The organism is Brevibacterium sp. LAARM2_SD2 (assembly GCF_057364785.1).
The window spans coordinates 1-57671 of record NZ_JBNFOM010000021.1 but is presented as its reverse complement, the minus strand read 5'-3'; the positions used below and the strand labels follow the sequence as shown (position 1 = coordinate 57671).

At 69.8% G+C, this 57671-nt stretch carries 48 protein-coding genes, 1 tRNA gene and 3 pseudogenes (1 of these 52 running past the window's edge); 39 read left to right on the top strand and 13 right to left on the bottom strand.

Translation table 11 applies throughout. The features are described from left to right. From murJ to AC2W7K_RS13350, 19 genes and pseudogenes are all read left to right on the top strand, one after another. Positions 1-1459: the 3' portion of a murein biosynthesis integral membrane protein MurJ gene (gene murJ / locus AC2W7K_RS13440; protein WP_198499039.1), read on the top strand. Its footprint begins 284 nt before the window's first position; only the last 1459 of its 1743 coding nucleotides appear in the window; its start codon lies off the left edge, out of view; the stop codon is at positions 1457-1459. Next, entirely contained in the window at positions 1456-2610 is a 1155-nt protein-coding gene (locus AC2W7K_RS13435; RefSeq protein ID WP_198499038.1) for a glycosyltransferase family 4 protein, read from the top strand. Before murJ ends, AC2W7K_RS13435 begins: the two co-directional genes overlap by 4 nt. 19 nt (positions 2611-2629) lie before the next feature. Next, a complete protein-coding gene (locus tag AC2W7K_RS13430) occupies positions 2630-3778 on the top strand; it encodes a group 1 glycosyl transferase (protein WP_198499037.1) in 1149 nt (382 codons plus the stop codon). After that, positions 3775-5454, top strand: coding sequence for a CTP synthase (pyrG, locus tag AC2W7K_RS13425; protein ID WP_198499036.1), 1680 nt, complete (start codon positions 3775-3777; stop codon positions 5452-5454). The genes AC2W7K_RS13430 and pyrG overlap by 4 nt, the downstream gene beginning before the upstream one ends. Before the next feature lie 12 nt (positions 5455-5466). After that, positions 5467-6183: an NUDIX domain-containing protein gene (locus AC2W7K_RS13420; RefSeq protein WP_198499035.1), complete on the top strand. Its 717-nt coding sequence runs from the start codon at positions 5467-5469 to the stop codon at positions 6181-6183. Between the two features lie 6 nt (positions 6184-6189). Beyond that, complete coding sequence (xerD, locus tag AC2W7K_RS13415; RefSeq protein WP_198499034.1) at positions 6190-7137, top strand: site-specific tyrosine recombinase XerD; 948 nt, start codon at positions 6190-6192, stop codon at positions 7135-7137. Between the two features lie 40 nt (positions 7138-7177). Further along, entirely contained in the window at positions 7178-8035 is an 858-nt protein-coding gene (locus AC2W7K_RS13410; RefSeq protein WP_198499033.1) for a ParA family protein, read from the top strand. Positions 8036-8118: 83 nt separating this feature from the next. Further along, positions 8119-8991 (top strand): segregation and condensation protein A, encoded by an 873-nt coding sequence (locus tag AC2W7K_RS13405; protein WP_232623626.1) that lies wholly within the window; start codon positions 8119-8121, stop codon positions 8989-8991. Further along, entirely contained in the window at positions 8988-9599 is a 612-nt protein-coding gene (scpB, locus tag AC2W7K_RS13400; protein ID WP_198499032.1) for an SMC-Scp complex subunit ScpB, read from the top strand. Before AC2W7K_RS13405 ends, scpB begins: the two co-directional genes overlap by 4 nt. A 9-nt stretch (positions 9600-9608) precedes the next feature. Beyond that, positions 9609-10456, top strand: a pseudogene (locus AC2W7K_RS13395) (pseudouridine synthase). Further along, entirely contained in the window at positions 10453-11550 is a 1098-nt protein-coding gene (locus tag AC2W7K_RS13390; protein WP_198499030.1) for a prephenate dehydrogenase, read from the top strand. The pseudogene AC2W7K_RS13395 and the gene AC2W7K_RS13390 overlap by 4 nt, the downstream one beginning before the upstream one ends. Beyond that, positions 11547-12206: a (d)CMP kinase gene (cmk, locus tag AC2W7K_RS13385; RefSeq protein WP_198499029.1), complete on the top strand. Its 660-nt coding sequence runs from the start codon at positions 11547-11549 to the stop codon at positions 12204-12206. The genes AC2W7K_RS13390 and cmk overlap by 4 nt, the downstream gene beginning before the upstream one ends. After that, positions 12203-13713, top strand: a pseudogene (gene der / locus AC2W7K_RS13380) (ribosome biogenesis GTPase Der). The gene cmk and the pseudogene der overlap by 4 nt, the downstream one beginning before the upstream one ends. Then, on the top strand, positions 13714-14919 hold the full coding sequence (locus AC2W7K_RS13375; RefSeq protein WP_486006278.1) for an AI-2E family transporter: 1206 nt from the start codon (positions 13714-13716) through the stop codon (positions 14917-14919). 279 nt (positions 14920-15198) lie between these two features. Further along, positions 15199-15825 (top strand): L-threonylcarbamoyladenylate synthase, encoded by a 627-nt coding sequence (locus tag AC2W7K_RS13370; RefSeq protein ID WP_198499026.1) that lies wholly within the window; start codon positions 15199-15201, stop codon positions 15823-15825. 590 nt (positions 15826-16415) lie between these two features. Continuing rightward, positions 16416-17159, top strand: coding sequence for an SDR family oxidoreductase (locus AC2W7K_RS13365; protein WP_198499025.1), 744 nt, complete (start codon positions 16416-16418; stop codon positions 17157-17159). Positions 17160-17249: 90 nt separating this feature from the next. Next, complete coding sequence (locus AC2W7K_RS13360; protein WP_137826483.1) at positions 17250-18449, top strand: acetyl-CoA C-acyltransferase; 1200 nt, start codon at positions 17250-17252, stop codon at positions 18447-18449. A 50-nt stretch (positions 18450-18499) separates the two neighbouring features. Next, a complete protein-coding gene (locus tag AC2W7K_RS13355) occupies positions 18500-19816 on the top strand; it encodes an MATE family efflux transporter (RefSeq protein WP_198499024.1) in 1317 nt (438 codons plus the stop codon). Beyond that, positions 19813-20517: a GNAT family N-acetyltransferase gene (locus tag AC2W7K_RS13350; protein ID WP_198499023.1), complete on the top strand. Its 705-nt coding sequence runs from the start codon at positions 19813-19815 to the stop codon at positions 20515-20517. The genes AC2W7K_RS13355 and AC2W7K_RS13350 overlap by 4 nt, the downstream gene beginning before the upstream one ends. Here AC2W7K_RS13350 and AC2W7K_RS13345 read toward each other — a convergent pair. Beyond that, entirely contained in the window at positions 20488-21858 is a 1371-nt protein-coding gene (locus tag AC2W7K_RS13345; RefSeq protein ID WP_232623624.1) for a M1 family metallopeptidase, read from the bottom strand. The two genes, AC2W7K_RS13350 and AC2W7K_RS13345, sit on opposite strands and share 30 nt — an antisense overlap. Next, entirely contained in the window at positions 21806-25741 is a 3936-nt protein-coding gene (locus AC2W7K_RS13340; RefSeq protein ID WP_198499022.1) for a Pls/PosA family non-ribosomal peptide synthetase, read from the bottom strand. The genes AC2W7K_RS13345 and AC2W7K_RS13340 overlap by 53 nt, the downstream gene beginning before the upstream one ends. Before the next feature lie 199 nt (positions 25742-25940). On the opposite strand from AC2W7K_RS13340, the gene AC2W7K_RS13335 reads away from it, so the two are divergent. Both AC2W7K_RS13335 and AC2W7K_RS13330 read left to right on the top strand, forming a co-directional pair. After that, a complete protein-coding gene (locus tag AC2W7K_RS13335) occupies positions 25941-27155 on the top strand; it encodes a metal-dependent hydrolase family protein (RefSeq protein WP_198499021.1) in 1215 nt (404 codons plus the stop codon). Between the two features lie 119 nt (positions 27156-27274). Then, positions 27275-27958, top strand: a complete 684-nt coding sequence (locus tag AC2W7K_RS13330) for a DedA family protein (protein WP_198499020.1) — start codon at positions 27275-27277, stop codon at positions 27956-27958. Positions 27959-28040: 82 nt separating this feature from the next. On the opposite strand, the gene AC2W7K_RS13325 is transcribed toward AC2W7K_RS13330, so the two are convergent. Continuing rightward, positions 28041-29462 carry a sugar porter family MFS transporter gene (locus AC2W7K_RS13325; RefSeq protein WP_198500992.1) on the bottom strand — a complete coding sequence of 474 codons (1422 nt, stop codon included), beginning with the start codon at positions 29460-29462 and terminating at the stop codon, positions 28041-28043. Between the two features lie 337 nt (positions 29463-29799). Between AC2W7K_RS13325 and AC2W7K_RS13320 the strand changes: the two genes are divergently transcribed. Continuing rightward, on the top strand, positions 29800-31002 hold the full coding sequence (locus tag AC2W7K_RS13320) for an MFS transporter (RefSeq protein ID WP_198499019.1): 1203 nt from the start codon (positions 29800-29802) through the stop codon (positions 31000-31002). Positions 31003-31184: 182 nt separating this feature from the next. Here the strand turns inward: AC2W7K_RS13320 and AC2W7K_RS13315 are convergent. Next, a tRNA-Pro gene (locus AC2W7K_RS13315) sits at positions 31185-31258 on the bottom strand. Positions 31259-31490: 232 nt separating this feature from the next. Between AC2W7K_RS13315 and gcvH the strand changes: the two genes are divergently transcribed. From gcvH to AC2W7K_RS13295, 4 genes are read left to right on the top strand one after another with little or no spacing between them, the layout of a single operon-like run. Continuing rightward, positions 31491-31895: a glycine cleavage system protein GcvH gene (gene gcvH, locus AC2W7K_RS13310; protein ID WP_198499018.1), complete on the top strand. Its 405-nt coding sequence runs from the start codon at positions 31491-31493 to the stop codon at positions 31893-31895. Beyond that, positions 31895-32737 carry an FHA domain-containing protein gene (locus AC2W7K_RS13305; RefSeq protein WP_332839526.1) on the top strand — a complete coding sequence of 281 codons (843 nt, stop codon included), beginning with the start codon at positions 31895-31897 and terminating at the stop codon, positions 32735-32737. Before gcvH ends, AC2W7K_RS13305 begins: the two co-directional genes overlap by 1 nt. 40 nt (positions 32738-32777) lie before the next feature. Next, the gene (locus AC2W7K_RS13300) at positions 32778-33230 is read left to right on the top strand and encodes a bifunctional nuclease family protein (protein ID WP_232623623.1); all 453 of its coding nucleotides are present in this window, start codon (positions 32778-32780) and stop codon (positions 33228-33230) included. 13 nt (positions 33231-33243) lie between these two features. After that, positions 33244-34638: a class II 3-deoxy-7-phosphoheptulonate synthase gene (locus AC2W7K_RS13295; protein WP_198499016.1), complete on the top strand. Its 1395-nt coding sequence runs from the start codon at positions 33244-33246 to the stop codon at positions 34636-34638. 153 nt (positions 34639-34791) lie between these two features. On the opposite strand, the gene AC2W7K_RS13290 is transcribed toward AC2W7K_RS13295, so the two are convergent. Both AC2W7K_RS13290 and AC2W7K_RS13285 read right to left on the bottom strand, forming a co-directional pair. Next, on the bottom strand, positions 34792-37011 hold the full coding sequence (locus AC2W7K_RS13290) for a protein kinase domain-containing protein (protein WP_198499015.1): 2220 nt from the start codon (positions 37009-37011) through the stop codon (positions 34792-34794). After that, the gene (locus tag AC2W7K_RS13285) at positions 37008-38054 is read right to left on the bottom strand and encodes a lytic transglycosylase (RefSeq protein WP_486006277.1); all 1047 of its coding nucleotides are present in this window, start codon (positions 38052-38054) and stop codon (positions 37008-37010) included. Before AC2W7K_RS13285 ends, AC2W7K_RS13290 begins: the two co-directional genes overlap by 4 nt. A 197-nt stretch (positions 38055-38251) precedes the next feature. Here AC2W7K_RS13285 and AC2W7K_RS13280 point away from each other — a divergent pair, with 197 nt between their 5' ends. After that, entirely contained in the window at positions 38252-38602 is a 351-nt protein-coding gene (locus AC2W7K_RS13280; RefSeq protein ID WP_137826473.1) for an Rv2175c family DNA-binding protein, read from the top strand. Between the two features lie 5 nt (positions 38603-38607). On the opposite strand, the gene AC2W7K_RS13275 is transcribed toward AC2W7K_RS13280, so the two are convergent. The 3 genes from AC2W7K_RS13275 to AC2W7K_RS13265 are packed head-to-tail and all read right to left on the bottom strand — an operon-like array spanning position 38608 to position 40300. Continuing rightward, a complete protein-coding gene (locus tag AC2W7K_RS13275) occupies positions 38608-39228 on the bottom strand; it encodes a polyprenyl synthetase family protein (protein ID WP_486006276.1) in 621 nt (206 codons plus the stop codon). Continuing rightward, complete coding sequence (locus AC2W7K_RS13270; RefSeq protein WP_486006275.1) at positions 39192-39785, bottom strand: polyprenyl synthetase family protein; 594 nt, start codon at positions 39783-39785, stop codon at positions 39192-39194. Before AC2W7K_RS13270 ends, AC2W7K_RS13275 begins: the two co-directional genes overlap by 37 nt. Next, positions 39782-40300 (bottom strand): hypothetical protein, encoded by a 519-nt coding sequence (locus AC2W7K_RS13265; protein ID WP_232623621.1) that lies wholly within the window; start codon positions 40298-40300, stop codon positions 39782-39784. Before AC2W7K_RS13265 ends, AC2W7K_RS13270 begins: the two co-directional genes overlap by 4 nt. Before the next feature lie 58 nt (positions 40301-40358). Here AC2W7K_RS13265 and dinB point away from each other — a divergent pair, with 58 nt between their 5' ends. Continuing rightward, positions 40359-41594 carry a DNA polymerase IV gene (dinB, locus tag AC2W7K_RS13260; RefSeq protein WP_198499013.1) on the top strand — a complete coding sequence of 412 codons (1236 nt, stop codon included), beginning with the start codon at positions 40359-40361 and terminating at the stop codon, positions 41592-41594. A 295-nt stretch (positions 41595-41889) separates the two neighbouring features. Continuing rightward, on the top strand, positions 41890-42303 hold the full coding sequence (locus AC2W7K_RS13255) for a DUF3040 domain-containing protein (protein ID WP_198499012.1): 414 nt from the start codon (positions 41890-41892) through the stop codon (positions 42301-42303). An 816-nt stretch (positions 42304-43119) separates the two neighbouring features. Here the strand turns inward: AC2W7K_RS13255 and AC2W7K_RS13250 are convergent. From AC2W7K_RS13250 to AC2W7K_RS13235, 4 genes are read right to left on the bottom strand one after another with little or no spacing between them, the layout of a single operon-like run. Next, the gene (locus AC2W7K_RS13250) at positions 43120-45648 is read right to left on the bottom strand and encodes a transglutaminase TgpA family protein (RefSeq protein ID WP_486006274.1); all 2529 of its coding nucleotides are present in this window, start codon (positions 45646-45648) and stop codon (positions 43120-43122) included. Between the two features lie 40 nt (positions 45649-45688). Continuing rightward, positions 45689-45988, bottom strand: a complete 300-nt coding sequence (locus AC2W7K_RS13245; protein ID WP_486006273.1) for a hypothetical protein — start codon at positions 45986-45988, stop codon at positions 45689-45691. Then, on the bottom strand, positions 45985-46836 hold the full coding sequence (locus AC2W7K_RS13240) for a DUF58 domain-containing protein (protein ID WP_486006272.1): 852 nt from the start codon (positions 46834-46836) through the stop codon (positions 45985-45987). Before AC2W7K_RS13240 ends, AC2W7K_RS13245 begins: the two co-directional genes overlap by 4 nt. A 4-nt stretch (positions 46837-46840) precedes the next feature. After that, positions 46841-47830 (bottom strand): AAA family ATPase, encoded by a 990-nt coding sequence (locus tag AC2W7K_RS13235; RefSeq protein WP_198499010.1) that lies wholly within the window; start codon positions 47828-47830, stop codon positions 46841-46843. 397 nt (positions 47831-48227) lie between these two features. Between AC2W7K_RS13235 and mraZ the strand changes: the two genes are divergently transcribed. The 10 genes and pseudogenes from mraZ to murD all read left to right on the top strand — a co-directional run. Next, positions 48228-48659 (top strand): division/cell wall cluster transcriptional repressor MraZ, encoded by a 432-nt coding sequence (gene mraZ / locus AC2W7K_RS13230; RefSeq protein ID WP_040342214.1) that lies wholly within the window; start codon positions 48228-48230, stop codon positions 48657-48659. A gap of 205 nt (positions 48660-48864) precedes the next feature. Further along, positions 48865-49827 (top strand): 16S rRNA (cytosine(1402)-N(4))-methyltransferase RsmH, encoded by a 963-nt coding sequence (gene rsmH / locus AC2W7K_RS13225; protein ID WP_198499009.1) that lies wholly within the window; start codon positions 48865-48867, stop codon positions 49825-49827. Further along, the gene (gene ftsL / locus AC2W7K_RS13220) at positions 49824-50366 is read left to right on the top strand and encodes a cell division protein FtsL (protein ID WP_232623619.1); all 543 of its coding nucleotides are present in this window, start codon (positions 49824-49826) and stop codon (positions 50364-50366) included. The genes rsmH and ftsL overlap by 4 nt, the downstream gene beginning before the upstream one ends. Before the next feature lie 62 nt (positions 50367-50428). After that, positions 50429-51010: pseudogene (locus AC2W7K_RS13215) on the top strand (penicillin-binding protein 2); the annotation flags it as partial. Positions 51011-51138: 128 nt separating this feature from the next. Then, positions 51139-52194 (top strand): peptidoglycan D,D-transpeptidase FtsI family protein, encoded by a 1056-nt coding sequence (locus AC2W7K_RS13210; protein ID WP_486006271.1) that lies wholly within the window; start codon positions 51139-51141, stop codon positions 52192-52194. Further along, positions 52194-53519 (top strand): Mur ligase family protein, encoded by a 1326-nt coding sequence (locus AC2W7K_RS13205; protein ID WP_486006270.1) that lies wholly within the window; start codon positions 52194-52196, stop codon positions 53517-53519. The genes AC2W7K_RS13210 and AC2W7K_RS13205 overlap by 1 nt, the downstream gene beginning before the upstream one ends. After that, positions 53516-53731, top strand: coding sequence for a hypothetical protein (locus AC2W7K_RS13200; protein ID WP_486006269.1), 216 nt, complete (start codon positions 53516-53518; stop codon positions 53729-53731). Before AC2W7K_RS13205 ends, AC2W7K_RS13200 begins: the two co-directional genes overlap by 4 nt. Before the next feature lies 1 nt (position 53732). Then, the gene (locus tag AC2W7K_RS13195; protein WP_198499006.1) at positions 53733-55199 is read left to right on the top strand and encodes a UDP-N-acetylmuramoyl-tripeptide--D-alanyl-D-alanine ligase; all 1467 of its coding nucleotides are present in this window, start codon (positions 53733-53735) and stop codon (positions 55197-55199) included. Beyond that, positions 55196-56287: a phospho-N-acetylmuramoyl-pentapeptide-transferase gene (gene mraY, locus AC2W7K_RS13190; RefSeq protein ID WP_198499005.1), complete on the top strand. Its 1092-nt coding sequence runs from the start codon at positions 55196-55198 to the stop codon at positions 56285-56287. Before AC2W7K_RS13195 ends, mraY begins: the two co-directional genes overlap by 4 nt. Beyond that, positions 56277-57671 (top strand): UDP-N-acetylmuramoyl-L-alanine--D-glutamate ligase (gene murD, locus AC2W7K_RS13185; RefSeq protein ID WP_486006268.1); only part of this gene is annotated, 1395 nt, incomplete at its 3' end. The genes mraY and murD, both read left to right, overlap by 11 nt.

Genomic DNA, 57671 nt, shown 5'->3' with positions numbered 1-57671 from the left:
GGCGGTGAGCGTGACGCTGCCGCTGACGCTCCTCGTCGCCGTCTTCGCCCAGCCGATCGCCGCCGTGCTCATCCCGCCCGGCGACCACGGCGCCGGCACCCAGCAGACGGCGACGGCGGTCCTCCTCCTCATGTTCGCCCCGCAGCTCGTCCTCTACGGCATCGGCGCCGTCCTCACCGGCGTCCTCCAGGCGCACCGGAAGTTCCTCTGGCCCGCGTTCGCCCCGCTGCTCTCCAGCCTCGTCGTCATCGGCTCCTACATCACCTACGCCGGTGTCGGCGGCACGGACGCGACGTGGCAGACCCACATCGGATGGCTCGGCTGGGGAACGACGGCCGGCGTCGCCGCCCTCGCGCTGCCCCTGGCCCTGCCGATGCGCTCGACGGGTCTGCGGATCCGCCCGACGTGGACGTTCCCGCCCGGTGTCGCCCGGCGCGCCCTGCGCCTGGCCGGCGCCGGGATGGCGGCCCTGCTCGCCCAGCAGGGGGCCGTGCTCGTCACGATGCTCCTGTCCAACCGCTCCGGCGGCACCGGCACGTTCGTCCTCTTCAACTACATCAACGCCGTCTACCTCCTGCCCTACGCGGTCCTCGCGATCCCCGTCGTCACGGTGATGTTCCCGACGATCTCGACGTGGGTGGGCCGCGCCGGCGACCCCGCGGCGACCGCGGGCGACCGGGAGGCCGCCCGGACCCGGCTGCACTCGCTCACGGCGACCACCTCGGCGGTCATCATCACCATCGGACTGCTCGGCACCGTCATCCTCATGAGCGCGGCCGGACCGCTCGAGTACTTCTTCACCGCAATCGACGCCGTCGGCGGCGAGGACTCCGCCCCGTTCTCCGCGATGAGCGCGGCGATCGTCGTCATGGCCCTCGCCGTGCCCGGCTGGTCGTTCATCGCGTGGGGCTCGCGGATCTTCTACGCCCTCGAACGCTCCCGCCACGCCGCCGTGGCGACGACGATCGGCTGGGTCCTCGTCATCGTCGGCATGATCGCCGCGATCGCCGTGACGAACGCGCAGGGCAACCCGGACCGCACCCTCGTCGCGATCTGCCTCGGCTACGTCCTCGGCATGACCGCCGCCGCCGTGTCCCTGCTCATCTCGATCCGCCGCGTCCTCGGCCCCGGCGGACTCACCGGGGTGCTGCGCCGCAGCGTCCTCTCCCTCGTCGCGGCCGGCATCGCGTCGGTCATCGGCACGCTCGCCGCCCGCTGGCTCGCCGGGCTCCTCGGCACCACGGCAGCCCCCTCGGTCGTCGTCGGCATCCTCGCCGCCCTCATCGGGTGCCTCGTCTTCGGACTCATCGTCCTCCTCGACCGCAGCTACCTCGCCGAGGTGCGCGGCCTGCTCGCCTCCCGCCGCTCCACCGCGCCCACGCCGCCGGTGACCGGTCCGCCCGCAGGCACCGACCACGTCCCCGGCGCCTCACCGACCCCGAACGAGGAGAACCCATGAGGATCGTCTACGTCATCGGCACCTCGACCGGAGGAGTCGGCACCCACGTGCGGGCCCTGGCCCGCGACGTCGCCGCGGCCGGTCACGAGGTCGGCGTCGTCGGCCCCGCCGCCACCGACGAGCAGTTCGGGTTCTCCGCGCTGCCCGGGGTGCGCTTCGCCGCCCTCGACGTCGGCACCGGGGTCGGCCCCCGCGACACCGGGCTCGTCACCGCGCTGCGAAGGATCCTCCGCCGCTTCGGCCCCGACGTCGTCCACGCGCACGGCTTCCGCGCCGGCCTCCTCGCCCTTCTCGCGACCCGCCTGCTGCGCCCCCGCCCGCGCTTCATCGTCAGCCTCCACAACCAGGCGGCGGGCACGGGACTGCGCGGCCGCATCGAGACCGGGATTGAGCGGCTGCTCGCCCGCGGCGCCGACGTCACGCTGGCCGCGAGTACCGACCTCGTCATCCGCGCCCACGACCTCGGTGCCCGCGACGCCCGGTTCGCGCCCGCCGCCGCACCGCCGGTGCGCGAGGTCAGCACCGCCGAGGCGACCGCGACCCGTGAGGCGCTCGCCGCCGAGTACGGGTTCCCCGCCGACGCCGCCATCGTCCTCGCCGTCGGCCGCGTCGCCCCGCAGAAGAACTACGCCATGCTCGTCCGCGCGCTCGCCCGCCTCGGGAAGCACTCGGGTGACCTCGTCGTCCTCGTCGCCGGTGCCGCCGATGAGACCGTGCTCGCCGAGATCCGCGCACAGTACGCGACCGCGGCGACCGCCTCGGCGCTGCCCGCCCTCCATTTCCTCGGACCCCGCGACGACATCGCCGAACTCATCGCCGCCGCCGACATCTCCGTCCTCACGAGCCGCTGGGAGGCCCGCGCACTCGTCCTCCAGGAGGCTCTGCTCTCCGGGCAGGCGATCATCGCGACCGCCACCGGGGGGACCCCGGAGCTCGTCGGCGACGCCGGGATCCTCATCGCCTCCGACGACGACGCGGCACTGGCCGAGGCGATCGGAGACCTCGCCGCCGACCCCGGCCGGCGCACCGAGCTCGGGGACCGGGCGCGGGCGCGGGGAGCCGAACTCCCCGACGAGGCCGCGGTCGCCGCAGAGATCCTGGCCGTCTACGCTGAAGCGCCCGTCGCCCCAGGTAGGCTTGAAGGCAACTGAGTAGAAAGAGGATGAGGGAATGAGCCACACCGCCGAGATCCAGCCGCTGAGCACCGCCACGAGGATCCTCCACGTGCTCGCCGAGACGACGGGACCCGTCGCCGAGGTCGCGAAGATCGCCGTGATCGGCCATCTCAAGGCCGGTTTCAAGGTCGGACTCGCCGCTCACCCGGACCTCCTCGAGACGATCGACGTGCCAGCGGACCTGCGGGAGAACTACCGGGAGATCCCGCTGACGGCCAAGCGGCGGCTGAGCCCCTCGGACCCGAACTCGGCCTTCATCCTCCACAAGCACTACCCGCACGTCGACATCGTCCACGCCCACGGCCTCCACGCCGCCACCCTGGCCGGTCTCGGCTTCACGGGACTGCCCTCCCGGCTCCACCCGACGGCCGTGGCCACGGTGGAGAACTTCGACCCCGCCGATGTCATCGAGAAGACCGGCGCCGAGGTGGTCGCCCGGACCGCGACCGCCGTGCTCGGCACCACCGAACCCGTCGTCGAATGGTTCGCCGGCTCCGTCCCGCTCGTCGAACGCGCCGAACTCGTCACCCCCGACATCGACACCGACCTCACGGTGACGATGTCCCGGGCGCAGGTGCGCAGGCAGCTGGGCATCAAGGACGGCACGTGGATGATCGCGAGCCCGATCGCGCTCAAGGACCACACGGCACTGGCCACCGTCCTCGACGCCGCCGGCCAGATCAACTCCCGCCGCCGCGACCGCCGCGCCGTCACCGTGCTCACCGGCACCGGCCGGGACCGGAGGACCGTGGCGAACTCGTTCGCCGACCGCGGCGTCATCGTCGCCCCGGCCGACGACCTCGTCGACGTCGTCGCCGCCGCCGATGTCGTCATCGCCGCGGAGTCCATGACCGGGCTCAGCCATGAGGACCTCATGCAGCTGTCGAAGCCGACGATCTTCATCGGCAACGAGCGTCGGGCCGGCATCTGGGGCGATTCGGCGCCGATCGTCGCCCCCGACGACACGGACGGCCTGCTGCGTGAGATCAATCATCTTCTCGACGACCCCGCCGCCCGCGGCGCGCAGGCGATCGCCGCGAAGAAGCGGGTCATCGACGTCGACAACCCCGGTCAGATCGCCTCGAGCCTCCTCGGCGTCTACGCCGAGGCCGACGCCGCGTCGAATTCCCGACAGCCGGTTTGATAGAATCAAATTCCGTGGTGAATCGTATCGGGGCCCAAGAGCCGAACACAGTCAAGCACATCTTCGTCACCGGAGGCGTCGCCTCCTCTCTCGGCAAGGGTCTGACGGCATCGAGCCTCGGACACCTGCTCACTCAGCGCGGCATCAAGGTCGCCATGCAGAAGCTCGACCCCTACCTCAACGTCGACCCGGGAACGATGAATCCGTTCCAGCACGGTGAGGTCTTCGTCACCGAGGATGGAGCGGAGACCGACCTCGACATCGGTCACTACGAGCGCTTCCTCGACATCGACCTCGATGGTGCCGCGAACGTCACCACCGGACAGGTCTACTCCTCGGTCATCGCCAAGGAGCGCCGCGGCGCCTACCTCGGCGACACCGTCCAGGTCATCCCGCACATCACGGACGAGATCAAGTCCCGGATGCGCGCGCAGGCCGAACGTCCCGCCGAGGACCGTCCCGATGTCATCATCACCGAGATCGGCGGCACCGTCGGCGACATCGAGTCCCAGCCGTTCCTCGAGGCCGCCCGCCAGGTCCGCCACGACGTCGGCCGCGACAACGTCTTCTTCATCCATGTCTCCCTCGTGCCCTACCTCGGGCCCTCGGGGGAGCTGAAGACGAAGCCGACCCAGCACTCCGTGGCCGCCCTGCGCTCGATCGGCATCCAGCCCGATTCGATCGTGCTCCGCTCCGACCGCGACCTGCCGGACTCGATCCGGGCGAAGATCGCCTCGGCCAGCGACGTCGACCTCGAAGCCGTCGTTCCCTGCGTCGACGCCTCGAGCATCTACGAGATCCCCAAGGTCCTCCATGACGGCGGTCTCGACGTCTACGTCATCCGCCGTCTCAACCTGCCCTTCCGCGACGTCGACTGGACGAAGTGGGACTGGGTCCTCGAACGCGTCCACAATCCGGCGCACGAAGTGCGCATCGGCGTCGTCGGCAAGTACATCGACCTGCCCGACGCGTACCTCTCCGTCACCGAGGCGCTGCGCCACGGCGGGTTCGCCAACGACGCCCGCGTGAAGATCGAGTGGATCCAGTCCGATGAGTGCGACTCCGAGGCCGGTGCGGCCGCGGCGCTGTCGGGTCTCGACGCGATCTGCATCCCCGGCGGCTTCGGCGTCCGCGGCATCGAGGGCAAGGTCGGTGCGCTCCGCTACGCCCGCGAGAACGGGATTCCGACGCTCGGCCTGTGCCTGGGCCTGCAGTGCATGGTCATCGAGTACGCCCGGAACGCCGCCGGCATCGAGGGCGCGTCGTCGTCGGAGTTCGACCCCGACACGCAGTTCCCCGTCGTCGCGACGATGGCCGAGCAGATGTCGATCGTCGACGGCGAGGGCGACCTCGGCGGCACGATGCGCCTGGGCACGTACCAGGCGAAGCTCACCGAGGGCAGCGTCGCCGCCGGCGCGTACGGGGCGACCGACATCAGCGAACGCCACCGTCACCGCTACGAGGTCAACAACGCCTACCGCGATGAGCTCGCCGAGGCGGGGCTGCAGTTCTCCGGCACCTCACCCAACGGTGAGCTCGTCGAATTCGTCGAGCTGCCCGCCGACGTCCACCCGTACTACGTGTCGACGCAGGCGCACCCCGAGCTGAAGTCGCGCCCGACGAAGCCGCATCCGCTCTTCGCCGGACTCGTCGCCGCCGCCCTGGCCAACCGGTGAGGGACCGCGCCGGTGAATGACCTCCACGACATCCCGTTCACCCCGGAGATCACCGCATCCACCGAGGCGTACCAGGGTGCCGTGTGGTCGATCCGGCGCGAGACCTTCGACCTGCCCGAAGCCACGGGACTCGTGCGCGACCTCATGGTGCACACGGGTGCCGTGGCCGTGGCGTGCCTGAACGAGGACAACGAGATCCTCCTCGTCCAGCAGTACCGCCATCCCGTCCGGGCCCGTCTCTGGGAGGTCCCGGCTGGACTCCTCGACATTCCCGGCGAGGACCCGCTCACGGCCGCCCAGCGGGAGCTCGCCGAGGAGGCCGACCTGCGCGCCGGCTCCTGGCGGGTGCTCTCGGACTCCGTGCTCTCCCCGGGCGGCAGCAGCGAGACGATGCGGCTCTACCTCGCCCGCGACCTCACCCCGGTGCCGACCGCCGACCGGCATGAGCGCAGCGACGAGGAGGCCGGGTTCGTCTACCGCTGGGTCGACCTCGACGAGGCGCTCGCGGCGATCGCCGACGGCCGCCTGACGAACTCCGTGGCCCAGCTCGCGATCCTCCAGGTCGCCGACGTCGTTCGCCGTGAGGCGGCAGGCGAGAACGCGCACACGCGTCCGATCGGCGCGCCCCGGCTCCTCGTCGACGGCCGCGACGCACCTCCGGCCGGGTCGATCTCGGCCCCGCCGTCGGACGCGGCGGCCTCAGGCGCCCCGCCCTCGGCTGAGTCCTGAGCCGGCATGGCCAGGCACGGTGCCGAACTCCTTCCCGAACTGCCCGCGGCGCTCGAGCGCGCCTTCGCCGGCTACCTCGGCGCGCTGCGCTTCGAACGCGGACTCTCGCTCAACTCGATCGACGCCTACGCCCGTGACCTCGGCCGGTACGGGACGTGGCTGGCGACGGCGGGGATCGGCCGCCTCGGCGAGGTGACCCGCACCCATATCGAGGAGTTCGCGCTCCATCTCCAGGATTCGGGTCTCGCCCCGCGGACCCGGGCCCGCGCCCTCGTCGCGGTCCGCCGCTTCCACGCCTTCGCCCACGCCGACGGGCTCACCGACGCCGATCCCGCCTCCGAGGTCAGTCCGCCGCGGGAGGGTCTGCGGCTGCCGAAGGCCCTGTCCGTGTCCGCGGTCGAGGCGATGCTCGCGACGACGGCGGGGGAGGAGCCGGCGCAGCTGCGGGCCGCTGCCCTCCTCGAACTCCTCTACGCGACCGGGGCCCGCATCTCCGAGGCCGTCGGCGCCGACCTCGACGACCTCGACCTCGAGACCGGGCTGATCCGCCTCTACGGCAAGGGCGGGAAGGAGCGGATCGTCCCGTTCGGATCCCATGCCGCCGCCGCCCTCGGGGCCTGGGTGACCCGCGTGCGCCCGACGATGGCGGCGAAGGCGACCTCCGGCGCGCCCGCCGGGGCCCTCTTCCTCAACGCCCGCGGTACGCGGATGTCGCGGCAGACGGCATGGAAGATCGTCGTCGCCGCCGGGGAACTCGCCGGTTTGGAGACCGAGGTCTCCCCGCACACGTTCCGCCACTCCTTCGCCACCCACCTCCTCGACGGCGGGGCGGACATCCGCGTCGTCCAGGAGCTGCTCGGGCACGCCTCGGTGACGACGACGCAGATCTACACGAAGGTGTCGGAGGAAACATTGCGCGAGGTCTACGCCACCTCGCACCCCCGAGCGCGGTAGGGTTATGCACAGCACGCAACGAAAGGTGGCCGACCGAGTGATGAATCCGCAACAGGCGTTGGATCTCCCCACAGCGAAGAGCGTCGACGACTTCGCCGAACCCGCCCCGCTGGACTCGCACGGGCCCGCACGCATCATCGCCATGGTCAACCAGAAGGGCGGTGTCGGGAAGACGACGTCGTCGATCAACCTGGGCGCCTCCCTGGCCGCGTACGGCCGCAAGGTCCTCCTCGTCGACTTCGACCCGCAGGGCGCCCTGTCGGTGGGACTCGGCATCAACCCCTACGACCTCGACATCAGCATCTACAACCTGCTGATGAACCCGCGACTCGATCCGCACGACGTCATCGTCGAGACCGAGTTCGACGACATCGACGTCCTGCCCGCGAACATCGACCTCTCCGCTGCCGAAGTCCAGCTCGTCGGCGAGGTCGCCCGCGAACAGGTCCTCTCCCGCGTCCTTGCGAAGGTCGCCGGCGAGTACGACGTCGTCCTCATCGACTGCCAGCCCTCGCTCGGCCTGCTCACCGTCAACGCGCTCACCGCCTCCCACGGGGTCATCATCCCGCTCGAGACGGAGTTCTTCGCCCTGCGCGGCGTCGCCCTTCTCGTCGAGACGATCGAGAAGGTCCAGGACCGCCTCAACCCCTCCCTCGAGGTCGACGGGATCCTCGCGACGATGTTCGACTCGCGGACCCTGCACTCGAAAGAGGTGATGAGCCGGGTCTCCGAGGCGTTCGAGGACAAGGTCTTCGACACCGTCATCAACCGCACCGTGAAGTTCCCCGACGCCTCCGTCGCGGCCGAGCCGATCACGAGCTTCGCCCCCAAGCACCCCGGATCCGAGGCGTACCGCAGGCTCGCCCGCGAGCTCATCGCCCGCGGAGGCGCGCCCTGAGCGAGACCGTCACCGCGGACGCCGTCCCCGGGGATCACCTCCCCGGGGAAACCGGTGCCGAGGACGCGCCCACGGGCTTCCAGGTGGAGCTGGAGAACTTCTCCGGTCCCTTCGACCTGCTGCTCGGTCTCATCTCGAAGCGCCGTCTCGACATCACGGAGATCGCCCTCGCCGAGGTGACCGATGAGTTCATCGCGTACACGACGAGTCTGCGCTCCGGCGGGGACCGCGACGGGGCCGCCGACCTTGCGGAGATCTCCCAGTTCCTCCTCGTCGCCGCCACCCTGCTCGACCTCAAGACCGCGCGGCTGCTGCCGCACGAGGAGGGAGAGGAGGAGCTCGACCTCGAACTCCTCGAGGCCCGCGACCTCCTCTTCGCCCGGCTCCTCCAGTACCGGGCGTACAAGTCCGTCAGCGCCCACTTAGCCGAGGCGATGACCGCCGGGGCCATCCGCGTGCCCCGCGACGTCGGACTCGACGCGGAGTTCCAGGACGTGCTGCCGCCGCTGGAGATCCGCATCGGTCCCGGTGAGCTCGCCGGACTCTTCGCCACCGTCCTCCAGCGCGACCACACGCCGCCGACGGTCGCCGTCGACCACATCCACCTGCCGCTCGTCAGCGTCTCCGAACAGCGCGGACACATCCTCGGGCTGCTGCGCGCCGGCGAGCTCGACTTCCAGGAGCTCCTCGACACCGCGGAGAACACCCTCGTCGTCGTCGCGCGGTTCCTCGCCCTCCTCGAGCTCTTCAAGGTCGGCCTCTGCGACTTCGAGCAGGACGAACCGCTCGGCCGGCTCCTCATCACCCGCACCGACACACCCGAGGACGGGGTCGACCTGCGCACCGAGGGGACATGGAGCGCCGACGAGGGCGACGAGCCGGGCCCCGCCTCGGCGGACGATGACGAGGACGACGCTGCGGACGAGGCGGACGACGAAGGCGAGGACGAGCAATGATCGACGACGAGATCCTCGGCGGCATCGAAGCCGTCCTCATGGTCAGCGACTCAGCGGTCTCGCCCGCGGAGCTCGCCGCGGCCCTCGGCATCGACGAGGACACCGTGATGACGGCGATCGAGGAGCTCTCGAGCGACTACGACGGCGACGGGCAGCGCCGGCAGCGCGGCTTCGAGATCCGGGCCGTGGCCGGCGGGTTCCGCATCTTCTCCCGCGGGGACTACCACGACGTCGTCAAGGACTTCCTCACCGCCGGGCAGAGCGCGAAGCTCTCCCAGGCCGCCCTCGAGACGCTCGCCGTCATCGCCTACCGGCAGCCGATCTCCCGGCCGCGGATCGCCGCGATCCGCGGGGTCAGCGTCGACGGTGTCATCCGCACCCTGCTGCTGCGCGGACTCATCGTCGAAGCCGGGAAGGAGGCGACCACCTCGGCGCTCCTCTACACGACGACCCACCAGTTCCTCGACGCGCTCGGCATGCAGAGCCTCGACGACCTCCCCGACATCGCCCCGTTCCTGCCCGAGGACTCCGACCTCGAGGAACTCGGCGCCGACGAGACCGAGGTCCTCGCCACAGTCGGCGACGAGATGTCACCAGACGACGTTTGATTTGAGACAATGGACCCCATGAGTCCCTACCGCGATCCCAGGGCGCCCGGCGGGCGCAGCAACCGACCGAGCCGCAAGCAGCGCGCCAGCACCGGCGCGAAGGGCGGCGGGGAGACCTCGGACGCCCATGTCAGCGGGGGAGTGCGGCTGCAGAAGGTCCTCGCCGAGGCGGGGCTGGGGTCCCGGCGCGCGTGCGAGCAGCTCATCCTCGACGGTCGCGTCGAGGTCGACGGCAGCGTCGTCACCGAACTCGGCACCCGCATCGACCCGGACACCCAGTCCGTCTACGTCGACACCCTGCGGATCTCGACGAGCCCGCAGAAGATCTACCTCGCCCTCAACAAGCCCGCAGGCGTCGTCTCGACGATGAAGGACCCCGAAGGGCGGAAGTCCCTGGCCGACTACGTCGCAACCGCGCCGAGCGGATCTTCCACGTCGGACGCCTCGACACGGACACCGAGGGCCTCATCCTCCTGACGAACGACGGAGAGCTGTCGAACCGGCTCGCCCACCCCCGCTACGAGATCCCCAAGACCTACCTCGCGCAGGTCAAGGGGCAGCTCGCGAAGGACGCCTCGGCCCGGCTCAAGGCCGGCATCGAACTCGACGACGGCATCGTCAAGGTCGACGAGTTCCGTCTCGTCGACTCCACCCCGGGCCGCTCCGTCGTCGAACTCACCCTCCATTCGGGCCGCAACCGCGTCGTCCGCCGCCTGCTCGCGGCGATCGGCAATCCCGTCGAACGGCTCGTGCGCACGAAGTTCGGGCCGATCTCGCTCGCCGAACAGCGGCAGGGGAAGATCCGTCCGCTGCGCTCCGACGAGGTCGGGGAGCTCTTCGAAGCCGTCGACCTGTGAGGATCCACATCATCGGCACCGGGCTGCTCGGTGCGAGCCTCGGCCTTGCCCTGCGCGGGCGCGGGTACAGCGTCACGCTCGAGGACACGTCCCCGACCGCGCAGCAGCTCGCCTCCGACCTCGGCGCCGGTGAGCCGGTCGCACCCGGCACGGCACCCGATCCCGACATCGTCGTCGTCGCCACTCCGCCCGACGTCGCCGCCGGCGTCATCGCCGGGGCGCTGACCGCGTACCCGAGCGCCACCGTCACCGATGTCGCGAGCATCAAGACCCGCCTGCTCGAGACCGTCCGGGAGCTCGTCACCGGCGATGCCCTCGACCGCTACATCGGCTGCCACCCGATGGCCGGGCGGGAGAAGTCCGGGGCGATCGCGGCCCGGCCCGACCTCTTCATCGCCCGTCCGTGGGTCATCTGCTCCGATGAGGACACCCCGGAGAGCCGGCTGACCGCCGTCGAGGAGATGGCCGAGGCGACCGGCGCCTCGGTCACCCACCTCGACCCCCGCATCCACGATGCCGCGGTCGCGAAGGTCTCCCACGTCCCGCAGGTCGTGTCCTCCCTCGTCGCCTCCCAGCTGCGCCACGCCCCGCTCGACGAGGTGGCCCTGGCCGGTCAGGGACTGCGCGACGTCACCCGCATCGCCGCCTCCGACCCGGGCCTGTGGACGCAGATCCTCTCCGGCAACGCCGAGGAGGTCCGGGCCGTGCTCGTCGCCCTGCGCGGCGAACTCGACGCCGTCATCGATGCCCTCGCGCTCGGTCCCGGCTCGACCGGGGTGATCGCGCGGACGATCGCCTTCGGCAACGAAGGTCACGACCGGATCCCCGGCAAGCACGGACAGGCGCCGACCGCATATGCTGTCGTCACGGTCCTCATCCCCGACACCCCGGGGACGCTGGCCTCCCTGTTCAAGGACATCGGGGACCTCGGCATCAACGTCGAGGACTTCCGGATGGACCACGCGCCCGGGCGCCGGCTCGGCATCGTCGACGTCTCGGTGATGCCGGCGAACGCGAACGAACTCGAACACGGACTGCAGTCACTGGGATGGCGGATCCCCGAATCCGCCATCGAGAAGGAAGGAACCACATGAGCGTCGTCGCCATCGACGGACCCAGCGGAGTCGGCAAGTCGAGCACCGCGAAGGAGGTCGCCCGCCGGCTCGGCTACGCCTACCTCGACACCGGTGCGATGTACCGGGCGATGGCGTGGCTGGCGCTCAACCGCGGAGTCACCGATCCCGTCGACGTCCTCGAACAGGTCCGCGGCGCCGATCTCGAGATCTCCACGGACCCCGACGACTTCTCCGTGTCCGTCGACGGCATCGACGTCACCGAGGAGATCCGCAGCCCCGAGGTCTCTGAGAACGTCCAGACAGTCTCCGCCGTCCCCGACGCCCGCAGCGAGCTCATCGAACGGCAGCGCGACATCATCGCGGCCGCGAGCCCGGGCGTCGTCGTCGAGGGCCGTGACATCACGACCGTCGTCGCGCCCGACGCCGCGGTCCGCCTCCTCATGACCGCCCGCGACGACGTCCGCGTCTCCCGCCGGGCCAAGGAGCTCCACGGCAGCGACGACGCCGAGGCGGTCGCCGCGACCCAGTCCCAGGTGACCGGCCGTGACGCGAAGGACTCGGCGACGACGAGCTTCCTCACCGCCGCCGACGGCGTCCACACCCTCGACACGAGCGATCTCGACTTCGAGCAGGTCGTCACGACCGTGCTCGACCTGGTGAAGGAAGCACGATGACCGAAGAGGAATTCCACGAGGCCCCCGACGAGGCACTGGCCGAGCGTCTCGAGCAGATCAGCGACGAGGAGGCCGAGCAGCGGGCGACCGCGCTCGAGGCCGGGCTCGAGGGCTATGAGCTCGAAGACGACGACCGGGCGCTGCTCGACTCCCTCGGCTTCGACATCGAGGAAGAGGAGGAGCGCGGCGCCGATCCCGTCCTCGCGATCGTCGGACGGCCCAACGTCGGGAAGTCGACGCTCGTCAACCGCATCCTCGGCCGGCGCGAAGCCGTCGTCGAGGACGTCCCTGGGGTCACTCGCGACCGGGTGAGCTACCGCGCGGAGTGGAACGGCAAGGACTTCACCCTCGTCGACACCGGCGGCTGGGACTCCGATTCGAAGGGCATGGCCTCGCGGATCGCCATCCAGTCCGAGGTCGCCGTCGACATGGCCGACGCCGTCGTCCTCGTCGTCGACGCCACGACCGGCCCGACGGCCACCGACGAGATGGTCGTGAAGATGCTGCGGAAGAAGAAGAAACCGGTCATCCTCGCCGCGAACAAGGTCGACGACGAGCGCGGCGAGCTCATGGCCGCCGAACTCTGGGGTCTCGGCCTCGGACAGCCGTGGTCGGTCTCGGCCCTCCACGGCCGCGGTGTCGCCGACCTCCTCGACGAGGCGATCGACACCCTCCCCGAGGTCTCCGCCGTCGAGACGCGCGTCGAGGAGGGCGGTCCGCGTCGGGTCGCGCTCGTCGGGCGCCCCAACGTCGGCAAATCCTCCCTGCTCAACAAGCTCGTCGGCTCCGAGCGCGTGCTCGTCGACAACGTCGCGGGCAGACGCGCGACCCCGTCGACGAGCTCATCGAGCTCGGCGGCAAGCAGTGGCGCTTCGTCGACACGGCGGGCATCCGCCGGCGGGCCCACCAGGCCAGCGGGGCCGACTTCTATGCGGCCCTGCGCACGCAGACGGCTCTCGAGCGCGCCGAGGTGGCCGTCGTCCTCCTCGAGGCGCAGGAGCCGCTGAGCGAGCAGGACGTCCGCATCGTCACGACCGCCGCCGAGGCGGGTCGGGCCGTCGTCCTCGCCTTCAACAAGTGGGACCTCCTCGACGAGGAGCGCCGCTACTACCTCGAACGCGAGATCGAACGCGACCTCGCCCATGTCTCGTGGGCGCCGCGGGTCAACATCTCCGCGAAGACCGGACGGCACGCAGAGAAGCTCGTTCCGGCGATGGAGACGGCACTGGAGAACTGGGACAAGCGGATCCCGACCGGACGTCTCAACGCGTTCCTCGGCGAACTCGTCGCCGCGAACCCCCACCCGGTCCGCGGCGGCAAGCAGCCGCGCATCCTCTTCGGCACCCAGGCGCAGTCCCGGCCGCCGAAATTCGTGCTTTTCACCACAGGATTCCTTGAACCGGGGTATCGTCGTTTCATCATCAGGCGACTGCGCGAGACATTCGGCTTCGAGGGAACCCCCATCGAGCTGTCGATGCGCATCAGGGAGAAGAGACGAGGTCGGTAGTTGAGCGATGACACCCAGGCTCGAGGTCAGCAGCAGCCATGGCATGCGCGCCCGCCGGCCAGAGCCCTTGTCATCGCCCTGACGATCGCGGGCATCGCGTACGCCCTGACGTTCTTCCGGGGACTCCAGGACATCGTCGCGCCCGTCTTCCTCGCGCTCAACTTCTACATCGTCGTCTACCCGCTGCAGAAGTTCCTCACCCGGCACCGGGTTCCGGGGGCGATCGGCGCAGTGATCTCCGTCGTCCTCGTCCTCTGCATGATCGTCGCGTTCTTCGGGCTCACGGCCTGGTCGATCGCCGAACTCGTCATGCTCATCCCGAGCTACGGCACGGAGATCACGACGACCTATCACAGCCTCATGTCGCTGCTGTCGCAGCTCGGGGTGACCTCGAACGTCCTCGAAGAGCAGCTGCGGGGATTCAACGCGCGGTCGGTCATCGACGCGGTCACTCCGCTGCTGACGAACGTCTCCGTCGTCGCCGGCCTGCTCACGACCGTCGTCATGGCCGTGTTCTTCGTCGCGATGGATTCGATGGGCATCGGTCAGCGGATGACGATGCTCGCCGACGCCAAGCCGTCCCTGGCCGCCGCACTCGGCGGTTTCGCCAGCGGCGTCCGCCGGTACTGGGTGGTGGCGACGATCTTCGGTCTCATCGTCGCGATCCTCGACGTCGTGGCACTGGCGATCATCGACGTTCCGCTCGTGTGGGTGTGGGGTGTGCTCGCGTTCCTCACGAACTACATCCCCAACATCGGGTTCATCATCGGCCTCGTCCCGCCGGCGCTGCTCGCCCTCGTCGACAGCGGGTGGCAGTCCGCGCTCTGGGTCATCGCCGCGTACTCGGTCCTCAACTTCGTCATCCAGGCGATCATCCAGCCGAAGTTCACGGGCGAATCCGTCGGCGTCACCCCGCTCGTGTCGTTCCTCTCCCTCCTCTTCTGGGTGTGGGTGCTCGGCTGGCTCGGTGCTCTGCTCGCCCTGCCGGCGACCCTGCTCGTCAAGGCCCTCCTCGTCGACGCGGACCCGCGCGCGAAGTGGGTGAACATCCTCCTGGCCTCCGATCCGCACACGGCGAAGGACTCCCACCCCGGCACGGTCATGGGTCCGCGCGCGACCCCGGAGGCAGGCAAGACCCCGAACACGCTGCGGCCGACGGATCCCGGCGCTCGGCTGCTGTCGCGAAAGACCCGGCCCGGTCACTGAACGCCCGCGGGCACTGCACGCCCGCGGATACGGGCAGTCACCTCGGCGCGCGTCGCACCCGGACGGGCAGTGAACGTCCGCGGACACGGGCGACCGCCTCGGCGGGAGTCGCTCCCGGGCGGGCACTGCACGGTCGCGGACATGGGCGGCCTCCTCGGCGGGACTCGCACCCGGACGGGCACTGCACGTCCGCGGATACGGGCAGTCACCTCGGCGGATGGGCATCTCATCGTCGACCGCGCCGTTCACACGGGCGGCCGGCCATGGTTACCATGAAGCATGGCGACACTTCTTGAGATCCATCCTGACAACCCGCAGCCCCGACTCATCGAGCGCGCCGCGCAGGTTCTGCGCGACGGCGGACTCATCGCCTATCCGACGGACTCGTGCTACGCGCTCGGGTGCGCCCTGGAGAACAAGGACGGCATCGAGCGGATCACCCGCATCCGGCAGCTGAACTCCAAGCACCACTTCACGCTCATGTGCCATGACTTCGCGCAGCTCGGGCAGTTCGTCATCGTCGACAACTCGGACTTCCGGGCGATCAAGTCGATGACGCCGGGCCCGTACACGTTCATCATGAAGGCGACGAAAGAGGTGCCGCGGCGGATGATGCACCCGAAGAAGCACTCGGTGGGCGCGCGGATCCCGCAGAACACGACGGCACTCGCGCTCGTCGAGGCGATGGGCGAGCCGATCCTCTCCTCGACCCTGCTCCTGCCCGGTGACGAGGATCCGCTCACCGAGGCCGCCGACGTCATGGACCAGATCGGCCACGAGGTCGACGTCGTCATCGACTCCGGCACCCCCGGTGTCGTGCCCACCTCGGTCATCGACTTCACCGGCAAGCACCCCGAGGTCGCCCGCGTCGGCGCCGGCGACGTCTCCCGCTTCCTCGACGAATAGGCGCGTTCGGCCGGAGCTGGTGGCGGTGGCGTCGCCGTGGCACTGAGCTTCGACGCGGTCAACCGACAAATACGCCCTCTGCTAACGGCGTATTTGTCGGTCGAGGGCGTCGATGGCGTGGCTGCTGTCGGGTGACGGCGTAATTGCCGGGTCGGGGAGTTGGTGGCGGTTCGGTGCGTCGGTCCGGCCGCCTCGGTGCGAGGTGCGGGCCAGTACTGGGCTTCGACGCGGTGAACCGACAAATACGCCCTCTGCTCAGCGCGTATTTGCCGGTTCGGGGCGTCGATGGCGTGGCGGCCGTCGGGTGACGGCGTATTTGTCGGTTCGGGGCGTCGATGGCGTGGCGGCTGTCGGCTGTCGGGTGGCGGCGTAATTGCCGGTCCAGGGCGTCGGTGGGACAGGTGAGCGGTGGGCTCGCGTCGACGTCCTCCACGACCCTGTATGCGCCGAGGTGGTCCACCGGTGAGCAATCATTCGTTCAGTGATGGTCTAGAGTGGGAGGAAGCGGCAGTGAGGTGTGCATCACAGCGCACGATCGCCTCACGCTGCGCCACTGACCGTCCCATGTTCCGTCACTGAAGGAGTCATCCATGGCACGCACAGCAATCGTCACCGGCGGCGGACGCGGCATCGGCGCCGCGATCGCGAAGAAGCTCAGCGCCGACGGACTCAAGGTCGCCGTCCTCGACATGGGGCCGACCGACGAGACCGTCGACGCGATCACCGCAGCCGGGGGCGAGGCGATCGGACTCGCCGCCGACGTCTCGGACGAAGCGTCCGTGAACTCCGCCGTCGCCGAGGTGGCCGACCGCCTCGGCGCACCCACCGTGCTCATCAACAACGCCGGCATCCTCCGCGACAACCTCCTGTTCAAGATGAGCTACGAGGAGTTTCAGAAGGTGCTCTCCGTCCACCTCGGCGGGGCGTTCCTCATGGCCAAGGCGGTTCAGGAGCACATGGTCGCCGAGAAGTTCGGGCGGATCGTGTCGATGTCGTCGACCTCGGCGCTCGGCAACCGCGGCCAGACGAACTACTCCGCGGCGAAGGCCGGCATCCAGGGCATGACGAAGACGTGGGCGATCGAGCTCGGGAAGTTCGGCGTCACCGCCAACGCGATCGCGCCCGGCTTCATCGAGACCGACATGACGAAGGCCACGGCAGAGCGGGTGGGCGTCGACTTCGCCGACTTCAAGAAGGCGGCGATCAGCCAGATCCCCGTCGGCCGCGCCGGCACCCCCGACGACATCGCGAACACCGCGTCGTTCCTCGTCTCCGAGGGTGCGGGATTCGTCTCGGGCCAGGTCATCTACGTCGCCGGCGGCCCCCGGAACTGAGCGGGCACCCGCCACCGCCCGGCAGTCAGAGCACTCGCACAGCAACCGCACCACCCCACCATCCATCGCCACGAGGGAAGCAGGACAGTCATGGTCGACGCCGTCATCGTCTCCACCGCCAGAACCCCGATCGGACGCGCCTACCGCGGCGCCTTCAACGACACGCAGGCCCAGGAGCTCGCCGGCCACGCGATCGCCCACGCCGTCGAGCGCGCCGGCGTCGACGGCGCGGAGGTCGACGACGTCATCATGGGCTCGGCCCTCCAGCAGGGCAGCCAGAGCACGAACATCGGACGCCAGGCCGCCCTGCGCGCGGGCCTGCCCGTCACCGTGGCCGGGATGTCCGTCGACCGCCAGTGCGCCTCCGGGCTCATGGCGATCGCGACCGCGGCCAAGCAGATCATCGTCGACGGGCAGTCGATCGCCGTCGGCGGCGGCGTCGAATCGATCTCGCTCGTCCAGAACGAGCACATGAACACCTTCCGGGCGAAGGATCCGTGGCTCGAGGAGAACGTCCCCGGCATCTACTACCCGATGCTCGCGACCGCGGAGATCGTCGCCGAACGCTACGGGGTCAGCCGTGAGGAGCAGGACGCCTACTCCCTCGAATCGCAGAAGCGCACCGCCGCTGCGCAGGCCGCCGGGCGCTTCGACGCGGAGATCGTGCCGCTGCCGACGACGAAGGTCGTCGTCGACAAGGCGACGGGGGAGACCTCGACCGAGGAGGTCACGCTCACCCAGGACGAGGGCAACCGCCCCGAGACCACCCTCGAAGGGCTCGCCGGACTCAAGCCCGTCCTCGATCCGGGAGTTGCCTCGCAGCATCCGAGCGTCACCGCCGGCAACGCCTCCCAGCTCTCCGACGGCGCCTCGGCGGCCGTCCTCATGTCCGACACCGAGGCGTCCCGGCGCGGACTCAGCCCGCTCGGCATCTACCGGGGCATGGCCGTGGCCGGGGTGGCCCCGGACGAGATGGGCATCGGTCCCGTCTTCGCCGTGCCGAAGCTCCTCGAGCGTCACGGTCTGACGATCGACGACATCGGCCTCTGGGAGCTCAACGAGGCCTTCGCCGTCCAGGCCCTCTACTGCCGGGACAGGCTCGGCATCGACCCGGAGCGCTACAACGTCGACGGCGGCGGCATCTCCGTCGGCCACCCCTACGGGATGACCGGGGCCCGCCTCGTCGGCCATGCCCTCATCGAAGGCAAGCGCCGCGGCGTCAAGTACGTCGTCGTGACGATGTGCATCGGCGGCGGGCAGGGCGCCGCCGGTCTCTTCGAAGTCGTCTGAGGCCGCCCCGTTCATCGCCGCCGCGCCTGCGATTGGATAGACTCGCAGGCGTGGCAGCGATCGACAGGGACATACTTCGGCTGGCGCTGCCGGCTCTCGGCGCGCTCATCGCCGAACCGATCTTCCTGCTCACCGACACGGCCATGGTCGGCCACCTCGGCGCCGATGCCCTCGGGTCGCTCGCGATCGCCTCGACGATCCTCCAGACCGTGCTCGGACTGATGATCTTCCTCGCCTATGCGACGACTCCGCGGGTCGCCAAGCGGATGGGCGCCGGCGACACCCGCGGTGCCGTCGGCGCCGGCTTCGACGGCATCTGGCTCGCCCTCGTCACCTCGGTGCTCCTCCTCGTCGCCGGACTGCCGCTGCTGTCGACCGCGATCGCCGCGTTCGGACCGGGAGCCGCGGTCGCGGCCGGAGCGCAGACGTATCTGGCGATCTCGTGGTGGGGGCTGCCGTTCATGCTCGTCGTCATCGCCGCGACCGGGCTGCTGCGCGGACTCCAGGACACCCGCACCCCACTCGTCGTCGCCGCCGTCGGCTGCATTGCGAACATCGGCCTCAACGCCCTCTTCATCTACGGCCTCGGCCTCGGCGTCGCCGGCTCTGCGCTCGGCACCGTCGTCGCACAGGCGGGCATGTGCGCCGTCTACCTCCTCATCAGCCTGCGCGCGGCCCGCCGCTTCCACGCGAGCTTCCGCCCCCACTGGGCAGGCGTCCTCTCCTCGGCGAAGACCTCCGGCTGGCTGCTCGTGCGCAACGCGAGCCTGCGCGCCTCCCTCATCGTCCTCGTCGTCCTCGCCACCGCGGCCGGTACGACGGAGCTCGCGGCGATCCAGGTCGCCCAGAGCCTCTTCTTCGCCCTCGCGCTCGCCCTCGACTCCCTCGCGATCGCCGGGCAGGCCCTCATCGGCCTCCAACTCGGAGCGCGGAACGTCGACGCCGTCGCCGCGATCAACCGCCGCCTCATCCTCTGGGGCATCGTCTTCGGGATCATCGTCGGGCTCGTCCTCTTCGCCGGCTCCGGCCTCATCCCGCGCGTCTTCTCCTCCGACCCCGCCGTCATCGCGACGCTGACCGGGCTCCTGCCGATCCTCGCCCTCGGCATGCCGATCGCCGGGTACGTCTTCGTCCTCGACGGGGTCCTCATGGGCGCCGAGGACGCCCGCTACCTCGCCCTGGCCCAGCTCCTCGCCGTCATCGGCTACGCCCTCCTCCTCATCCCCGTCACCGCGCTGTGGCCCGGTGCGCTGGGACTGTGGGCGACCTTCTGCCTCGGCTTCATCGGCCTGCGCGCACTCACCCTGGGCTGGCGCGTGCGCAACCACACCTGGATCCGCACCGCGGTAGAGAAGGGACTGACATGAGCGAGCACGATCTGGCCACCCGCATCCGGCCCCTGCCGGCCGACACCCCCGACGAGGTGTTCGTCCCCTTCGTCGACCTCGCCTTCAACTGGTCGATGGACAAGCCGACGATTCCCCGCGCCGACCTCGTCGACCGGCCCGATGCGCGGGCGTACTTCGCGGACTGGGGGCGCCGAGGCGACCTCGCCGTGGCCTGCTACGACGAAGCCGGGGAGGAGATCGTCGGCCTCGCGTGGCTGCGCTATGCCGACCCCGCCGCGATCACCGGCGACGAGGAGGAACCCGCTGACGCGACGTTCATCGCCGGGCTCGAACCGCACTCCACCGTCATCGCCTCGACCGTCGTCGACGAGGAGTCCGCTGACGGGGAGATCGTCGCCGAGGTGGTCGAGGACGAATCCGGGGAGGCTGACTTCGTCGCCGAGGCCGGTGACGAGGCGCCCGCCCCCTTCGCCGGCTACGGGTGGGTCTCCGCCGACATCCCGGAGCTCGCGATCGCCGTGCTCCCCGCCTACCAGGGGCAGGGGATCGGCGGGGCCCTCCTCGACGTCCTCCTCACGCTCGCCCGGCTCTCCGGGGTCCGCGCGGTCAGCCTCGCCGTCGAGGACGGCAACGGGGCCGCCCACCTCTACCGCGGCCGCGGATTCGAACCCGTCGGCCGCAGCGGCGACTCAGACCTGCTCGTGCGGCAGCTGGGGTAGCGGCAGCGGGGGCAGCGCGGTCTCGGTCAGCCAGGGACGGACCACCTCGGCGATGTCACGACCGGAGGTGCGCGAGACGCTGTCGATGAAGTCCCGCGTCGTGACGTTGCCGTGCCGGTGCCGCGTCGTCCATTCGCGCACGCACGCGAAGAACACGTCGTCGCCGAGGGTCAGCCGCAGGGCGTGGAGGGTGAGCGCCCCGCGCTTGTAGACGCGATCGTCGAACATGTCGGGGCCGCCGGGATCGGCGAGGACGATGTCCTGCGGGGAAGCGCTGAGCGCCCGATGCCACGTCCGGGCCCACTCGTCGGCGCTCATCAGCCCCGTCTCCTCCGACCACAGCCACTCGGCGTAGCACGCGAAGCCCTCGTTGAGCCAGATGTCGGACCAGCTGCCGGGGGTGAGCGAATTGCCGAACCACTGGTGGGCCATCTCGTGGGCGACGAGCCGTTCGGCCTCCCATTCGGGGCCGAGGTGATTGGGCCCGAGCACGGACAGCGGCTGCGACTCGAGCGGGATCTCGAGCTCCTCGTTCGTCACGACGACGTCGTAGCGGTCGAACGGGTAGGGCCCGAAGCGATCGACGAAGAGGGTCATCATCGCGTGCTGGACGGGCAGGCGCGCGACGGCGGTGTGCCAGGCCTCACCGGCGAAGACCGTCAGCGGAACGGGACTCGGGGCGACCCCTGGCGGGGCGGGCAGCTCGGCGCTGCGGTACCGGCCGATCTGCACGGTCGCCAGGTAGGTCGCCAGCGGCGTCGTCGACTGGAACGTCCACGCCGTGCGCCCGGCCTTGCGGACCTTCTCGACGAGGTCGCCGTTGGACACGACGGTGTACTCGGACTCCGTGAGCACCCTGATCCGGAACTTCGCCTTGTTCGAGGGATGGTCGTTGCAGGGGAACCACGTCGAGGCGCCGACGGGCTGACCGGCGACGAGGACGCCGTCCTCGAGCTCCTCCCAGCCGATGTCGCCCCACGTGCCGATCGCCGGCTGCGGGTTGCCCTCGTAGGCGATGTCGATGCGCACCGGCTGGTTCTTCCCCAGCGCCTCGGTGCTCAGCCGCAGCTTCTTCCCGCGCAGCGAGTAGCGGACCTTGCGGCCGTTGACGCTCGCCTTCGTCACACGCATCCCCGTGAGGTCGAGGACGATCGTCGACGTCTCCGTGAGCACCCGGCCGGTCAGCCGCGCCTTCCCGGCCAGCCGGTTGGGCCCGATCCGGTAGTCGAGGTCGATGTCGTAGTGGTCGATGAGCAGATCCGCACTGCCGACGCCCGGCGTATAGGGATCAAGCATCGACGGGGTGCTCGACCGGGGCGCGCTCAGGGAGTTCAGGTGCATCCACCCAGGGTATGACAGGATTGCCGCTGAAGTACGCATGGGGCGGCACGAACTCGCCGCGCATGACGAGCGAGGTCGCCCCCACCGTCGCGTTCTCCCCGAGGGTCGCCGCGGGCAGGATGACGCTGTTGGGTCCGAGCGTCGCCCCGGCCTCGAGGGTGACCTCGTCGAGGCTCATCACCCGGTCGTGGAAGAGGTGGGTCTGGACGACGCAGCCGCGGTTGACCGTCGAATTGTCGTCGAGGCGCACGAGGTCGGCCTCGGGCAGCCAGTAGGACTCGCACCACACGCCGTGCCCGATCCACGCCCCCATCGCGCGCAGGTACCACACGATCGCCGGGGTGCCCACGGCGTTGCGGGTGAACCAGGGGGCGGCGACGAGTTCGACGAAGCAGTCGGCGACCTCTCCGCGCCAGATGAACGACGACCACAGCGGGTGGTCCCCGGGGCTGATGCGGCCGACGAAGACCCATTTCGCGATGACCGCCAGGCCCGCGGCGACGGCGCCGGCGACCATCATGACGACCCCGGACGTGAGCAGGGCGAGCCCGACGGAGGCGAGGAAGCCGCCGGCCGGGGAGGCCGGTCCGCCGGGGACGCCGAGGAGGGCGATGATCGTGAGGATGACCGCGGCGACGAGCGCGCCGCCGACCATCACCGAGGTGATCCGCAGCGTCTCGAAGATGCCGCGGGCGATCTTCACGCCGAGCTTCGGGGCGTAGGTGAGCGACTCGTCGGCGTCGACGGCGGCCCGGCGCAGCTGCACCGGGGGAGACCCGAGCCACGAGGAGCCCTTCTTCGCCTTCGCCGGGGCCGCCGAGAGCACGGCGACGAGCGCATTCTTCGGCACCCGCCTGCCCGGTGAGGCGATGCCCGAGTTGCCGAGGAACGCCCGCTTGCCGACCTTCGCCCGGCCCGCGCGCATCCACCCGTGGCCGAGTTCGTAGCTCGCGACCATCGTGTCATCGGCGAGGAACGCGCCGGCGGCGATCGTCGTCATCTTCGGAACGAAGACGACGGTGGAGATCTCCGTGCCGGGACCGACCTTGGCCCCGAGCGCCCGCAGCCACCACGGGGTGAGCATCGAGGCGTAGAGGGGGAAGAGGAGATCGCGGGCGAGGTCGAGGAGCCGCTCGGTCGCCCACACCCGGTAGCCGCGGGCCGACCGGACGGGGAACTCGCCCTCCTCCATGCCGATGGCGAGCACGCGCACGGAGATGAGGATGAACAGGGCGGTGCAGACGAACCACACGCACGCCAGCAGCGGTGACCACGCGAGGACGAGCCACGGGTTCTCGACGACGGCGATCCCGGAGACGGCGACCATGAGAAGGAGCCCGGGCACCGCGGCGAGGTAGGGCAGGGCGGCGTTGAACTGGGAGCCGGCGGCGTAGAAGAGGAACGGCAGGCGACGGCGCTGCGGCGGGGCAGGCCACGTCTTCTTCGCCTTGCCGATGCGCACGGCCGGGGAGCCCGAGTAGATCTGGTTGCGGCGCACCTTGCCCGTCACCGCGGACCCAGCCTCGACGAGCGCCCCGGCGCCGATCTGCGTGCCGGGCATGAGCGTCGACCGAGCACCGACAGTTGCATTCTCCCCGACGACGATCGTGCCGATGCGCAGGAGGTCACCGTCGACCCACCAGCCCTTGAGGTCGACCTCGGGTTCGATCGCCGCACCCCCTTCGAGGGTGAGGAACCCGGTGACCGGCGGGGCGGAGTGGAGGTCGGCGTCGGGTCCGATGCGGTTGCCGAGCAGCTTCGCATACCACCCCACCCAGGGGGCGCTGGCGACGGAGACGGCCGCGGCGAGGTCGGCGATGTGCTCGGCGAGCCACAGCCGCTTGTGCACCCAGCCCGACCGCGGATAGACGCCCGGTTTCAGCCCGGCGAGGAGCAGCCTGGCGGCACCGGCGGAGATGAGCATCCGCCCCCACGCGGTGACGAAGACGAGGAAGAGCGTGATGACGACCGGCCACGGCGTCAGCGGCACGTCGGCCCCGAGGAGGTTCGCGAGGTTGGCGAGGACCATGGCGATGACGACCCACCGCACCCCGCCGAGGATGTGGACGGGGATCGCGAGCAGCGTCTGGAATGCCTGCATGCCCTTCGACGTCCGCCCGATCTCCCGGATCGGTCCGGGGGCGGCGGCCCCGTCATCGCCGAGGCAGAGGGTGGCCAGCGCACCGAAGCGCGGGTGGGCGTAGATGTCGCCGACGGTGACGCTCGGGTGCTGGCCGCGCAGCCGGGAGACGAGCTGGGCGGCGGCGAGGCTGCCGCCGCCGACGGTGAAGAAGTCCGTGTCCGCACCCGGGCGGGACCCGAGGACCGCCGTCCACTGGTCGGCGATCCATTCGGTGGCGGGGTCGAACACCTCGGTGCTGTCCGCGGTCTCCGCTTCCCCGCCCATCGGCCACGGCAGGGCGGCGCGGTCGACCTTGCCCGAGGTCTTCGTCGGCAGCTCGTCGATGAGGGCGAGGCGGGGGACGAGAGCGGCCGGCAGTTCGACGCGCAGAGCCTCCTCCCATGCCGGGATCCGATCCTGCGCGTCGGGGGCGGCGCTCGCGAGGTAGCCGACGAGGATGTCCGTGCCGGCCGGGGTCGTCTTCACCGCGGCCGCCGCGCCCTCGACGCCGGCCAGCGCCTGGAGGGCGGCGTCGATCTCACCGAGTTCGATGCGGCGACCGCCGAGTTTGATCTGCTCGTCGGCGCGGCCGACGAAGATGAGGCCGGCGGGATCGTTGACGACGAGGTCGCCGGACCGGTAGGCCCGCTCCCAGCCGAGGCTCGGCATGGGCGCGTACTTCTCCGCGTCCTTGGCCGGATCGAGGTAGCGGGCCAGGCCGACGCCGCCGATGATGAGCTCGCCGGTCTCACCCTCGGCCACGGGGGTGCCGGCGGCGTCGACGACGGCGAGCGACCAGCCGTCGAGCGGCAGGCCGATGCGGATCGGCTCGGTCCCGTCGAGGAGGGCGGCGCAGGCGACGACGGTCGCCTCGGTGGGGCCGTACGTGTTCCACACCTCGCGGCCCTCGTCGCTGAGGCGGCGGGCGAGTTCGGGGGGACAGGCCTCGCCGCCGAAGATGAGGAGGCGCACGGCGTCGAGGCTTTCGGCCGGCCACAGGGCGGCCAAGGTGGGCACCGTCGAGACGACGGTGATGCCGCGCGAGGACAGCCACGGCCCGAGGTCCATGCCGGACTTGACGAGCGCGCGCGGGGCGGGGACGAGGCAGGCGCCGTGCCGCCACGCCAGCCACATCTCCTCACAGCTGGCATCGAAGGCGACGGAGAGGCCGGCGAGCACGCGGTCGCCGGGACCGAGCGGCTCCTCGGTGAGGAAGAGGGCCGCCTCGGCGTCGACGAACGCGGCAGCCGAGCGGTGGGAGACGGCCACGCCCTTCGGGGTGCCTGTCGACCCGGAGGTGAAGATCACCCAGCAGTCGTCGTCGGGGGTCGGCCCGCGCATCTCGGAGCGCTCGAGCGGCCCCCGCGCGGTGCGGGCCTCGATCGCCCGGCCCTCGGTGATCACTCCGGTCACGGCCGCCTCGGCGAACACGGTGCGGGCCCGCTCATCGGGATCGTCGACGTCGACGGGGACGTAGGCGGCACCGAGCATCATCGTCGCGAGGATCGCGACGTAGAGATCGACGGAGCCCGACGGCACGCGCACCCCGACCTTGTCACCGGGACCGATGCCCGCCTCGGCGAGGCTGAGGGCGAGGTCGCGAATGTCGGTGATGAGCTCGGAGTAGCTGAGCACGGTCCTGCCGTCGTCGATCGCGGGCTGGTCGCCGTGGGCGCCCGCGGTCTCCAGGAGCACATCGATGAGGGTGCGATCCTCGCGGGGGCGGGGCTGGGCAGGGAATTGCGCGGCGTGTTCTGTCACAGTACTTCCGGATCGAGCTGCCAGGTCGACGCCGTGAGCGCCGACTGAGTATTCGCTGATGATCTTAGCCGGAGAAGGTGTCGGGCACGTGAACGCCGGTATGACGTGGCACACGGTGACGTGATAGATGTGAAGGATCACGGGGATCGGTCGGCCGGTCCCGCTGCGACACCCATCCACGATGCTGAGGAGAGCGCCCATGGTCACGGTTTTCACGAACGCGAAGGTCTTCGACGGCACCCGGTTCGTCCCCGGACGGCGCGATGTCGTCGTCGACGGCGATCGGATCACCGCGATCACCGAGGAGGGGCAGGGGTCCCACAACGCCGGCGACGAGTTCGTCGACGCCACCGACCGCACGCTCGTGCCCGGCATCATCGACTGCCACGTCCATCTCATGAGCGCGGGCGCGGCGAATGTCTCGGCATTCCACGACCCGTTCTCCCTCCAGTTCTACAACTCCGTGCGGCACATGGCCGACACGCTCGCCGGCGGGGTGACGACGGTCCGCGACGCCGGGGGCACCGACCTCGGGACGAAGACGGCCGTCGAGACCGGGGTCGTGCCCGGGCCGCGGCTGACGATCGCGGTCAACATCATGTCCCAGACCGGCGGGCACGGGGACAACCACCTCGTCTCCGGCGCCGAGTCCCCGTTCCTCGCCGCCCACCCCGGTCGCCCCTCGGGCGTCGCCGACGGTGTCGAGGGGGTGCAGAGGAAGGCTCGTGAGCTGCTCCGGGCCGGGGCCGACCACATCAAGATCTGCTCGACCGGCGGGGTCCTCTCCCCGCGGGACGATCCGCGCCACTCCCAGTTCTCCGACGCTGAGATCGCGATGATCGTCGCCGAGGCGGCCGCCCAGGGAGCGCACGTCATGTCCCATGCGCAGGGCGCACCGGGCATCAAGGCCGCGGTGCGCGCCGGTGTCCGCTCGATCGAGCACGGCATCTACCTCGACGACGAGGCGATCGACCTCATGCTCGAGCACGGCACGTTCCTCGTCCCCACCCTGCAGGCGCCGCGGGCCGTCATCAAGGCCGCCGAGGCGGGGGCGAACATGCCGCAGTCGGTCATCGACAAGGCGAAGACCGTCATCGACGCCCACCACGATTCGATCGTGCGCGCCCACGAGGCGGGGGTGCGGATCGCGATGGGCACCGACGCCGGAGTCGGCCCGCACGGGGAGAACCTCGAGGAGATCAGCCTGCTCGCCGGGGCCGGGCTCTCCGGGGCCGAGGCGCTCGCCGCCGGCACCTCGGTGGCCGCCGACCTCCTCGGCCACGAGGACCGCGGGCGCATCGCTCCCGACCTCCTCGCCGACCTCGTCCTCATCGACGGGGACCTCAGCACCGACGACGTCCGCGGCATCGAGGACCGGGTCAGCCAGGTGTGGCTCGGCGGCGTGCGCGTGTGAGCGGGTGCGGCTGAGATTCCTCGTCTCGCCGCATCCCAGGTTAGGGCGGACTAACCTGGGATGCCGTAGACTCGAAGGGTGAGCACGAAGAGCACCCGGAACGGTGAGGCGCAGCGCCGATGAACCCCCTCGACTGGTCGTTCCCCGTCGCCGTCACGTGGCTCATCCTCTTCGGCATCATCCTCGCGCGCGCCGGGGGCACCTACCTGCTCGGGCGTCTCGCCCGCAACGGCATCCGCCGCATTGACCGCGTCGACCGGCTCATGTCGGGACGCAAGTACCGCAAGGCGGAGGCGATGATCAACCGCTACGGCTCTCCCGTCATCGCGCTGAGCTTCCTCACGGTCGGGCTCCAGACGGTCCTCAACCTCGCTGCGGGCACCTCGGGGATGAGCGCGCGCCGATACATTCCGGCGCTCATCATCGGCGGCTCGGCGTGGGCGCTCGTCTACTCGACCGTCGGCTTCCTCGGCTTCCAGGCGCTGGCGAAGGCCTACGCGCTCGCCCCCGGCCTGACGGTCGGACTCGTCGCGTGCTTCGCGCTCGCGGTCGCCGGTCTCATCATCGGCCTCAAGCGCAAGGACGACCCTGCTCAGATGGACTATGCCAGCGACCCTGACGCGGCCGACTCCGGTGATGCCGCGGACGCCGACGGTGCCGACGCCGACACTGGTGACGTCGGCGATGCTGATGCCGGTGCCGCCGGCGCCGGTGACGTCGGCGACTTCAGTGACTCCGGCAGCTCCGGTGAGGCGCGCGCCGGGCAGGCACGGTCGTCCCGCGCCTCCGACGACAACGCCTGACCGCCTCGGTGCAGGTGACGCTCCGACCGCCTCGGCGCGGGTGACCACCGACCGCCTACGGCGAGAGGTGAGAGCGGTCGGGTCAGGGCTTGTGGGTGGGGGAGACGTCCTCGCTCATGTCCTCGAGTTCGATGCCCTTCGTCTCCGGAACCTTCCACCACACGAAGAAGAAGGAGAGGACGGCGAAGAACGCGTAGAAGCCGTACGCGAAGGTGAGGCTGATGTCGGCGAAGATCGGGAACGTCGTCGAGATCGCGAAGTTCGCGACCCACTGCGCTGCCGCGGCGACGGCGAGGGCGGCGGCGCGGATCCGGTTGGGGAACATCTCGCCGAGGAGGACCCAGGTCAGCGGACCCCACGTCGCACCGAAGCCGACGACGAAGACGTTCGCGGAGATGAGGGCGATGACCGACCAGGGGGCACCGAGCTCGGCGCTCGTCGTGCCGTCGGCGGCGGTGACGAGTTCGGCGAAGGAGAACGCGATCGCCATCATCGCCAGTGAGACGCCCATGAGCAGGGAGCCGGCGAGGAGCATCTTGCGGCGCCCGACCCTGTCGACGAGGAGGATCGCGACGATCGTCACGACGATGTTCGTCACCGAGGTGATGACGGAGGTGAGCAGGGCGCTCGACTCGTCGAAGCCGACGGACCTCCACAGGGTCGTCGAGTAGTAGAAGATGACGTTGATGCCGACGAACTGCTGGAAGACCGACAGCAGGATGCCGATCCACACGATCGGCTTGAGGCCGAACCGCTTGCCGATGAGGTCGCGGAACGACTCGCGCTCCTCGCGCTTGAGCGATTGGCGGATGCGGTCGATGAGGGCGTCGGTGTCGACGACGCCGGTGAAGTCGCGGAGCACCTTCGCCGCCTCCTCCTCGCGGCCACGGGCGACGAGGAAGCGCGGGGACTCCGGCAGTCCGAGGGCGGAGAGACCGTAGATGAGGGCCGGGATCGCCTCGACCATGAACATCCACCGCCACGTGTCGATGCCGAACCAGAACGGGGCCGAGGCGCCACCGGAGACCGTGGCGAGCAGCGCATTGGACAGCAGTGCGGCGAAGATGCCGGAGACGATCGCGAGCTGCTGGAGGGATCCGAGGCGTCCGCGCACACGGGCGGGGGAGACCTCGGCGATGTAGGCGGGAGCGATGACGGAGGCCGCGCCGACGCCGAGGCCGCCGACCATGCGCCAGATGATGAGGTCGGTGACGCCGAAGGCGAGTCCCGAGCCGATCGCGGAGATGAAGAAGAGGATCGCGGCGACGACCATGACGGGAAGGCGACCGAAGCGGTTGGCGAGCGATCCCGCAAACCATGCACCGACGGCGCAGGCGATGAGCGCCGAGGAGACGGCGAAGCCCTTGAGGAACGCGTCGAGACCGAAGTCGGTGGCCAGGGCGTCGACGGCGCCGTTGATGACCGCCGTGTCGAAACCGAAGAGGAACCCGCCGAGGGCGGCGGCGATCGAGATGCCGATGATGCGGGAGGACACCCGCTCCATTCCGTGCAGCCGGTTGTCGGCTGGGTTCTGAGACGTGGACACGGGAGGTCTCCTTGGGTGATTCGGTCGCCCGGAACCGATCATCCCGGGTGCTGTGCGTCACCCAGGGTACGCCAGGTCGGCGGGCACGGGCGACTGCCGCGCTGCCGTGTCCGCGACCTGGCCGCACGCGTGGCTCGCGATCGCGGGCGGACAGGATCGATAGGGTGGGGACCATTGTGCCGGCCGGTGACGGACCGCAGCGACTCGCCCGGCACCGCCGAGGTCCCGGAGGACAGCGTGCCGAGGCACAGCAGGCCGAGGCGCAGCAGTCCGGAGAGCACGGGAGGGAGAGACGATGGGACAGCGGAGCACGCCGGGATTCGCGGGCGTTGCGGGAGCGGGAATCTACTTCTCGTCCAACGGCGCCGCGTTCGCCGCCCTCCTGCCGTGGTACCCGCTCCTCATCACCCGGCTGGGTCTGAGCGCGTGGGAGTTCGGGCTCGTCGTCGCCTCCTTCGCCGTCGGGGCCATCGCCTCCTCCATCCTGCCGGCCCGGCTCATCGGCCGCTTCGGCGCGAACGCGGTCGTCGTCGGCGGCACCGTCCTCCTCGTCGCGTTCGTCGCGCTCACCGGATGGTCGACGAGCGGCTGGATGATGGCCGGCTGCCTCTTCCTCGTCGGAGTCTGCGACGCCATCGTCGATGTCGCACAGAACGTCGTCGGTATCGGCGTCCAGGAGAACCGGTCGCGGATCATCCTCTCCTCGATGCATGCGCTGTGGAGCCTCGGCGGTCTGCTCAGCGGTGCCCTGGCCACAGCGGCCGCGGCGGCGGGCATGGACATCCGGCTGCATCTCCTCCTCGTCGCGGTCGGCTGCCTCGTCCTCGTCATCGTCGGGCGGTGGCTCATCGGGGGAGAGGGCCGGCAGTGGGGCAGGCACATCATCGACGACGCCGAGGCGGCCCGTGCACCGGCCCCGGGACCCGGGCGCAAGCGCCGGATCCTCATCGCCGCGCTGCCGCTGGCGATCGTCGCGGTCTGCGGGACCGCGGTCGAGGACATCGCGAACAACTGGGCGGCGCTCGCCGCCGTCGACATCGCGGGTCTGCCGGTGACGATGGCCGGGATCGGATTCAGCATCGTCATCGGCAGCCAGTGCGTCGGCCGCTTCACCGGCGATGTCCTCGTCGGCCGGTTCGGGGCGGGACGGATCGCCCGCCTCGGCGGCGTCCTCATCGCTCTCGGAGGTCTCGGGGCGGCGACCGCGGTCGAGCCGGTGCAGCTGCTGGTCTCGCTCGCCGCGCTCGGATACGGCTCGGCGACGCTCGTGCCCGGGGCGCTCAGTGCCGCCTCGCGCCTTCCCGGTGCCGGGCGGGCGGCCGGAGTGACGCTCGTCAACTGGATCATGCGCATCGGGTTCATGGCGACGAGTCCGCTCGTCGGGGTCATCGCCACCGCGACCAACCTGCGCTGGGGCCTCGGGCTGCTCGTGGTCATCGGGGCGGCGACCGTCGTCTTCGCCGGCCGCTTCGACGGTGAGCGGCAGCGGGAGGACTGACCGCGCAGGAGAGCTCGTTCGCGGTTCCGGCGACGCCGAGAACGGACCCGGCATCGCTGCGCACACGGCGCCGAGGGGGCACCGGGCGGCGCACCGAGGGCGCACCAGGCGGCGAGGGTGCTGCGGGAATCGAAAGGAAATGAAAAATGTGCCGCGACATCAGTCGCGACACATTCGATCGGTCGGGCTAGCGGGATTTGAACCCACGACCTCTTCACCCCCAGTGAAGCGCGCTACCAAGCTGCGCCATAGCCCGTTGCTCAGCACCCGTGCCGGGGCAACGTGGTCAAGCCTATAACGATCGCTCCCGAACTTCCAAAATTGCGGTTCGTGACCTTCGACAAACTAGTATCATCCCAGGTAGTCACCTGAGAGACAGGGGTCTGCTGACTTGTCGTCAGAGGGTCAGTAACATTTCTGTTTCGTGATTGTTATGTAAGCACTCCAGGCGGCTATGCTTGGAACACCGACAAGCTGGAGGAGTCGACATGGCGGAACTGGATTTTCCAGTCTCTTACCTATACTCACGGGACCACGAGTGGGTCCACACCACGGAGAACAACGTCGTCTACCGTGTGGGTATCACCGATTTCGCCCAGTCCCAGCTGGGCGACGTCGTCTATGTCGACCTGCCCGCAGTCGGAGATTCGATCACCCAGGGCGACTCCTGCGGAGAGGTGGAGAGCACGAAGAGCGTCTCCGATCTCATCGCGCCTCTGTCCGGCACCGTCACCGAGATCAACGAGGCGCTCTCCGACAAACCTGAGACCGTCAACTCCTCTCCCTATGAGGACGGCTGGATGTACCTCGTCGAGGCGAGCGATCCCGAACAGGTGATGGGCCTGTTGGACGAGGAGCAGTACCATAAGCTCGTGCAGAGCGAGGAGGCATAATGTCGCAGAACAATGACCAAGGGCGCCGGAATCCCTCGCAGCCGTGGTACGACAACGGAGAAGTTCCGCAGTCGAAGAAGTTCCCCTTCGGCACCGGAAACGATGGCGCCGACCAGGATCAGGGCCGTGACGGTCGTGGCAACACGCCTGCCTACGGGCAGCCGCCGGTTGAGGATGCGCCTGCCGCGCCGAACTTCGGACAGAACCAGCCGCAGCAGAACCAGGGCGACGGCGGACACGGCCGGCACGCCGATCACCCCACAGGTGAGCAGCCTCCCGGCCGATACGGCCAGCAGGACGACTACACCCAGCAGGGTCAGTATCAGCCGCAGGGCTATGACCAGCAGGGTCAGTACGCTCAGCAGGGTTACGACCAGCAGGGCTATGACCAGCAGAACCAGGGTGGTCAGCAGTACCAGGGCGGCCAGCAGTATCCGGGCGCGCAGAATGCCGGCGACTCGGGTCAGCAGCCGTTCCAGGGAATCCTCGACCCGCACACCGGTGAGATCCACCCCGTGCCGGACCTCGACGGACTCCAGGACACCGACGCCCTCCTCGTCGTTGTGTCGGGACCGGACTCCGGTTCGCAGATCCTCCTCGACACGGATGTCGTCACGGTGGGCCGCAGCCCGAACGCCGACATCTTCCTCGACGACGTCACCGTGTCGCGCAAGCACGCTGAGTTCATTCGCACCCCGAGCGGATTCACCCTGCGCGACACCGGGTCGCTCAACGGCACTTATGTCGGTCGTCAGCTCATCGACTCCATCGAACTGCAGAACGGCGCGGACGTGCAGATCGGGAAGTTCAGAATGATCTTCCAGCAGCGCCCGCGCTCCTGACCGGGGGATAATGTCAAACGTCGAAGTTGAGGTTGTCGGTGTGCGCATCGAAATGCCCGCCAACCAACCGATCCTTTTGCTCAAGGCCAATGAGCCCGCCTACTACCTGCCGATCTGGGTGGGTGCGATCGAAGCGAATGCGCTCTCGATCGCGCAGCGGGGCCTGACCCCGCCGCGGCCGATGGCCCATGCTCTGCTCCTCGACGTGCTCGCCGCCCATGACGACGAACTCGCCGATGTGACCATCACCGGTCGCGACGGACAGATCTTCCTCGCCGAACTCCACACCGAGGACGGCAAGACGATCTCCGCGCGCCCCTCGGACGCCGTGACCCTGGCCCTGACGGCAGAGTGCCCGGTCTACGTCGACTCCGATCTCCTCAAAGACGCCGGCATCGAAGCTCCCGAAGCAGACGAAGAGGAAGTCGCCCAGTTCCGCGACTTCCTCGACAACGTCTCCGCGGAGGACTTCGAGACCGGTGAAGAAACGTAACGAAAGAACTGCAGTGAGCCTTCATATCGATCCGGTCTTCGCCCACACCGACATCGCCGCAGCCGGCACCGACGACCTCAGCGGTCTCGACGACTGGCGGACGATGGATGCGAAGCAGCAGCCGACGTATCTCGATGCCGAAGCGCTCGAAGACTCCCTTGAGAAGCTGCGCAGCTACCCGCCGCTCATCTTCGCCGGAGAAGCCGACGTGCTCAAGCAGCGGATCGCCGCGGCCTCCCGTGGTGAGGCGTTCGTCCTCGCCGGCGGCGACTGCGCCGAATCCTTCGCCGGTGCCCAGGCCGACAAGATCCGTGCCCGCGTCCAGACCGTGCTTCAGATGGCGGCCGTGCTCACGTACGGCGGCTCGATGCCAGTCGTCAAGATCGGCCGCATGGCCGGACAGTTCGCCAAGCCGCGGTCCGCGGACATGGAGACCCGCGACGGCGTCACGCTGCCGTCGTTCCGCGGCGACATCGTCAACGGCTACGAGTTCACCGAGGAGTCGCGCCGGCACGACCCGAACCGCCTGCTCCAGGGCTACCACGTCTCCTCCTCGACGCTCAATCTCATCCGCGCCTTCACGCAGGGCGGCTTCGCCGATCTGCGGCTCGTCCACGAATGGAATCGCGGCTTCCTCACGTCGAACCCCGGCTACCAGCGCTACGAGCAGACCGCGCGGGAGATCGATCGGGCGATCCGGTTCATGGACGCCTGCGGCGCCGACTTCGATGCGCTGCGCACCACGGAGTTCTACTCCGCCCACGAGGCGCTCCTGCTCGAGTACGAACGGGCACTGACCCGCATCGACTCGCGCACCGGACTGCCCTACGACGTCTCCGGCCACTTCCTGTGGATCGGGGAGCGGACCCGGGAGATCGACGGCGCCCACGTCGACTTCCTCTCGAAGGTGCAGAACCCGATCGGCGTCAAGCTCGGCCCGACGGCGACCGCCGCCGACGCCATGGCGCTGGCCGAGAAGCTCGACCCCGACGCAGAGCCCGGACGCCTCACCTTCGTCACCCGCATGGGCGCCGGCAAGATCAACGACGTCCTCCCCGAGCTCCTCGCCGGCATCGGCGACCAGCTGCCGCACGTCACCTGGGTCAGCGACCCGATGCACGGGAACACGATCACCTCGAGCACGGGATACAAGACCCGGCGCTTCGAAGACGTCATGGCCGAGGTCGAGGGCTTCTTCGCCGCTCACCAGGAAGCCGGCACGGTCCCCGGCGGTCTCCACATCGAACTCACCGGTGACGACGTCACCGAGATCATGGGCGGGGCGACGGAGATCGACGACGAAGGCCTGCGCCGCCGCTACGAGACGCTCGTCGACCCGCGCCTCAACCACGACCAGTCGCTCGAGATGGCGTTCCAGGTCGCGGAGTACCTCACGCGCCGGGGCTGAGTCCGCGCGGTCTCGACCGCGGGGCCCAGCCGACGCGGGCCCGTCCCAACCTCAGGTTGCGGGACACAAGGGCGCCCCTCGCAATCACCATCTGCGAGGGCGCCCTTGTTGTGTCGCCGCCGGATCAGCCCGTGAGCTGTGCCAGGGCTTCGGTCACTTGCCGTCCTTGTCGGCTTCGTCCTGCGGCTTCTCGTCCTTGTTCTCGTCGGCGGGCTTCTCCTCCTTGCCCTTCGAGACGCGGACGATGACGAGGGAGTTGTACGGTTTCGCCTCGGTGCTCTTGGGCCACTGGAAGACGACGTCGCCCTTGGGGACGGTGTCGGAGAAGACCTCTTCCTTGCCGACGCGGAATCCGCGCTTCGTCAGCGTGGCGAAGGCCGCATCGTAAGACAGGCCCTCGACGTTGGGCACGGCGATCGGTTCGGGGCCCTTCGAGACGACGAGGTCGACGGCCGTGTCGTGCGTGAGCTCCTTGCCCTGGTCCTCCGAGGCGCTGATGACGCGCCCCTTGTCGACCGAGTCGCTGTACTCCTCGCTGACGTCGCCGACGGCGAGGCCGGTGTCCTCGAGCGCCGACTTCGCCTCATCGCCGGTCTGGCCGACGAGTTCGGGGACCGCGAACATCTCCACGCCTTTCGAGACGACGAGCGTCACCGTCGATTCGGGGGAGAGCTCCGTGCCTCCGACCGGTTCGGACCCGACGACGGTGCCGGCCGGGACCTGGTCGTCGAAGACCTCCTGCCGCTCCGTCGTCAGCCCGCTGTCCTCGACGGCTGCGGTCGCCTCGGCGACGGGTTTGCCGGCTAGCTGACCGGGAACGATCGACGTCGGGGTCGGCAGGTTGGCGATGACGAGCCAGGCCACGAGGACGATGACCGCTGCGACGGCGACGAGGGTCGTGGCCAGGCGACGGCGCCTGCGGCGCTTCGGATCCGTCGAGGCGGCCGCCGCCGTGACGGGGGCACCCGCCTCGTCCGCGTCGCCCCCGGACGGATCGGCCTGCGCAGACGCGGTGCCGGTGCCGGACCCGGATCCGGCCACAGCGGCGACCGCAGTTCTCGCGCCGGTCTTCGACTTCTTCGTCTTCGACGTGCGGACAGGAGCCGCCGTCGACTCAGCGTCGCGGTCAGGGGTGTCGGCGTCGGAAGTCTCGTGGTCGGGCGTATCGGAGGAGTCCCCAGCGGACGACTCCCCGGAGGCCTCGTCGCCACCGGTCGGCGATTCATCGCGCAGTGCGGTGGCGGTACCGCCGGCACCGGCCGATCCTGCGCTGCCGGATGCGGCGACGGCACCGGCTGCGACTCCGGCACCGACGGCAGTGCGTCGGTTCGCGGTCTCGTCGAATCCGGCCCTCGCCTCGTCGGGTGTCTCCTCTTCGGCGGCCTCGTCGGCTTCGTCGTCTTCGAGGTAGGGGATCTCGTCGGTGCGGGACTTCTTCTCCTTCGGCACATCCGAGCCGAGGTCGATGCTCGCGGTCAGGGCGGGGGAGTGCTCCCCGGCGACCGCCTCGGGGTCACCGAAATCGAGCTCGGCATCGCTCATGTGGGCTCGTGCCTCGGCGAGGGCGCTGCGGAACTCAGCGGCATCCGCGGGCCGGTCGTCGGGGTCCTTCGACGTCGCCCAGAGGACGAGGGCGTCGAGGCGGGGGCTCAGCCCCGGCACCCGTTCCGACGGCGGCGGCACCGTGTCGTGGACGTGCCGGTAGGCGACCTGGATGGGCACGTCGTCGGTGTAGGGCTGCGTCCCGGTGAGCATCTCGTAGAACATGATGCCGACGGTGTAGAGGTCGGTGCGGGCGTCGGCACCGGCGCGGGTGACGAGCTCGGGGGCGACGTAGCCGACGGTGCCGATGAGGGTCTTCGTCGTCGTCGCCGAGGTGACGGCGCGGGCGAGCCCGAAATCGGCGAGCTTGACCTGGCCGTCGGTGCCGAGCAGGACGTTGTCGGGTTTGAGGTCGCGGTGGATGATGCCCGTGGAGTGGACCGCCTCGAGGGCGGCGAGGATCGCGTCGAGGACGACGATCGCCTGCCGCGGGGTGAACGATCCGCGGTGCTTGAGCTCCCGGCGCAGCGTCACCGAGGGCAGGTGCTCCATGACGAGGTAGACGATGTCGCCGTCGCGTGACTGATCGTGGATGGCCACGAGGTTGGGGTGGGTGAGGCGACCGGCGTTGATCGCCTCCCGGCGGAACCGCTCGACGAACGTCTCATCGGAGATGAGGTGCTCGTGCATGACCTTGATCGCGATCTCGCGGTCGAGGCGCAGGTCGGTTCCGCGGTAGACCATCGCCATGCCGCCGCGGGCGATCTTCGCGTCGATCCGGTAGCGGTCGTTGAGGACCACGCCGATGAGCGGATCGGGCAGCGCGTTCATCGTGCCTCCTCCCAGCGGCCCCGCTGCATCTGCACGGCGCGGACGAAGGCCTTCGTCTCCGGCAGCAGTCCGTCCTCGCGCACCGTCCGCAGGTCCTGGTAGTAGCCGGCGAGTGCTTCGGTCTCGGATTCGGCGGTCTCGACGAGCCAGCCGAGGATGACGGTTCCCGCGACGATGTTGTCGGCGATGTCGAGCAGGTCGAGGCTGCGTCCGACGATGTCGCTGGCCCACCGGCCGGAGCGGGGCGTGACCTGCATGATCCCGATCGCGTTCCCGGCCGAGACCGTGGCGTGCTGGAAACCGGACTCCTGGGCGGCGACGGACTGCATGAGGGCCGGGTCGGCGCCGAGCTCCTCGGCGATCTGCGCGACGAGGAACCGCGCCTGCTCCGGGGTCGGATGGGTGCGGGCGAGCAGAGTGGCCTTGTTGAGGCGGGCGGCATGGACGACGCTCGGGCGGATGCCCTCGGCACCGGCGACCTGCGGCAGCGCCTTGGGGACGTCCGGTGCGTGGCGGCGCGGACGCGCTGCGCCGTCGCGCAGGAGGAGCAGTTCGCCGACGCGGATGAGCGAGTCATCGCTCATCGCGTTCGCGCGGCGCAGCGTGCCCGGGGAGATCCCGTGGGTCGCGGCGATCCCGGCAAGCGTCTCGCCCGGGGTGACGACGTGGGACGGGTCGGTGTCGGGCAGTTCGTTCTTCTCCGGCAGGGAGAGGACCTGCCCTTGGCTGAGATTCTGCCGCGGCGAGATCCGGTTGAGGTCGGCCAGGGCGGGCACGGAGACGCCGTGACGGCTCGCGACCGCGTAGAGCGTGTCGCCCTGCTTGACCTTGTAGGTGCGACCGCCGTGGGTGACGGGCACGGTCTCGCTCTGCGTGCCCGCGGTCCACTGCGGTCCCGAAGTCGGCGCTGTCGAAGCCTGTGCTGCGGTGCCCGTCTGGGACGCACCCCGCTGGGACGGCGCTTCCGGGGCAGGCGTCGGGGCCGCCTCGGCGGTGTCGGCATCCGCTCCCGCAGGGCGGGGGATCGGGCCGGTCGAACTCACGCGTGAGGCAGCACGGATGTCAGGGGCGGCGGTGATGGGAATCTGCGATTTCCGTCGCGTGCTAGTCATCTGTCACCTGTTCGGCTTCATTTCTCTGGGGAAGTTTCAACCACCAGCGTATCGAGTACCCCGCTCCGGACCCGGGATTGCCGCCCGCATGGCGGCGTGTTTCTTCCCGATTTTGCTAGGCTTGAGGGGTGAATACGGAAGAACTCGTCCAGGACTGGGAAACCCTGCCGGACATCGCGGAATCAACCGGTCTCGGCATCTCCCAGGTGCGCAGACTCCTCGAAGACGGCGCGATCTGCGGGTACAAGCACGGCGACCCCAAGGTGCTGCGGGTGCCGTCCGCGTTCTTCGTCGACGGCGCGGTGCTCACCCCGCTCAAGGGCACGCTGAGCACTCTCAAGGACGCCGGTTTCGACGCCGAGGAGTCGATCAAATGGCTCTTCACCCCCGACGACTCCCTGCCGGGACGCCCGATCGACCTGCTCCGCGCCGGCAACCGCAAGGAAGTCCGCCGCCGCGCCCAGGCGCTCGCGTTCTGACTGCCTCAGCGCTGCCGATAGCTCAGCTTCGTCGCGAAGTCCTCGAGCCGTTCGACGGCACCCTCGCCGAGGCGGAACGCCGTCCCGGCACCGGTTGACCCTGCGGCGTCGAGCGCCTGCCCATCGTCGGACCACCGGCGCAGCTCGCTCAGCGCCTCCCCGTGCTTGATCGCGATGAGCTCCTCGACGGCGGCGAGTCCGCCCGCCTCGGCGAGCATCGTCACGGTCTCGGCCACCTCGGCGTCGCTGAGGTCGCCGACCCCGAGGCGCGCGGCGAGGATCTCCCGCCGTTCGGCGGGCATCCTGCGCAGGCTCTCGGCGATGAGCACGGTGCGCTTGCCCTCACGGATGTCGTCGCCGGCGGGCTTGCCGGTCGCTGCCGGGTCGCCGAAGATGCCGAGGACGTCGTCGCGCAGCTGGAACGCCTGTCCCAGCGGCAGGCCGAAGCGGGAGAGCGCGGCGAGCTGCTCGTCGCTCGCCCCGCCGAGAGCCGCGCCGAGGAGGAGCGGCTGTTCGACGGAGTACTTCGCCGACTTGAAGCTCAGCACCTCCCACGCCCGTTCGCTGATGCGGTCATCGTCGAGGGGGATCACCTCGGCGCGGACGTCGAGGAACTGTCCGACCATGACTCCCGGCGCATCTGCGCGCGCAGAGCCTGCGCCGTGACCGACCCGGAGAGGGCGTCGCACGCGGTCTCGTAGATCTCCTCGCTCAGGGCCAGGCAGATGTCGCCGATGACGATCGCCGCGGCGACCCCGAACGGCTCCGCCTCGCCCTGATAGCCCAGCGCCGCGTGGAGGGACTCGAAGCGGCGGTGGAGGGCCGGCTCGCCGCGCCGGGTGTCCGAGTGGTCGATGACATCGTCGTGGATGAGGGCCGCGGCGTGGAGGAGCTCGAGGGAGGCGGCCGCCTCGGCGAGTGCCGAACGCGTGGTGTCCGTCCCGTCACCGAGACGGCGCCCGCCTCCGGTGGCGAGCTGATAGCCCCACCACAGGAGGACCGGGCGGATCCGCTTGCCGCCCCGGGTGAAGTCTATGAGCGCGGTGCCGATCTCCGCCGTATCGGGCGAGATCGCCTCGAACTCAGCCGCCTTCGCGGTGAGGAAGGAGGAGATGCCGGCCGCCACCTCGGCGGCGATGTCCGCGGGAGCGTCGAGGGACTCGACGCGGTCGGGCGAGGTCACGGAGCGATGGTCCCGCCGAGCGACACGATCGAGGCCTTCGGGTCGGCGGGGTCGTCGCTGACGGTGAGGACGAGCATGCCGTCGTTGTCCTTGTGACGGAAGTTCACGACCTGGGCTGCCTTCGTCAGCGACCCGTCGCCGAACGTCTCGAACCCGGCCTGCTCCAGCTTCTCGGTGTAGGACTTGACGATGTCGTCGGGTTCGGCCTCCGCCCGCATGACGATGCTCACCTGGTCGAGCGTGCCGGACTCCGCCTGCGCGCGCGAACTCGAGATCACCTCGGCGCCCTCATAGGGGGCCATGAAGTCGGGGAGCTCGGCCTGCGTGGGGGCCGCCTCGGTGGGGGTCGGGCTCTCGGTTCCCGCATCGCTGGGAGCGGCAGTGGCGTCGGTCTGCGTCGCGGACTCCGATGGGGTCGACGTCGACTGGGACGTCGGGTCGCTGGGTCCCGAACATCCGGCGAGGACAAGGCCGAGGGCAAGCGTCATCGTCGTGACAGTGCTGCGCGATACCATGGTCACAGATTACCCGCAGACCGTGCGGGAGCCGAAAAGTTCGATCCGTGGGTGGGACATGAGCCGCAAGCAGCTGGCCCGTTCCGGCGGTGACCTCGAGCACCTGGGAACGGATGACACGGGAGCGACGATGCTCCATCTCGACATGGATTCGTTCTTCGTCTCCGTCGAGCTGCTCTCGCGTCCCGAACTCGTCGGCAGGCCCGTCATCGTCGGCGGCAGGGCCGGTCGCGGCGTCGTCGTCTCCGCCAGCTACGAGGCCCGTGAGTTCGGGGTCCACGCCGCGATGCCGATGTCCCGGGCCATCGGTCTGTGTCCGATCGCCGAGGTGATCCCCTCCTCCCATGGCCTGTACTCCGCGTATTCGAAGCAGGTCTTCGACCTCGTCGCCGAGGTCACCCCCGATGTCCTCCAGGTCAGCGTCGACGAGGCGTACATCGACGTCTCCGGGGCGGTGCGCAGGCTCGGGTCCCCGGTCCACATCACGACACAGCTGCGCGCGGAGATCGAGGAGCGCACGGGACTGAGCGCATCCGTCGGGATCGCCGGGTCGCGGGTCGTCGCCAAGCTCGCCTCGGCGCGGGCGAAACCGCACGGCCAGCTGCTCGTTCCGCTCGCCGCGACCCGGGACTTCCTCGACCCGATGCCGATCGAGGCGCTGCCCGGCGTGGGGGAGAAGACGCAGGCGGGGTTCGCGAAGTACGGCATCCGCCTCATCGGCGATCTCGCGGCGATGGACGAAGCATGGGTCGGGCGCGTGTTCGGGGCGCATGGGCACCACCTGTGGCGCAGCGCGCACGGACTCGACTCCCACGGCATGGATCGGCAGGTCAAGGACCGGTCGATCAGCGCCGAGCACACGTTCGGCGCTGACGTCTGGGACCTCTCGGAGCTCGAGCATGAGCTGCTGCGGCTCTGCGACAAGGTCGCGCACCGGGTGCGGGCCGAGGGGAAGGTCGCGACGACGCTCGGGCTCAAGTACCGACTCGACGACTTCACGACGCTGTCCCGGTCGATCACCCTCGAAGCTCCCACCGATCTGGCCCGGGAGATGTACGAGGCGCTCGGCCCGGCGCTGCGCGGACTGCGGGCGCAGCGGACCAAGGGCGTCCGGCTGCTCGGAGTCCGCGCTGCCGGGCTCATGGACTTCGCCGTCAGCGGCCGGCAAGCCCGGTTGGACGAACCCGAGCACGCCGGACGCGAAGCAGAGGTGGCCCTCGATGATGTGCGGCGCCGGTTCGGCACCGAGGCGATCTCACAGGCCTCCCTCCTGCGCCGGCACCCCAAGCGCTGACGTTCACGGGAGCCCGGGACGGGGGCGCCGAGGCGCGACCAGCGGGTTTCGGACATGGCGTGAGAGGGAGGTCATCGCCCCTCGCGGGGGCTCTGGCCAGGGCCGTTGTTCGCCCGGAGGGACGGGAGTCGGAGGCTGCGTCACGGACTGCGCACAGGGCGCGCGTTCAGCCGCGCTCAGTGAGTCTGAGGACGGGGTGGGAATACCCCCGCCTGCCCCGTTCCGAAGATGTTTTTTCAGTGTTCAGAGACTATGATTGGGGCAATAGGCCAGAGTAAGGAAACGGGGGTTCGACATGCCACTCTCCGATCACGAACAGCAGCTTCTCGATCAGCTGGAGAAGCAGCTGCGCAGCGAAGACCCCCGATTCGCACGCAACATCTCGGAATCCCAGGCGGCCGTGAGCGGTCCGGGCTTCTCGGCGAAGCGCTTCGTCGTCGGCATCCTCGTCGCCCTCGCCGGCCTCGCCGCGACGATCTTCGCGATCTCGATGGTCAATCAGGCGGTCGCGTGGATCGCCCTCGGCGTCGTCGGTTTCGGCCTCATGGTCGCGGGAATGTACTGGGCGTTCAGCCGTCCCGGACGCGTCGGCGATGGCGCGAAGAGCTCCTCGGGATCGGGGGCGGCGCCGAAGTCGAACGGCAAGAGCTCCGGTGGCTTCATGAGTCGCATGGAGGACCGCTGGGAGAAGCGCCAGCGCGGGGAATGAGCGTCCGGCACCAGTGAGTGTCGTGAGCCTCTGAGTTTCGAAGGGCACTGCGGATGAGCAATCATCCCGGTGCCCTTTCGCATGCCCCCACTCGCCGTCGCCTGCCCTCTCGCATGCAGTTTGACGTGTCGCCGCCCGTGGGCAGATGGACCTACCCGACCCGCCCGCGGTGGAACGCACCGCCGCCAGCGCACAGTGCGTTCCGTCGCCCGGCGCGCACGAATACTCACCGCCCTCATGCAGGTCCCGGCGGACTCGGGCTCTGTCCGGGCCGGAGGGCTCAGGTAAAGAACTGAGCTCTCGAAACGCAGGTGAGCCCAAACGGTGGCGGGAAGCCGGACGGGTCAGGCCGAACCGCGGTGTGCGCCAGTTGAGGCTGAAATGGCCAGTCCTTGTCATGGCCATCTCGGTTTGGCCTGGCGCAAAGTCGAGGTGGGCGAGTCGAGTGGCTGCGGGGAGGTCTCGGAGAGATGCCGCCGACTCCGCGCACAGATGCCGCTGGTCCGACACGCTGACTTTCGTCGGCAGCTCTGTCCGGGCCGGAGGGCTCAGGTAAAGAACTGAGCCCTCGAAACGCAGGTGAGCCCAAACGGTGGCGGGAAGCCGGACGGGGCAGGCCGAACGGCGGGGAGGCGGGCGGCGGCGCGGAAGCGCTGACCCCTACGCGGAGCGGCTTGTCCGCTGCGGAGCGTCGTGGACTCCGCGCGGCTGCGCTTGACCTCCGCGGAGCGCCGAATCATCGCCGTGCACAGGGATGATTCGGCGCTCCGGGTAGTGGTCGATCGCCGTTATGGTCGGTCGACGCGCGGCGGGCGGTCACTTCGGGGGAGTGAAGATGCTCGCCGGCCAGATCTTCGCGGTGATCCGGCTGCCGGGCGTCGCATGCTCGGACAGATCCGTCTGCACCTCGTCGATGACGGCCTGCGCCTCGGCGGGGGAGAGGTCCGTGGCCTGCGCCCCGTAGCGCTGCGCCTCGAGGGCGTCGATGAACGCCGACAGCGCCGTGTCGTCGTGGCGGCGGATGCCGGAAGCTGACGGAACCGGGCTGCGCAGAGCGTCGAGGCCGAGCGCCGACGGGGGCCGTCCCGCAGCCGAGCCGCCGGGCGCGCCTGCGCTGTCCGAACCGGCCGCCGCCTGACTTGCAGGCACGCGCCCGTCCTCGGTGCGGCCGTGACCCGGACCAGACGGTCCCAGCGTCCCGGCACCGGCTCCGACATCGGCACCGGCGCCTGCAGCACCGGCGCTCGAGACCCCGGCAACCCCGGCCCGGTCAAACCCGGTGTCCCCAGCCCCACCGGAAGTCCCGGCACCCGTCTCGCCGCGGGCGGCGCGAGCACCCGCCTCGGCGACGGCAGGACCGCCGGCGAGGACGAGTTCGTTGTGGCGGAGGGTGCGGCTCGGATCGAGGCTCTGACCGTAATCGGTCGCCAGTGCCCTGATCTCCGTCCACACGTTCTCGAGGTCGACCGGAGAACCGGTGCGGCGACGGCGCTGGAGCACCCGCCACAGCGCGGGAATCGCGAGCAGCAGGAGGATGAGGACGGCGATGATGACGGCCCACATCACGGTGCCGAGATTCGAGTTCGCCGGCTCCGCCGCCGCATCCGTCGCCTCGGTGGTCTGTCCCTCCTCGGTCGCCGGGGCGGCCTCGGACGCGCTCTCCGTCGGCTCCGCGGTCGGGGTGGCGGATTCGGTGGTCTCCTCGTTCGCCTCATCGGCGCTGCCGTCGGCGACGGTCCACGCCGGGGGAGCCCCGGCCGGTCCGCCCGGAGTGGGCTCGAAGCGCACCCAGCCGACACCGTCGAAGTAGAGCTCGGGCCACGCGTGGGAATCCTGCATCGAGACCTGGTACTCGCCGCCGTTCTCCGTGCCGGAGGCGAAGCCGACGCCGATCCGGGCGGGAATGCCCAGGGTCCGGGCCATGATCGTCATCGCCGAGGAGAACTGCACGCAGTACCCGCGCTTGTCGACGAGGAAGTCGGAGATCGCGTCCCCGCTGGCCTCCTCCGGGGCGTCGAGCGAGTACTCGAACTCGCCGCTGCGGAAGTACGCCTGGAGCAGCACGGCCGCCTCCCACTGGTTGCTCGCCCCGGCGGTGACCTCGTCGGCGGTGTCGCGCACGCTCTGCGGCAGGGTCTCGGGCACTTCGAGCTCGGTCTCGAACTCCGCGGAGTTGACCGGGGTCGCCGACTGCATGACGCTGACATCGGGTTCGATCGACAGGTAGTCCATCGAGTAGTCGAGCCCGCCCGAGCGTTCCCCGTTGCCGACGATCGTCAGCGAGGACTCGTCGTAGATCCACCGGCGGTCGAGTCCCTCCGGCTGCTGCGGGGCGTAGGGCGTCGGCAGGTACTGCTGATCGTACTGGCCGATCGAGAAGTCGATGCGCTGCTCGGAGTAGCCCTGGTTGCGCGGCAGACCCTGCGGCCACGGCAGGCCCTCGGCGGCGATCGCGAACTGGTCGAGCCCGAACGGCGTCGGCGCCCAGGTCTGCCCGTCGAAGGAGTTGATCGACGTCAGGCGGATCGGCTCGGGGTTCTCCGCCGTCGTCGTGTACGTGAACAGCGTCGAATCGTCCCGGGCGCCGAGGTCGGCGCGCAGGTCGAGGAACGGATTCGTCACCGTGAGGTCGCCCTGGTTGTTCGACGCGCGGTTGGGCAGCGTCGGGACCTGCGGCAGGAGCATCGGCAGGGCGATCCCGAGGATGATCGCGACCGCGCCGGCGACGACGGCGGTCAGCCCACCCCGCCACTTCGCCTGCGGGAAGTAGGGGCTGAGCATGAGGAGGAGGAACGCGGCGAGGATCGCCGCGATGTGCCACCACCGCACCTGGGCGGGGGCGAAGAACACCGGGATCATCCACAGCACGAGGAGGAGGACGCCGCTGACCTTCGGGGCGCCGAGGTCGGAGACGAGTCCGTCGATGAGGATCGTGATGAGCGTGAACGCGATCGTCAGCATCGCCGTGAAGCCGGGCGTGCTCTCCGCCGGCGGGGTCGAGGCGTAGAGGTCGCTCACCCCGGCCGAGAGGAGGTCGATGACGGCGACGAACGACTCACCGGTCGGGATGATCCCTGCGAGCAGTGTGTCGGGCGCGCAGAGGACGAGGACGGCGATGACGCCGACGATGCACTGCGCGATGACCGCGGTGCCGGTGGCCTTGAGCCCCGGGATGCTGCGGAAGACCGCCCCGACGAGGACGATGAGGAAGACGGCGACGAGGACCGGCAGCAGCCAGTCGAAGTCGGAGAAGACCGCGGAGAGCCCGATGGCGGTGAGCACCATGGCGACGAACACCGACAGCGACTCGAGCCACGTCGAGGAGCGCTGCCGCTCCTCCTGCACAGCACCGGGCTGCCGACGTCGGGCTGCATGACGTCGGCGCTCATCGCACGACCCGCTTCGAGTCGAAGGTCGTCCAGGATTCGGGCAGGTCTTCGCTCAAACCGAGCATCGTCATGTCATCGATCTCCGAGAGGCTGCGGACGGTGATGGGGATCCGGCGCGTGAACTGCGCGGCCATCGCCTGGGCGCGGGCGTCATCGGCGGCGCAGATGACGACGTGGTTGGGGTTGTCGTGGGAGGGCAGGTGGGCCGGTCCCGGTTCGACGAGCGCGGTGAGCAGGCGCAGGCGGTCGACGTCGCGCGGGCCCCGGAACCGGAGCTCATGGCCGGGGGTGATCATGCAGACCTCGTAGTCCGCGCGGAGGAAGGCGACACCGGCGGCGGCCGCGCGGCGAGGAGGAACTCCTGCTCGAGGTCGTCCGGGGGCTCCTCGGCGCCGACGAGATCGACGACGATGAGCGCGTGGAGCGTCTCCTCCTCGGCTTCGTGGCGGACCATGAGCTCACCCGACTTCGCCGTCGTCGGCCAGTGGACGTGGCGCAGATCGTCGCCGGGCACGTACTCCCGGGTGTGGAAGTCGCGGGTCGTGTGGCCCGAGCGGATCTTGCCCTCGTCGAGGCGCGCCGGTCGGTTCGCGGTGTCCCCGGGGATCCGGGCGCCGAGGGAGGGCACGGCCACGGCGATCGGCTGCGCGCCGAGCACCTTCTTCTTCGCCGTGACGAGGCTGAAGGGACCGGCGACGGTGACGAGCACCGCCTCGATGCCGCTGAGGCCGCGACGGTTCGGGGTGAAGGAGGTGACGACGTTCTGCGAGCGGCCCCCGGCCAGCGGCGGCACCTCGCCGACGGTCGAGTCGCCGAAGCCGTCGGCGGCGACGAAGTCGATCGTCGACGCAGGCACCGCGAGGTGACCGGTGTTGCGGACGACGGCGTCGATCTCGACCTCCTTGCCCTCGGGCGCCAGCGGGTAGCGCTCGTCTCCGGGTTGGAGCCGGACCTCGGGCAGGGGAGTGTGCAGGGTCACCGAGATCCGGCGCGTGCCCCAGCCGATGAGGGCGGCGGAGAGGCCGACGAGCCCGATGAGGAGCAGTCCCGCCGGGAGAAGGCCGGGCAGAGCGAACCGGTAGGCGCCGACGATGAGCGCGGCTCCGGCGATGATGAAGATGATTCCCGAGGTCGAAAGCCGCATGCCGTCACTGATTCGTCGAGACGGGCACTCGCGCGAGCACGCGGGCGATGAGGTCGGCCGCGAGTTCCGAGTCGTCGCCGTCGCGCGGGATGATGCGGTGGGCGAGGATGAAGGGCGCGAGCGCCTGGATGTCGTCGGGCGTGACGAAGGTTCGACCCGACAGGGCGGCCCTGGCCTTCGCGGCGCGCAGCAGGTGGACGCCGCCGCGCGGCGAGGAGCCGAGCACGATCGCCTGGTCATTGCGCGTCGCCTGGAGGATCGCGACGATGTACTCGCGCAGCGCCGGGCTCGCCGAGACGTGGCGGACGATGTCGCGGGCCTGCTTGATCTGCTCGAGGCTCGTCACCGCCTGCGCCGCGGTGAGCGGATCGTGCTCGATCTGGTTGTCGAGCAGGTCGACCTCATCGGCCGTCGACGGGTAGCCGAGCGAGATGCGCGTCATGAAGCGGTCGCGCTGGGCCTCGGGCAGAGCGTACGTGCCCTCCATGTCGATGGGGTTCTGAGTGGCGACGACGATGAACGGCGAGGGCATCATGTGCGTCTCGCCGTCGATCGTCGCCTGGCCCTCGGCCATGCACTCTAGCATCGCCGACTGCGTCTTCGGGGACGCGCGGTTGATCTCGTCGGCGATGATGATGTTGGCGAACACGGGACCGCGGCGGAACTCGAAGTGCCGGGTCTCCTGATTGAAGAGGTTGACGCCGACGACATCGGTGGGCAGCAGGTCCGGAGTGAACTGGATGCGGCGCACCGAGCCGTCGACGACCTTGCCCATCGCCCGCGCGAGCAGGGTCTTGCCGACGCCCGGCACATCCTCGAGCAGCACGTGGCCGCCGGCGAGGAGGGCGATGAGGGAGAGGCCCACGGCCTCGTCCTTGCCCTCGAGCACTGAGTTCATCGCAGTGCGCGCCCGTGATGTCAGCTGCTGTACCCACTCGATGTGCTCGGCACCGATGACTGAATTGGTCTGTGTGGCTTCCTGGCTCGTCGACATGCGTCCATTGTCCCTTATTAGGGGCCCGGTCCGCACACGGGCGCCTCTCAGGATCTCCGGCCTCCCCACTTCCCTCCCCACCGCCCTCCACCACCTCCTCCACTTCGCCCCACCGGATTCCCCACATTCCTCCCCACGTCGCCCCACCTCGGCGACGATCCCCGGATTCTCGGGGCAGAGGTGCGCGCCGAGGCGGTCGTCCGAGTCCGAGATCGCCCAGTTCAGGACCCCCGGAGACGCGCGGACGGGAGATTTCTTCCACTTTCCTCCACGGGTCTGACCTGGGCTTTTATAGGGTTCACAGGCGAAAGTGGGGTCAGGTGCTGGAATGGGTGGAGGGAAGTGGAGTACTGTGGTTGCTATCGGAGCCGATTGGTTTCGAAAGGGGTGAGACGACATGTTCTTGGGCACTCATATGCAGAAGCTCGACGACAAGGGTCGCCTCATCCTGCCCGCGAAGTTCCGCGACGAGCTCTCGCCCGGACTCGTTCTCACACGTGGCCAGGAGAACTGCCTCACCCTGTTCCCCACCACGGAGTTCGAAGCCGAGCACGAGCGGATCCAGAACGCGCCGAAGACGAACAAGGAGGCACGCGACTACCAGCGCGTGTTCCTGTCAGCGGCCTTCGCAGACCAGCCGGACAAGCAGGGACGGATCACCGTTCCGCACATATTGCGGCAGTACGCATCACTCGACCGGGAAGTCGCGGTGATCGGCATGGGAAACCGAGTCGAGATCTGGGATGCCCCGACATGGGAGGAGTACCTCGTCGGCGCGCAGCAGGCCTTCGCCGAACGCGAGAACGAGGTGATCCCCGGAGTGATCTGATTCTGCTCGGGCTCGATCCTTGCCCGCCGTGCATGGGGTTTCGGGGCACTTCCCCGGTTCCGAAGCACACCAGTCCTGACACACTTCCCCGGTGCCAGGGCCACGGCGGACAAGGTTCCGGCTCCAGCAGGACGCCCGGCCGGCAGGCCGGTCGACGCAGCCAGCCGCCGACGCACACCGACGACCACGCACGAAGGGCCCGACCATGAACGCACAGCATGTGCCAGTGCTCCTGGCCCGCGTGGTCGAGCTCATCGGCGTCGGCGTCGCGGCGGCCCGGGCACAGGGCATCACCCCCGTCGTCGTCGACGGCACGCTCGGCATGGGCGGTCACGCCGAGGCGGTGCTCACGGCCTTCCCCGACGTCCACCTCGTCGGCCTCGACCGCGACCGGGACGCCATCGCGATCGCGAGTGCTCGCCTGCAGCCGTTCGCCGACCGCACCGACATCGTCCACGCCGTCGACGACGAGCTCCCGAGCGTCCTCGACGACCTCGGGATCGAGGCGATCAGCGCGATCCTCCTCGACCTCGGCGTCTCCTCCCTCCAGCTCGACGAGGACGAGCGCGGATTCTCCTACTCCCGTCCGGCGCCGCTGGACATGCGGATGGACCAGACCCAGGCACTGACCGCCGCCGAGGTGCTCGCGACCTACTCCGAAGCCGACCTCCGTCGCATCCTGAAGGACTACGGCGAGGAGAAGATGGCCGGGAAGATCGCGAAGATCATCGTCGCCGACCGCGCGGAGACGCCGTGGACGACCTCGGATCAGCTCGCGGCGATGCTCACCCGCGTCCTGCCCGACACGAAGAAGCGCTCCCACCCGGCCAAGCGGACGTTCCAGGCGCTGCGGATCGAGGTCAACGACGAACTCGGGGTGCTGCGCACCGCGCTGCCGGCAGCGCTCGAGGCCCTCCACCTCGGCGGCGTTGCCGTCATCGAGTCCTACCAGTCGCTCGAGGACACGATCGTCAAGAAGATCTTCCGCGCCGGCACCCACACCCAGGCCCCACCGGACCTGCCCGTCGTGCCCGAGCACATGCAGCCGTGGCTGCGGGAGATCGTGCGCGGCGCCGAAGTCGCCGATGAGGAAGAGGCGGAGAGCAATCCCCGCGCCAAGAGCGTGCGCCTGCGCGCCGTCGAGAAGATCAGGGAGGCACAGCCGTGAGTCACGCCCCAGCCGTCACCCGGCCACAGCACCGCACACCGGCGACGACGACGCCGGCCCCGCGCCTGCGGCTGCTGAAGTTCGAGCTGCCGAAGTCGAAGCTGCCCTTCTCGCTGCTGTGCCTGGGCATCCTCGTCACCGCTCTCGTCGCCGTCCTCCTGCTCAATATCTACATCTCCAACACCTCGTACCAGATCGATCAGCTGGGGGCGCAGAAGGAGCAGCTCGCCGAGGAGAAGGACCGCCTCGTCGAGGACAACTCCTACCGCGAGTCCCCGCAGAACATCGCGAAGGCCGCCGAGGAGCTCGGACTCGTCCGCGACACCTCCCCGGAGTTCCTCGACGCGAAGACCGGGAAGGTCATCGACGCCCCGCCGATCGACGAGAGCGGAGACAAGGAGCCGGCAGTTGTGCCCGGCCCGCGCGCCGATACCAGGGATGACCTCCGGCCCAATCTACGATCGGATGAGACGTTGCCCGTCGTCGGCGGCAGCCCGAGCAAGGACATCGCGCCTCCCGCGCAGGTCGCTCCCAAGTGAGCGGCACGTACGGCAGGCGACGGCAGTGACAGAGATTTGAGCCGATGAGGTAAGGACGAAGTATGGCCCCGCGGACACGCAAGGCGAAGAAGACTCCCAACCTCCGTCGCCGTGTCGCGGTCATCGCAGCCTTCTCGGCTCTCGTCCTCGTCATCACCGGCGTGCGCCTCATCTCGATCCAGGGCATGGATTCGATGAAGCTCGCCGAACAGGCACTCGCCAACCGCCTCGTCACCCGCACCCTGCCCGCCGACCGCGGTCAGATCGTCGCCTCCGACGGCACCGTGCTCGCCGACAGCGTCTCCCGCTACCAGGTCGTCGCCGATCAGCAGAACGTCGCCCAGTACAAGGTCGACGGCAAGCTCGTCGGCGCGTGGGGGGCCGCCGAGGCGCTCGCCGGCCCTCTCGACACCGACCCGGGTCTCCTCTATCCCGAACTCGTCGGGGACAAACGATGGAACCCGGTCGCCAAGGGCCTGACCTCGGAGACGTGGCGGGAGATCGACGACCTCGGCATCCTCGGCATCTCCGCCGAGGAGTACGCGGTGCGCTCGTACCCGTCCGGGGCGATCGCCGGCAACCTCGTCGGGTTCCTCAGCTCCGACGGCCAGGCGCAGGCGGGACTCGAGCTCTCCTTCGACGAGGAGCTCAGCGGCCGCGACGGCAAGCAGCAGTACGAGCGCGGCGCACGCGGGGAGATCATCCCGCTCGGCGACAACAACATCGAGAACGCCGTCGACGCTCCGGCATCCGCACGACGATCAACCCCGCGGTGCAGTACTACGCCCAGCAGGCGATCGAGGAGCAGGTCAAGGCCCGCAAGGCCGAATCCGGCTCGATCGTCATCGAGGAGATCGGCACCGGCAGGATCATCACCGCCGCCGACGCCCCGACCGTCGACCCGAACAACCCCGGCAAGGTCGACGGGGATGATCGCGGTTCGCGGATCTTCACCGACGTCTTCGAGCCGGGGTCGACGGCGAAGATGGTCACCGCCGCTGCCCTCCTCGACCAGGGACTCGTCACTCCCGACCAGGAGTTCACGGTCCCCGACACGTGGAAGGCGCCCAACGACGAGGAGTTCCGCGACTCCTCCCCGCACCCCGATCAGAAGCTCACGTTCGCCGGCATCCTCGCCGAATCCTCGAACACGGGAACGATCCTCGCCGGTCAGGCGCTCACCGAGGCCCAGCGCTACGAGTACCTGAAGAAGTTCGGCTTCGGCTCGAAGTCCGCGGTCGGCTTCCCGGGCGAGACCGGCGGCATCCTCCACCCCTACGCGGACTGGGACGGACGGACGAAGTACACGGTGATGTTCGGACAGGGCATGGCCGCGAACGCCCTGCAGACCACCTCGGTGATCGCGACGATCGCCAACGGGGGAGTGAGCGTTCCCGCCCGCCTCGTCGACGGCACGATCTCGCCGTCGGGCAGGACCATCCCGGTGCCCGCCGGAGAGCCCACGCGGGTCGTCAGCGAGAAGGCCGCCGACCAGACCCTGGCGATGCTCGAGGGCGTCGTCGCCGAGGGCACCGGCAAGTCGGCGGCCGTGTCCGGCTACCGGGTCGCCGGCAAGACGGGCACCGCCCAGGCACCGGCCGCCGACGGCAGCGGCTACGACGGCTACACGGCCTCGTTCGTCGGCGTCATCCCCGCCGAGGACCCGAAGTTCGCGATCTCCGTGACTTTGCAGCGTCCCCGCGACGGCTACTACGGTGGTACCGCCGCCGCGCCCGTGTTCTCCGACGTCGCCGGCTTCGCGATGCGGCACTACAAGATCCCCCCATCCACGGAACAGCCCCAGCTCCCGCCACGAGAATGGAAATGATGCGCATCTCCCAGCTGCTCCCCGCAGCCCCCGGCACGATCCACGGCGACCCGGAACGCGAGGTCGCCGGGGTCTCCCACGACTCGCGCACCGTCGCCCCGGGCCAGCTCTACGCCGCCCTGCCCGGCGCGAACGTCCACGGCGCCCGGTTCGCCGCCGACCTCGTCGCCCGCGGGGTCACGGCGATCCTCACCGACCCCGCCGGCTGGGAGATCATCGGCACGGACGTGCCCGACGACCAGCTCGCCGAGGTGACCGGGCTCGTCGTCGATGACCCCCGGGGCGTGCTCGGCTACGTCTCCGCCGCGATCTACGGCACCTCGGTGACCCCGGAGCTCCTCGGCGTCACCGGGACGAACGGGAAGACGACGACGACGTACCTGCTCGCCGGTCTGCTCGAGGCGCTCGGCCGGCGCACCGGGGTCATCGGCACCGTCGCGACCCTCATCGCCGGCACCGCGGTGCCGAGCGTCCGCACGACCCCCGAGGCTCCCGAACTCCACGCCCTGTTCGCGAAGATGCGCGCCGCTGACGTCGACACGTGCGCGATGGAGGTCTCCTCGCACGCGCTCACCCAGCACCGCGTCGACGGCGCCCACTTCGCCGTCGCCGGCTTCACGAACCTCTCCCAGGACCACCTCGACTTCCACCATTCGATGGACGAGTACTTCGCGGCCAAGGCCCTGCTCTTCACCCGCGCCTTCTCCGACCGTGCCGTCATCGTCATCGAGGACGCCTGGGGGGAGCGGATGGCCGAGGCCGCGCAGATCCCCGTGCGCACGCTCGGCCGCGACGACCGCAGCGAACTGCGCATCGACCACGTGCCGGGGGAGTCCGACTTCACCCTCCGCCTCGGCGACGGGACGCAGATCCCCCTGCGCTCACCGCTGCCCGGTGACTTCAACGTGACGAACACCGCGTTGGCTGCGGCCATGCTCGTCGAAGCCGGTCTCGCCCCCGCCGACATCGCGGAGATCGGCCGGACCTTCACCGCCGCCGTGCCCGGGCGCATGGAGATCATCGACGTCAACCAGGCACCGGCGACCGGGCTGCCCCGGGCGATCGTCGACTACTCGCACACCCCCGATGCCATCGAGAAGGCCCTGGCCTCCCTCGACGCCGACAGCGATGAGCTCGTCCTCGTCTTCGGCGCCGGCGGCGACCGCGACCCCGGCAAGCGCTACGGCATGGGTGAGGCGGCGGCGCGCGGAGCCGATGTGATCGTTCTCACCGACGACAACCCGCGCACCGAGGATCCCGCCGCGATCCGAGCGGCCGTGCGGGAGGGAATCGATGCGGCTGTCGCGTCCGGCGCGCGCGTGTGAAGAAGGTCATCGAAATCGCCGATCGGGGCGAGGCCATCGACTCGGCGATTGCGACAGCAGACCCTGCAACGACCGTGCTCATCGCGGGCAAGGGGCATGAAACCGGCCAGACCATCGGCGCCGTCGTCACCGAATTCGACGACCGCACCCGGACACGCTCGGCGCTGACTGCGCGACTCGGCGGTCCGGAAACGGGTAAAGTTCACAGTTGATATGAAGCGACTGAGTGCAGCCGACATCGCAACCGCCGTCAACGGCGAGTTGTACGGCGTAGACCCCGAATCCCTGTTGAGTGCCGGAGTCGTCACCGACTCCCGCGAAGTCGGACCCGGCGACATCTACGTGGCCCGCCGCGGCGAGAACGTCGACGGCATCGAGTTCGCCGCCGCTGCCGTCGAGGCCGGCTCCGCACTGATCATCGGCGAATCCGTGCCCACCGTCGACGACCAGCCCCTGCCCACCGTCCTCGTCTCCGACGCCACCGAGGCGCTCGGGCGGCTCGCGAGTGCGAGCGTCGAGGCGCTGCGGGCCTCCGGTGAGCTCACCGTCATCGCGATCACCGGCTCCGTCGGGAAGACGACGGTCAAGGACCTCGCCGCCGATCTCCTCGCCGGTGAGGCCCCGACCGTGTGGCCCCCGAACTCGTACAACAATGAGGTCGGGGTTCCGCTCACGGCCCTGCGCGCCGATGAGGAGACCCGTTTCCTCGTCCTCGAGATGGGCGCCCGCTCGATCGGCAACCTCGCCTACCTCACGAGCCTCGTCCGTCCTGACATCGCCGTCGAGCTCGCCGTGGGCACCGCCCACTCCGGTGTGTTCGGGTCGATCGAGAACACGGCCCGGGCGAAGGCCGAACTCGTCGAATCCCTCATCGCCGGCGGGACGGCCGTGCTCAACGCCGATGACCCCCGGGTCGCGGCGATGCACGAGGTGCTCGCCGCTGACGTCGAGACGCTGTGGTTCTCCCAGCGCGAGTCGCTGCCCGACTGGGTCGGGACCGACGACGCCGTGGTGCGGGCGACGGGAGTCTCCACCGACGCCTCCGGCCACTCCTCGTTCCTCCTCCACCTGCCCGGTGAGGAACCGCAGGAGGTGCGCCTGGCCCTCGTCGGCGAACACCACGTCGGCAACGCCCTGGCCGCTGCGGCCGTCGCGTCCGCCTGCGGCGTCGGCGTGAAGTCGATCGTCACGACGCTCGCGACCTCCTCGGCAGCGAGCCGGTGGCGGATGGAGCTCATCGACTCGCCGACCGGCGTCACCGTGCTCAACGACGCCTACAACGCCAACCCCGAATCGATGCGCGCCTCGCTCAAGGCGCTCGCGGCGATGGGCCGCGGCGACGAGGAGTCCCGCCCCCGGCGGACCTTCGCCGTGCTCGGGGAGATGCTCGAACTCGGCGACGAGTCGATCAGCGCCCACGCCGACATCGGCGAACTCGTCGTCCGTCTCAACATCACCCGCACCATCGTCGTCGGCGAGGGCGCCAAGCCGATCTTCAACGCCGCGAACCTCGAGGGCTCGTGGGGCAACGAGGCGACGTGGGTGGCCACGGTCGCCGAGGCGAAGGACCTGCTCACCGCAGAGCTCGCCGCCGGCGACATCGTTCTGTTCAAGTCCTCACGTGATGCCGGCCTGCGGTATCTCGGGGACGACATCGCCGGCGTCTCGGGGGCCCAATGATCGCGGTGCTGCTCGCGGCCTGTGTCGCACTCGTCCTCGCGCTCGTCGGGACCCCGCTCTTCATCCGGGTCCTCGTCAAGCGCGGCTATGGTCAGTTCGTCCGTGACGACGGTCCGACGACGCACGCGACGAAGCGCGGAACCCCGACGATGGGCGGTGTCGTCATCATCGGCGCCGCGATCATCGCCTACCTGCTCGGCCACCTGGTCACCGGTTCGGTGCCCACCGCCTCGGGACTCCTCGTCCTGTGGCTGGCCGCCGGCCTCGGGATCGTCGGCTTCCTCGACGACTTCATCAAGATCAGGAAGCAGCGCTCCCTCGGTCTGCGCCCCGTGCCGAAGCTGCTCGGCCAGGCCTTCGTCGGCATCTCGTTCGCCGTCATGGCCCTCCAGTTCCCCAACTCGTTCGGGGAGACCCCGGCGTCGACGAAGATCTCCTTCATCCGGGACACGAACCTCGATCTCGCCTTCGCCGGCGGCGCCGTCGGCCTCGTCCTCTTCATCATCTGGGCGAACCTCATCGTCACCGCCGTGTCGAACGCCGTCAACCTCACCGACGGCCTCGACGGCCTCGCTGCCGGCGCCTCGGCCGTCGTCTTCGCCGCCTACGTCGTCATCGGCACGTGGCAGTCGACGCAGAACTGCAATCTCATGTCCGAGGCGACGAACGCGTGCTACTACATGCGCGACCCCCGCGACCTCGCCATGGTCGCCGGCGCCATGGCCGCGGCCTGCTTCGGCTTCCTGTGGTGGAACACCTCTCCCGCGAAGATCTTCATGGGCGACACCGGGTCGCTGGCGATCGGCGGCGCCATCGCCGGCCTGGCGATCATGTCCCGGACCCAGCTGCTCCTCGTCGTCCTCGGTGGCCTCTTCGTCATCATCACCCTCTCGGTGATCATCCAGGTCGCCTCGTTCAAGACCACCGGCAAGCGCGTCTTCCGCATGGCGCCCCTCCAGCACCACTTCGAGCTCAAGGGCTGGGCCGAGGTGACGATCGTCGTCCGGTTCTGGATCATCGCCGCGCTCTTCGTCATCGCCGGAGTCTGCCTCTTCTACGCCGAATGGGTGGCGCGCATTGGCGGATGACCTCGCAGCCGACTACCCGCTGGCCGACCGGATCCCCGCGGCCCTGAGCGGACCGACGTCGTCGCTGGCCGGGCTGCGGATCCTCGTCACCGGCTTCGGCGTCACCGGGTTCCCCGCCGCCGTCCACCTCGCCGAACGCGGCGCCGAGGTGGTGCTGGTCGACGGTGACGCGACGAAGGACATGGCGGAGAAGACCGCGATCCTCGAGGTCTTCGACGTCGACATCCGCCGCGGACCCGAGGCCGTGGCCGGACTGCCCGAGGGCACGTTCGACCTCGTCGTCACCTCACCCGGATGGACCCCGGACCAGCCGGTGCTCGCCGCGGCGATCGCCGCCGGCATCCCCATCATCGGGGAGGTCGAACTCGCGTGGCGGATCCGCGGGACGAACGACGCGGCGTGGCTGGCGATCACCGGCACGAACGGGAAGACCACGACGACGACGATGCTCGAATCGATGCTGCTCGCCGCGGGACTGCGCGCGAAGGCATGCGGCAACATCGGCGCCCCGCTGCTCGAAGCCGTCCTCGAACCCGGACTCGAGGTGCTCGCGATCGAGCTCTCGAGCTTCCAGCTCCACTGGGAGTTCTCGATGTCGGCGACCTCCGCGGTCGTCCTCAACCTCGCCCCCGACCACGTCGACTGGCACGGCAGCGTCGATGCCTACGCCCGCGACAAGGCGAAGATCTACGAGCACGTCCGCGATGCCTGCGTCTACAACGTCGCCGATGCGGCGACGAAGACGATGGTCGAGAACGCCGAGGTGGTCGCCGGGGCCCGGGCGATCGGCTTCACCACCGGGATCCCCGCTCCCGGCGAGCTCGGCGTCGTCGACGACCTCCTCGTCGACCGCGCGTTCATCCCGCAGCGCTACACGGCTGCCGCCGAGATCGCCTCGCTCGCCGACGTCGCCCGGGCCGCAGGCACCCCCGGACAGCGTCCCGCCGACCACCAGATCGCCAATGCGCTGGCCGCCGCCGCCCTCGCCCGCAGCATCGACGTGCCCGGCCAGGCGATCGCCGCGGGCCTTAAGAACCATGCCCTCGGCGCCCACCGCATGGTCACCGTGGCCGAGACCGACGGCGTCCGCTGGGTCGATGACTCGAAGGCGACGAACACCCACGCCGCCGCGGCGTCGCTGGCGAGCTTCGACCCCATCGTGTGGATCGCCGGCGGCCTGCCCAAGGGCGCGGACTTCACCGAGCTCTTCGCCGCCAACGCCGACCGGCTCAAGGCGCTCATCCTCATCGGCGTCGACGACGCGGCGTTCCGCGCGGCCGCCGCCGCAGGCGCCCCCGATCTCGACATCGTCCGCATCGACCCGCTGCCCGAGGACGCGGCGGCCGACCCCGCCGTGCGCGGCGCCGCCGTCATGGACGCCGCG

Bases quoted from the DNA above. Each gene is read 5' to 3' on its own strand.
- AC2W7K_RS13435 (WP_198499038.1), top strand. From the start codon at position 1,456: ATGAGGATCGTCTACGTCATCGGCACCTCGACCGGAGGAGTCGGCACC.
- AC2W7K_RS13430 (WP_198499037.1), top strand. From the start codon at position 2,630: ATGAGCCACACCGCCGAGATCCAGCCGCTGAGCACCGCCACGAGGATC.
- xerD (WP_198499034.1), top strand. From the start codon at position 6,190: ATGGCCAGGCACGGTGCCGAACTCCTTCCCGAACTGCCCGCGGCGCTC.
- AC2W7K_RS13410 (WP_198499033.1), top strand. From the start codon at position 7,178: ATGAATCCGCAACAGGCGTTGGATCTCCCCACAGCGAAGAGCGTCGAC.
- scpB (WP_198499032.1), top strand. From the start codon at position 8,988: ATGATCGACGACGAGATCCTCGGCGGCATCGAAGCCGTCCTCATGGTC.
- cmk (WP_198499029.1), top strand. From the start codon at position 11,547: ATGAGCGTCGTCGCCATCGACGGACCCAGCGGAGTCGGCAAGTCGAGC.
- AC2W7K_RS13370 (WP_198499026.1), top strand. From the start codon at position 15,199: ATGGCGACACTTCTTGAGATCCATCCTGACAACCCGCAGCCCCGACTC.
- AC2W7K_RS13365 (WP_198499025.1), top strand. From the start codon at position 16,416: ATGGCACGCACAGCAATCGTCACCGGCGGCGGACGCGGCATCGGCGCC.
- AC2W7K_RS13360 (WP_137826483.1), top strand. From the start codon at position 17,250: ATGGTCGACGCCGTCATCGTCTCCACCGCCAGAACCCCGATCGGACGC.
- AC2W7K_RS13350 (WP_198499023.1), top strand. From the start codon at position 19,813: ATGAGCGAGCACGATCTGGCCACCCGCATCCGGCCCCTGCCGGCCGAC.
- AC2W7K_RS13345 (WP_232623624.1), bottom strand. From the start codon at position 21,858: ATGCACCTGAACTCCCTGAGCGCGCCCCGGTCGAGCACCCCGTCGATG.
- AC2W7K_RS13335 (WP_198499021.1), top strand. From the start codon at position 25,941: ATGGTCACGGTTTTCACGAACGCGAAGGTCTTCGACGGCACCCGGTTC.
- AC2W7K_RS13330 (WP_198499020.1), top strand. From the start codon at position 27,275: ATGAACCCCCTCGACTGGTCGTTCCCCGTCGCCGTCACGTGGCTCATC.
- AC2W7K_RS13325 (WP_198500992.1), bottom strand. From the start codon at position 29,462: ATGGAGCGGGTGTCCTCCCGCATCATCGGCATCTCGATCGCCGCCGCC.
- AC2W7K_RS13320 (WP_198499019.1), top strand. From the start codon at position 29,800: ATGGGACAGCGGAGCACGCCGGGATTCGCGGGCGTTGCGGGAGCGGGA.
- gcvH (WP_198499018.1), top strand. From the start codon at position 31,491: ATGGCGGAACTGGATTTTCCAGTCTCTTACCTATACTCACGGGACCAC.
- AC2W7K_RS13305 (WP_332839526.1), top strand. From the start codon at position 31,895: ATGTCGCAGAACAATGACCAAGGGCGCCGGAATCCCTCGCAGCCGTGG.
- AC2W7K_RS13290 (WP_198499015.1), bottom strand. From the start codon at position 37,011: ATGAACGCGCTGCCCGATCCGCTCATCGGCGTGGTCCTCAACGACCGC.
- AC2W7K_RS13275 (WP_486006276.1), bottom strand. From the start codon at position 39,228: ATGGTCGGACAGTTCCTCGACGTCCGCGCCGAGGTGATCCCCCTCGAC.
- AC2W7K_RS13265 (WP_232623621.1), bottom strand. From the start codon at position 40,300: ATGGTATCGCGCAGCACTGTCACGACGATGACGCTTGCCCTCGGCCTT.
- dinB (WP_198499013.1), top strand. From the start codon at position 40,359: ATGAGCCGCAAGCAGCTGGCCCGTTCCGGCGGTGACCTCGAGCACCTG.
- AC2W7K_RS13255 (WP_198499012.1), top strand. From the start codon at position 41,890: ATGCCACTCTCCGATCACGAACAGCAGCTTCTCGATCAGCTGGAGAAG.
- AC2W7K_RS13245 (WP_486006273.1), bottom strand. From the start codon at position 45,988: ATGATCACCCCCGGCCATGAGCTCCGGTTCCGGGGCCCGCGCGACGTC.
- AC2W7K_RS13240 (WP_486006272.1), bottom strand. From the start codon at position 46,836: ATGCGGCTTTCGACCTCGGGAATCATCTTCATCATCGCCGGAGCCGCG.
- AC2W7K_RS13235 (WP_198499010.1), bottom strand. From the start codon at position 47,830: ATGTCGACGAGCCAGGAAGCCACACAGACCAATTCAGTCATCGGTGCC.
- mraZ (WP_040342214.1), top strand. From the start codon at position 48,228: ATGTTCTTGGGCACTCATATGCAGAAGCTCGACGACAAGGGTCGCCTC.
- rsmH (WP_198499009.1), top strand. From the start codon at position 48,865: ATGAACGCACAGCATGTGCCAGTGCTCCTGGCCCGCGTGGTCGAGCTC.
- AC2W7K_RS13205 (WP_486006270.1), top strand. From the start codon at position 52,194: ATGCGCATCTCCCAGCTGCTCCCCGCAGCCCCCGGCACGATCCACGGC.
- AC2W7K_RS13195 (WP_198499006.1), top strand. From the start codon at position 53,733: ATGAAGCGACTGAGTGCAGCCGACATCGCAACCGCCGTCAACGGCGAG.
- mraY (WP_198499005.1), top strand. From the start codon at position 55,196: ATGATCGCGGTGCTGCTCGCGGCCTGTGTCGCACTCGTCCTCGCGCTC.